At 45.0% G+C, this 57,671-nt stretch carries 48 protein-coding genes, 1 tRNA gene and 1 other RNA gene (1 of these 50 running past the window's edge); 29 read left to right on the forward strand and 21 right to left on the reverse strand.

Features of this window, described 5'->3' with window-relative positions:
• The first annotated feature begins 188 nt into the window (after positions 1-188).
• Positions 189-1,046, forward strand: a complete 858-nt coding sequence (locus DVY93_RS03090) for a glutaredoxin family protein (RefSeq protein WP_230709012.1) — start codon at positions 189-191, stop codon at positions 1,044-1,046.
• Between the two features lie 97 nt (positions 1,047-1,143).
• On the opposite strand, the gene DVY93_RS03095 is transcribed toward DVY93_RS03090, so the two are convergent.
• From DVY93_RS03095 to DVY93_RS03110, 4 genes are all read right to left on the reverse strand, one after another.
• Complete coding sequence (locus DVY93_RS03095; protein WP_230709013.1) at positions 1,144-1,707, reverse strand: hypothetical protein; 564 nt, start codon at positions 1,705-1,707, stop codon at positions 1,144-1,146.
• 369 nt (positions 1,708-2,076) lie between these two features.
• On the reverse strand, positions 2,077-2,490 hold the full coding sequence (locus DVY93_RS03100; protein ID WP_198334209.1) for a hypothetical protein: 414 nt from the start codon (positions 2,488-2,490) through the stop codon (positions 2,077-2,079).
• Positions 2,491-2,776: 286 nt separating this feature from the next.
• Entirely contained in the window at positions 2,777-5,221 is a 2,445-nt protein-coding gene (locus DVY93_RS03105; protein ID WP_230709014.1) for a YgiQ family radical SAM protein, read from the reverse strand.
• A 231-nt stretch (positions 5,222-5,452) separates the two neighbouring features.
• Complete coding sequence (locus DVY93_RS03110; RefSeq protein WP_230709015.1) at positions 5,453-5,920, reverse strand: Lrp/AsnC family transcriptional regulator; 468 nt, start codon at positions 5,918-5,920, stop codon at positions 5,453-5,455.
• Positions 5,921-6,154: 234 nt separating this feature from the next.
• Here DVY93_RS03110 and rarD point away from each other — a divergent pair, with 234 nt between their 5' ends.
• Positions 6,155-7,168, forward strand: coding sequence for an EamA family transporter RarD (gene rarD / locus DVY93_RS03115; RefSeq protein WP_230709017.1), 1,014 nt, complete (start codon positions 6,155-6,157; stop codon positions 7,166-7,168).
• Between the two features lie 91 nt (positions 7,169-7,259).
• On the opposite strand, the gene smpB is transcribed toward rarD, so the two are convergent.
• Entirely contained in the window at positions 7,260-7,736 is a 477-nt protein-coding gene (gene smpB / locus DVY93_RS03120; RefSeq protein ID WP_193006254.1) for an SsrA-binding protein SmpB, read from the reverse strand.
• A 253-nt stretch (positions 7,737-7,989) separates the two neighbouring features.
• Between smpB and coaD the strand changes: the two genes are divergently transcribed.
• From coaD to pdxJ, 13 genes are all read left to right on the forward strand, one after another.
• Positions 7,990-8,499, forward strand: a complete 510-nt coding sequence (gene coaD / locus DVY93_RS03125; RefSeq protein ID WP_193006255.1) for a pantetheine-phosphate adenylyltransferase — start codon at positions 7,990-7,992, stop codon at positions 8,497-8,499.
• 83 nt (positions 8,500-8,582) lie between these two features.
• Complete coding sequence (locus DVY93_RS03130; protein ID WP_193006256.1) at positions 8,583-8,831, forward strand: YfhL family 4Fe-4S dicluster ferredoxin; 249 nt, start codon at positions 8,583-8,585, stop codon at positions 8,829-8,831.
• 199 nt (positions 8,832-9,030) lie between these two features.
• Positions 9,031-10,338, forward strand: coding sequence for an adenosylmethionine--8-amino-7-oxononanoate transaminase (gene bioA, locus DVY93_RS03135; protein WP_404672128.1), 1,308 nt, complete (start codon positions 9,031-9,033; stop codon positions 10,336-10,338).
• Entirely contained in the window at positions 10,338-11,063 is a 726-nt protein-coding gene (gene bioD, locus DVY93_RS03140) for a dethiobiotin synthase (RefSeq protein WP_349678342.1), read from the forward strand. Before bioA ends, bioD begins: the two co-directional genes overlap by 1 nt.
• A 96-nt stretch (positions 11,064-11,159) precedes the next feature.
• An RNA gene (gene rnpB / locus DVY93_RS03145) (RNase P RNA component class A) lies at positions 11,160-11,542 on the forward strand.
• Between the two features lie 121 nt (positions 11,543-11,663).
• Positions 11,664-11,740, forward strand: a tRNA-Met gene (locus tag DVY93_RS03150).
• 252 nt (positions 11,741-11,992) lie between these two features.
• On the forward strand, positions 11,993-13,792 hold the full coding sequence (gene lepA / locus DVY93_RS03155) for a translation elongation factor 4 (protein WP_193006259.1): 1,800 nt from the start codon (positions 11,993-11,995) through the stop codon (positions 13,790-13,792).
• A gap of 103 nt (positions 13,793-13,895) precedes the next feature.
• Positions 13,896-14,798 carry a signal peptidase I gene (lepB, locus tag DVY93_RS03160; RefSeq protein ID WP_230709021.1) on the forward strand — a complete coding sequence of 301 codons (903 nt, stop codon included), beginning with the start codon at positions 13,896-13,898 and terminating at the stop codon, positions 14,796-14,798.
• Between the two features lie 128 nt (positions 14,799-14,926).
• Complete coding sequence (locus DVY93_RS03165; protein ID WP_226949496.1) at positions 14,927-15,319, forward strand: DUF4845 domain-containing protein; 393 nt, start codon at positions 14,927-14,929, stop codon at positions 15,317-15,319.
• A 91-nt stretch (positions 15,320-15,410) separates the two neighbouring features.
• Positions 15,411-16,205 carry a ribonuclease III gene (gene rnc / locus DVY93_RS03170; RefSeq protein WP_193006261.1) on the forward strand — a complete coding sequence of 265 codons (795 nt, stop codon included), beginning with the start codon at positions 15,411-15,413 and terminating at the stop codon, positions 16,203-16,205.
• A gap of 379 nt (positions 16,206-16,584) precedes the next feature.
• Complete coding sequence (era, locus tag DVY93_RS03175) at positions 16,585-17,550, forward strand: GTPase Era (protein WP_226949498.1); 966 nt, start codon at positions 16,585-16,587, stop codon at positions 17,548-17,550.
• 61 nt (positions 17,551-17,611) lie between these two features.
• Positions 17,612-18,409, forward strand: coding sequence for a DNA repair protein RecO (recO, locus tag DVY93_RS03180; protein ID WP_230709024.1), 798 nt, complete (start codon positions 17,612-17,614; stop codon positions 18,407-18,409).
• A 108-nt stretch (positions 18,410-18,517) separates the two neighbouring features.
• Positions 18,518-19,297, forward strand: coding sequence for a pyridoxine 5'-phosphate synthase (gene pdxJ / locus DVY93_RS03185; protein ID WP_230709026.1), 780 nt, complete (start codon positions 18,518-18,520; stop codon positions 19,295-19,297).
• Between the two features lie 22 nt (positions 19,298-19,319).
• Here the strand turns inward: pdxJ and DVY93_RS03190 are convergent, their stop codons facing one another.
• Positions 19,320-20,048 carry a GspH/FimT family pseudopilin gene (locus DVY93_RS03190; protein WP_230709028.1) on the reverse strand — a complete coding sequence of 243 codons (729 nt, stop codon included), beginning with the start codon at positions 20,046-20,048 and terminating at the stop codon, positions 19,320-19,322.
• Positions 20,049-20,632: 584 nt separating this feature from the next.
• Here DVY93_RS03190 and DVY93_RS03195 point away from each other — a divergent pair.
• Positions 20,633-21,817: an OmpA family protein gene (locus DVY93_RS03195; protein WP_230709030.1), complete on the forward strand. Its 1,185-nt coding sequence runs from the start codon at positions 20,633-20,635 to the stop codon at positions 21,815-21,817.
• Positions 21,818-22,170: 353 nt separating this feature from the next.
• Positions 22,171-24,021 carry a translational GTPase TypA gene (gene typA, locus DVY93_RS03200; protein ID WP_193006266.1) on the forward strand — a complete coding sequence of 617 codons (1,851 nt, stop codon included), beginning with the start codon at positions 22,171-22,173 and terminating at the stop codon, positions 24,019-24,021.
• 132 nt (positions 24,022-24,153) lie between these two features.
• Here the strand turns inward: typA and DVY93_RS03205 are convergent, their stop codons facing one another.
• The 6 genes from DVY93_RS03205 to cysM form a co-directional block, all read right to left on the reverse strand.
• A complete protein-coding gene (locus DVY93_RS03205) occupies positions 24,154-24,594 on the reverse strand; it encodes a hypothetical protein (RefSeq protein WP_230709032.1) in 441 nt (146 codons plus the stop codon).
• Positions 24,595-25,024: 430 nt separating this feature from the next.
• Positions 25,025-25,966: a bifunctional DNA-formamidopyrimidine glycosylase/DNA-(apurinic or apyrimidinic site) lyase gene (gene mutM, locus DVY93_RS03210; protein ID WP_230709035.1), complete on the reverse strand. Its 942-nt coding sequence runs from the start codon at positions 25,964-25,966 to the stop codon at positions 25,025-25,027.
• A gap of 53 nt (positions 25,967-26,019) precedes the next feature.
• Entirely contained in the window at positions 26,020-28,572 is a 2,553-nt protein-coding gene (locus DVY93_RS03215) for a RelA/SpoT family protein (protein WP_230709038.1), read from the reverse strand.
• Between the two features lie 382 nt (positions 28,573-28,954).
• Positions 28,955-30,496: a 23S rRNA (uracil(1939)-C(5))-methyltransferase RlmD gene (gene rlmD, locus DVY93_RS03220; protein ID WP_230709053.1), complete on the reverse strand. Its 1,542-nt coding sequence runs from the start codon at positions 30,494-30,496 to the stop codon at positions 28,955-28,957.
• A gap of 82 nt (positions 30,497-30,578) precedes the next feature.
• Positions 30,579-31,403, reverse strand: a complete 825-nt coding sequence (locus tag DVY93_RS03225; RefSeq protein WP_193004664.1) for a 3'-5' exonuclease — start codon at positions 31,401-31,403, stop codon at positions 30,579-30,581.
• 151 nt (positions 31,404-31,554) lie between these two features.
• Entirely contained in the window at positions 31,555-32,508 is a 954-nt protein-coding gene (gene cysM / locus DVY93_RS03230) for a cysteine synthase CysM (RefSeq protein ID WP_198334266.1), read from the reverse strand.
• A 442-nt stretch (positions 32,509-32,950) separates the two neighbouring features.
• Here cysM and DVY93_RS03235 point away from each other — a divergent pair, with 442 nt between their 5' ends.
• The 10 genes from DVY93_RS03235 to tsf all read left to right on the forward strand — a co-directional run bounded on the left by DVY93_RS03235 (position 32,951) and on the right by tsf (position 46,591).
• A complete protein-coding gene (locus tag DVY93_RS03235) occupies positions 32,951-36,454 on the forward strand; it encodes a hybrid sensor histidine kinase/response regulator (RefSeq protein WP_230709063.1) in 3,504 nt (1,167 codons plus the stop codon).
• A 202-nt stretch (positions 36,455-36,656) separates the two neighbouring features.
• The gene (locus DVY93_RS03240) at positions 36,657-37,469 is read left to right on the forward strand and encodes a crotonase/enoyl-CoA hydratase family protein (protein WP_230709066.1); all 813 of its coding nucleotides are present in this window, start codon (positions 36,657-36,659) and stop codon (positions 37,467-37,469) included.
• A gap of 450 nt (positions 37,470-37,919) precedes the next feature.
• Entirely contained in the window at positions 37,920-39,179 is a 1,260-nt protein-coding gene (locus DVY93_RS03245; protein WP_230709068.1) for a multidrug effflux MFS transporter, read from the forward strand.
• A gap of 416 nt (positions 39,180-39,595) precedes the next feature.
• Positions 39,596-40,474, forward strand: a complete 879-nt coding sequence (locus tag DVY93_RS03250) for a substrate-binding periplasmic protein (RefSeq protein WP_193004660.1) — start codon at positions 39,596-39,598, stop codon at positions 40,472-40,474.
• A gap of 12 nt (positions 40,475-40,486) precedes the next feature.
• On the forward strand, positions 40,487-42,724 hold the full coding sequence (locus DVY93_RS03255) for an ATP-binding protein (protein WP_230709071.1): 2,238 nt from the start codon (positions 40,487-40,489) through the stop codon (positions 42,722-42,724).
• Between the two features lie 68 nt (positions 42,725-42,792).
• Entirely contained in the window at positions 42,793-43,155 is a 363-nt protein-coding gene (locus tag DVY93_RS03260; RefSeq protein ID WP_045443633.1) for a response regulator, read from the forward strand.
• A 30-nt stretch (positions 43,156-43,185) separates the two neighbouring features.
• The gene (locus DVY93_RS03265; protein WP_230709074.1) at positions 43,186-43,635 is read left to right on the forward strand and encodes a chemotaxis protein CheX; all 450 of its coding nucleotides are present in this window, start codon (positions 43,186-43,188) and stop codon (positions 43,633-43,635) included.
• Between the two features lie 41 nt (positions 43,636-43,676).
• Complete coding sequence (locus DVY93_RS03270; protein ID WP_193004657.1) at positions 43,677-44,126, forward strand: chemotaxis protein CheX; 450 nt, start codon at positions 43,677-43,679, stop codon at positions 44,124-44,126.
• A 442-nt stretch (positions 44,127-44,568) separates the two neighbouring features.
• Positions 44,569-45,393 carry a 30S ribosomal protein S2 gene (gene rpsB, locus DVY93_RS03275; protein ID WP_193004656.1) on the forward strand — a complete coding sequence of 275 codons (825 nt, stop codon included), beginning with the start codon at positions 44,569-44,571 and terminating at the stop codon, positions 45,391-45,393.
• A gap of 316 nt (positions 45,394-45,709) precedes the next feature.
• Positions 45,710-46,591, forward strand: coding sequence for a translation elongation factor Ts (gene tsf / locus DVY93_RS03280; protein ID WP_193004655.1), 882 nt, complete (start codon positions 45,710-45,712; stop codon positions 46,589-46,591).
• A 144-nt stretch (positions 46,592-46,735) separates the two neighbouring features.
• On the opposite strand, the gene DVY93_RS03285 is transcribed toward tsf, so the two are convergent.
• The 4 genes from DVY93_RS03285 to hflX all read right to left on the reverse strand — a co-directional run bounded on the left by DVY93_RS03285 (position 46,736) and on the right by hflX (position 50,913).
• Positions 46,736-47,548 (reverse strand): lytic transglycosylase domain-containing protein, encoded by an 813-nt coding sequence (locus DVY93_RS03285; protein ID WP_230709077.1) that lies wholly within the window; start codon positions 47,546-47,548, stop codon positions 46,736-46,738.
• 408 nt (positions 47,549-47,956) lie between these two features.
• On the reverse strand, positions 47,957-48,646 hold the full coding sequence (locus DVY93_RS03290; RefSeq protein WP_193004653.1) for an LrgB family protein: 690 nt from the start codon (positions 48,644-48,646) through the stop codon (positions 47,957-47,959).
• 22 nt (positions 48,647-48,668) lie between these two features.
• Positions 48,669-49,103 (reverse strand): CidA/LrgA family protein, encoded by a 435-nt coding sequence (locus DVY93_RS03295; protein WP_230709080.1) that lies wholly within the window; start codon positions 49,101-49,103, stop codon positions 48,669-48,671.
• A 343-nt stretch (positions 49,104-49,446) separates the two neighbouring features.
• Positions 49,447-50,913 (reverse strand): ribosome rescue GTPase HflX, encoded by a 1,467-nt coding sequence (gene hflX, locus DVY93_RS03300; RefSeq protein WP_226949349.1) that lies wholly within the window; start codon positions 50,911-50,913, stop codon positions 49,447-49,449.
• 370 nt (positions 50,914-51,283) lie between these two features.
• On the opposite strand from hflX, the gene DVY93_RS03305 reads away from it, so the two are divergent.
• A complete protein-coding gene (locus DVY93_RS03305; RefSeq protein ID WP_230709083.1) occupies positions 51,284-52,084 on the forward strand; it encodes a lysophospholipid acyltransferase family protein in 801 nt (266 codons plus the stop codon).
• A gap of 248 nt (positions 52,085-52,332) precedes the next feature.
• Here DVY93_RS03305 and DVY93_RS03310 read toward each other — a convergent pair whose 3' ends face one another.
• Both DVY93_RS03310 and fkpB read right to left on the reverse strand, forming a co-directional pair.
• Positions 52,333-53,373, reverse strand: coding sequence for an aldo/keto reductase (locus DVY93_RS03310; RefSeq protein ID WP_230709085.1), 1,041 nt, complete (start codon positions 53,371-53,373; stop codon positions 52,333-52,335).
• Between the two features lie 231 nt (positions 53,374-53,604).
• Entirely contained in the window at positions 53,605-54,102 is a 498-nt protein-coding gene (fkpB, locus tag DVY93_RS03315) for an FKBP-type peptidyl-prolyl cis-trans isomerase (protein WP_193004649.1), read from the reverse strand.
• A 147-nt stretch (positions 54,103-54,249) separates the two neighbouring features.
• Between fkpB and DVY93_RS03320 the strand changes: the two genes are divergently transcribed.
• Positions 54,250-54,909, forward strand: a complete 660-nt coding sequence (locus tag DVY93_RS03320; RefSeq protein ID WP_230709087.1) for a DUF1294 domain-containing protein — start codon at positions 54,250-54,252, stop codon at positions 54,907-54,909.
• Positions 54,910-55,076: 167 nt separating this feature from the next.
• On the opposite strand, the gene DVY93_RS03325 is transcribed toward DVY93_RS03320, so the two are convergent.
• The 3 genes from DVY93_RS03325 to ileS form a co-directional block, all read right to left on the reverse strand.
• The gene (locus tag DVY93_RS03325; RefSeq protein WP_193004647.1) at positions 55,077-55,703 is read right to left on the reverse strand and encodes an O-acetyl-ADP-ribose deacetylase; all 627 of its coding nucleotides are present in this window, start codon (positions 55,701-55,703) and stop codon (positions 55,077-55,079) included.
• Positions 55,704-56,006: 303 nt separating this feature from the next.
• Positions 56,007-56,633 (reverse strand): signal peptidase II, encoded by a 627-nt coding sequence (gene lspA / locus DVY93_RS03330; RefSeq protein ID WP_230709089.1) that lies wholly within the window; start codon positions 56,631-56,633, stop codon positions 56,007-56,009.
• Positions 56,626-57,671 carry the 3' end of an isoleucine--tRNA ligase gene (gene ileS, locus DVY93_RS03335; RefSeq protein WP_230709091.1) on the reverse strand. Its footprint extends 1,813 nt past the window's final position, so the window shows 1,046 of its 2,859 coding nt (coding positions 1,814-2,859); its start codon lies off the right edge, out of view — the gene reads right to left on this strand; its stop codon occupies positions 56,626-56,628. Before ileS ends, lspA begins: the two co-directional genes overlap by 8 nt.

A 57,671-nucleotide genomic window follows, 5' to 3' on the forward strand; every position in this document is an offset into this window, starting at 1 on the left:
TAAACCCTATCGAGAAAAAATGGGCTCAGGTGAAGTTTCTACGCCAAGGCTGGATGGAGAATGATTTATCCAAATTGTTTTATGATATTTGTCCAAGGCATAACAGTTTTATTTTAAACTGACTATAGTTAAAGTTATCAGCAAGATGACTAGCAAAAAGCGAATAAGATTAACGTAAGGAGCGCGTTATGGCAGACCATACCAATCATCAGTCTGATTCCGACACCATAGACACCAGCCACAACCAAAAAGTACAGCATCTCATCGATACCCTACAAGGCGAGCATATCGGTGGGGATGGCAAACGCGCCATCATTTTTCGTATGGTGATGGCCGATCATTTATGCCCGTTTGGCCTCAAGTCATTAGACGCGCTCAAGCATGCAGGCTATGACATTATCGATCGTCATATTACCACCCAAGATGAGAATACATTGGTTAAAGAAACGCTTGGGGTCAAGACCACGCCACAGACCTTTATTGATGGCCAGCGCATTGGCGGAAATGATGATTTGCAGGTATTTTTAGGCAATAGTGAGCCTAAAAAAGAGGATGATAAAACCTACGCGCCTATCATTGCCATATTTTCTGTTACTGCCCTCATGACCTTGGCATTATGCTGGGCATTCTCAATCAGCGTATTATCCATACAAGCGCTCATGTGGTTTGTCGCGCTATCTATGTGTGTGCTGGCGATCAAAAAACTTGAAGACTTAGAAGGGTTTACGACGGGGTTTTTGGGTTATGATTTGCTGGCGCGCCGCATGGTACGTTACGCCTATGTGTATCCGTTTTTAGAAGCTTTTGCAGGGATTGCTATGCTTGCCGATCAACCTTGGCTAAATCCTATTGCGGGTCTCGTCGCGTTTACCATCGGCTTAATCGGTAGCGTATCCGTCATCAAAGCCGTGTATATCGATAAGCGTGAGCTAAAATGTGCGTGCGTCGGCGGCGATAGTAATGTGCCGTTAGGCGCTATCTCCTTAACGGAAAATGTCATGATGTTTGGGATGGGCGGCTACATGCTCATGCGTGCTTTACTGTAATACATAGGCGTGATCGCTCGCGTAGGATACAGCCCCCAAGCGGCATGATCATGCCTATCTTAGTATGCCTACGCGTCACTGCATATCGGTAGACTCGCTACTCCGGCATCTCTCCATGCGCTTTCGCCTCGCTTTTTTTACCATCAGGTTTAATCTCAATCGGTAGCACCAATCCTTTGGCAAAGTCATCGGACAGCACATAATCGTAGCTACTGGCAGCGACATCAGGCGTGGTATGAATGATAAGCTTCATATCATCACCATCGGTTATCTCATGTGAGACGTAGGTGTCACTGAGTTGATCCAAGGCTTTAGACAGTGCTTCATTACTTGCCATGCTCACTGTTAGATTGTGCTGCGCGGTGGCATTACTCACATCAAAATACTCTGCATAGTCCTGGACGTTTTGGCTATCGAGCGCGAATGGATACTGATAATTAGTGAGGTCAGCAGGCTTTTCATCACTGGCGACTAGCGACCAGTTCACCGTATGTGGCGCTGAGGTTGATGTGGAAGGTTCTGCTGTCGTTACGGCTGGTTCAGCAGCTTGCTCAGCAATCTCAGGCGTTTGAGTATTAGTCTCAGCACTGTTGTCGCAACCAGTCAGCGCCCACACACTGGCAGTCGTGATGATCATCATAGTTATTAGGCGCTTAGTCATCGATATATCCTCTGTATTATCAGTCGTAAACTGTGTCATATACGCTCTATTTTGACAGGTTTCTTTATACTTCTCTAGGCAAAAGCGTTAAGCCGCCTAGGGCGTGTCCTCAATTCAATCGATAGTCCTCTAAATGGACTAAAAATGGCTAAATTTTGCCAAACAGCGGCAAATATTTGATTAATATTTCGATATTATCTGCACTATTTTTAAAATGAGAATACGTCCTAGCAAAAACGTACTTTCCTGTCACAGCTTTTCCTTATCTACGTTTTTAATGAGCACGCATAAAAAACAGCCATTCTATGATGGCTGCTTTATATTGATGGTGCTTCTTTACCAATTATTGGTTTACTTATGATTGGTTTACTAAATTTGGCAGTTTACTTGGTACTCTTTACCATTCGCCCATTTGATGGCAAAGATGCCTTTGTCACCTTTCATGTGCCATGCGTAGACCGCTTCTGGGTTTGAATCGTTGACATAGCTTGCTACATCACCTTGTACTTCCCCGTTTAAAATGATGGGCTGCTCTGTCCATTTTACTTTAGGTAAGGTTGCGTTTAGCATGACTTGTTTTTTATTGATGGATTGTTTTGCCATGATTTTGCTGTCGTCAGTACAAGTATAAGGGGCAGGTGCCATACGATCATACGCGGCATCAGTGACGCTTTCTGAGGCAGGCGTATCTGATCCGTTTGGGGCAGTAGGGGCGGTAGTTGCACAAGCGCTTAGTAGGGCAAGGGCAGGTAAGGCGGTCGCAATTTTCGTTAACGTCTTCATGGCTTTCTCCAAAGATAGCAAAATTATAGTGTATTTGTTTTTAACAATGCGTTAAGCATATAGCGCATATAGTAACGAATACGATTGTTGGAGAATGTTAGAAATTGTTTGTTACGTGTTCGCGGGGTTACTTAACCCCTGAGTAATGTAACGTTATATTTAAGGTTTTTAGGAGACAGCCAAATTTGAATAATAAAGCGGCCAAATAAACCCATGCAAATAAAAAAGCGCCTATCGGTTGTTAGCCGATAGGCGCTTTTTATGGAGCGAGATTCAGACGTTATTACTACTTGGTTTTACGCGGTGGTAGACCTGTGTGCTGAGTTTGGAAGTTACCTTTACTCACGCGCTTTTTGGTATTTTTACTAGCAGCATTTTTGCCCGTGTTGTTCGACGCATTATTGGTAGCCGAGTTATTACTACGCTTCACCGAGTCATTGCCGAGGCGACTGTTCTTTTTGCGCGCTGATTGGTAGCTGTCTTGCGCGGCATCGCGGCCTTCCAAACTGGCATTAAATGGTGGAATCAAGCAGCCACGGTTTTTACCAATCAAATCACTGCGTCCCATGTCTTGCAGTGCTTTACGCAGCATGACCCAGTTTTTTGGATCATGATAGCGCAAGAACGCTTTGTGCAGTTTACGCTGCTTACCAGACTTGACGATGTCCATATCACCTTCACTACGGCTGATCTTATGTAGGGGGTCTTTGTGGGTGTGATACATGGTGGTCGCCGTCGCCATCGGGCTAGGGTAGAAGGCCTGCACTTGGTCGGCGCGGTAGCCGTGGCTTTTGAGCCAAAGGGCGAGATTCATCATGTCTTCATCTTTGGTGCCCGGATGGGCGGCGATAAAGTAAGGAATCAGATATTGCTCTTTGCCAGCTTCTTGGCTGTACTGCTCGAACATGGCTTTGAATTTATCATAACTGCCCATGCCAGGTTTCATCATTTTTGATAAGACGTTTTCTTCTGAATGTTCAGGCGCAATTTTTAGATAACCGCCAACGTGATGGCTGACCAATTCTTTGACGTATTCAGGGTCTTTGACCGCCAAATCGTAACGCAAACCCGAGGCAATCAGGATCTTTTTCACGCCCTTAATGTCACGCGCTTTGCGATACAGCTTGGTCAAATTGCTGTGGTCGGTAATCAGGTTTTCGCAGACATCAGGATAGACACAAGAGGGCTTACGGCAGTTCTTTTCAATGGTTTCGTCTTTACAGTTTAGACGGTACATATTGGCCGTGGGGCCACCAAGATCAGAGATCACGCCAGTAAAGTTTGGCGCGGTATCGCGAATGGCTTCCACTTCACGCAAGATTGAATCTTCTGAGCGGTTTTGGATAATGCGTCCTTCGTGCTCAGTGATCGAGCAGAAGGTACACCCGCCAAAACAGCCGCGCATGATATTGACCGAAAATTTAATCATGTCATAAGCAGGAATGCGCGCATCGCCATAGCTTGGATGCGGCAAGCGGGCATAAGGCAAATCAAAGACGTAATCCATCTCTTCTGTCGAGAGTGGAATCGGTGGTGGATTTAGCCAAACATCGATGGAGGTATGTGAGTTACCAGCACCGCTGCTGTGACGTTGCACGAGCGCACGAGCGTTACCCGGATTGGTCTCAAGATGCAAGATACGGCTGGCATGCGCATACAGTACGGGGTCAGATTTGACGTGCTCGTAGTCAGGTAGACGGATCACCGTTTGCTCGCGTGGCGGCATCTTAAGTTTGTGCTTACGCGCGGTCATCGGCTTATTAAAGCCGCGCATTTGTACCACCTGCGTCTCTTCGTCCACTTGATGAGCGTTGATGACTTTATTGGTCACAGGCTCTGCCACAAAGCCCTGATACTGCGCAGACATCGACTGACCTACCGGTGAGGTGCTTGTCTTGTCTTGCTCAATGGAGCATTGATCGACGTCTTCTGTCATCACATAGGGGTTGATAATTGGGTCAACGCGACCAACGGTGTCGACATCATTGCTCGCGACTTCGGTCATATCTTCTTGCCAATGGCGGCGTGTCGGGGTCAACAGATACGCAGTACCGCGCAGTTTGCTCATTTGCTCAAAGGTATAGCCCTTCGATAGGCCATGTACCACATCGACGATGGCACGCTCAGCGTTACCATATAACAAGACATCAGCACGGGCGTCCATCAAGATACTACGACGGACTTTGTCCGACCAGTAATCATAATGAGCAATACGGCGTAAGCTACCCTCAATACCGCCCAAGATAATGGGCACATCAGGGTAGGCTTCACGGCAGCGCTGGCTGTAGACGATAGCCGCACGGTCAGGACGTTTATTGGCCACGTTGCCAGGAGAGTAGGCATCATCGCTACGAATCTTGCGATCAGCGGTATAGCGGTTGATCATACTGTCCATGTTGCCCGCGGTCACGCCATAAGCATAGACAGGTTTGCCAAGCTCCATAAAAGCGTCTTTGCTCTTCCAGTCGGGCTGAGCAATGATACCAACGCGGAAGCCTTGCGACTCTAGTAGGCGACCAATGATGGCCATGCCAAAGCTTGGGTGATCGACATACGCATCGCCTGAGATGATGATGACATCACAGGCATCCCAGCCCAAATCGTCCATCTCTTTGCGGCTCATGGGCAGATAAGGCGCAGGCTCGTAGCAGCTCGCCCAATGTTTGTCGTAATCATAAAGAGGTTTGGTGCCTTGTTTAAAGGCGGTGCGGGCAATGGTATCGGCAGACATGGGCGGACCTGTTGATTAGAAAAAATGTACTAAAAATATAGCCGACATTAACGATTGGGTTAATGCTGGGATTGATGGCTAATTTAAAAGCGCTCATTTTAACATGAATTCGACTCAGGCAGGGATAAGTTATTGATAGCGTAAGATAATCTACAAGAGTACGGTTATGGTTTTTGAGTGCTAAGACGGTGACAGTAAATCTGGTAGATAGGTTTAATCCAACACCATCGTCTAATCCAACACAATCTTTGTACCACTCTTGGTAAAGTTCATCACAAACTGACTTTTAAAATTGCGTACGTTGTTTTCATACGTTAACAAGCTGCGGGTGAACTGATGATAATCGCTCATGTTTTTGGCATTGACCATCAACATAAAATCAAAATCGCCCGATACTTCATAACAGCTCATCACTTGCGATTGGGCATCCATTAAGCGCTCAAACCGATGTTGCATCGACGTATTGGAGCGCTCCATCTCGATCATGACCACCGCCGTCAGTCCATAACCGACCTTATTGGGATCGACGATCGCGACTTGCTTGGTAATGACCCCACTATTTAACAGCGCTTGAACACGGCGCTGAGCCGTTGCGATAGAGACGTGAACCCGTTCTGCCACGGCTTTTAGCGGTAGCGTCGCGTCATCCTGTAGCAAATTTAAAATGGCTTTGTCGATATCGTCTAGATGTTGGCTCATAGGTTTTCCTCAAAGAAACATGCTGGTTAGATATTTTGATAGTTGTTATCACTATAAATTAAAAAATGATAAATAATTCAGTTATAGAAGATAATTTAATAATTTTAACCAATATTAATGATATATAGAGAAATTATATCTTAGCGCTTCAGTAGAATAGACCATAACAAACAACGCGTCGCTATAAAAAATAACCACTGATTTTTAATAGCCACTCAACACTATGGTGCTTATATGTCCAACTCAACATTAGCTAACGTATTTACTGCTACCACTATGTCACGCTTGCCTTTACTAGCGATTTGGACAACGGGGAGCGCGCAGCAGCGCACATTAATGTTGGGCGTGGTCCTAGCGGTATTGTCAAACGTATTGTTTGGCGTGCTTTACGCGTATAGCAGTTTTTTAGCGCCCTTGTCAGGCACGCATGTGTTCATCTGGCGTATGCTGGCGATGTGGGCCGTGCTCATGGGTTACTTGTTTATTAATGGTGGCTTGGGTCAACACGTTGATAAGTTAAGAGCCTTGCGCACGGTAAAGCAGTGGGCGTGGCTGCTTTTGCCTACGCCGATATTCTTGAGCCAGTTTTGGTTGTTTATGTGGGCGCCCGTCAATGGTCAAGGCGTGCAAACGGCGATGGGTTATTTTTTATTCCCACTGATGATGGTGGTGTTTGGTTGTGTTTTTTTTGGTGAAAAATTGAGCCGTTTACAGTGGCTTGCCGTCGCATTTGCAGCGTTAGGAGTAGGTAGTGAGATTGTACGCACGCAAAGCGTGTCTTGGGCCACACTGTGGGTATGTGGCACCTATCCTATTTATTATATTCTCCGTAGGCTACAAGGCATCGGTGCCGTGACTGGATTGCTGGTTGATTTGACGGTTTTTGCGCCATTTGCCGTGGCTTATTTATTCCTCTTTGCATCCAGCAGTGTGATGGTAGTAACGGGGTCAGGATTTTTTATTGTGATGCTGATGGGATTGGGCGTGCTCAGTGTCTTAGCCATGAAAACCAACGTGGATGCCAGCCAGATGCTGCCAGTGAACGTTTACGGTATGATGAGTTATGTAGAGCCAGCGCTGTTATTTATCTTGGCAATAACTGTATTGGGCAACCCGTTTGAATCAGCGATGGTTTATAGTTACGGGTTGATCTGGCTGGGCATTGCCTGTTTGATTGCTCACGGTGTGCGTCAATTGTGCGGTGCTCATAAAGGAATGCCCATGAGAAAAATGGTTAAAACGGTGTAAAGCCTTATGAGTAACAGCGATTTAGCAATAAAAAAGGACGATTCAAATGAATGGTGAATCGTCCTTTTTTCATGGCACACTTAAAGGTTCTTTAACCCAAATGCTGTTTAAAGCCGCGCTGCTTATCACGCTCCCAATCACGGTCTTTGAGCGTTTTACGTTTGTCGTGCTGTTTCTTACCCAGTGCCAAGCCAATTTGGCATTTCACGAGTGAGTTTTTCCAATAGCAAGACAAGGGCACGCAAGCGTAGCCTTTTTGATTGACGGCACCGAAGAGCTTTTCAATTTCGCGGCGATTGAGCAGTAACTTACGCGTCCGAATGCTGTCTGGGCTTACATGCGTTGAGCTAGATAGCAGCGGCTGGATATGCGCGCCAAATAAGAAAGCTTCATTATTACGAAAGATGACATACGCTTCGGTAATCGTCATCTTACCGGCGCGAATGGCTTTGACTTCCCAGCCTTGTAACGCTAACCCTGCCTCAAACGTTTCTTCAATGAAGTACTCGTGACGCGCTTTTTTGTTGGCGCAAATTTGGTTGTCAGGCTTTTTTGATTTTTTTGACATAATTTCTCCATAAGGACGGCCCAAAAAATACAGGCACCTTATCTGACTAGTCCTACTGATTCCTCACCCTAACCCCATAAATAGCATTGCCGTATAAAGGGATGATAAGACGGATGAGTCGAACCCACTATTGTAGCAAAGCCTCTGGCAAAAATGTAACTCAGCTGTTAGGACAAATGTAGCAGATAAGTATTAAGTTTGAGCAAAATTTGCTAGCATATGGCCTAATATTACCGAACATATTAGCCAAGCTATGAGCCTTCCTACTTCTTCAAAATTGCACACCAAAATTTTATACCCTGGTACTTTTGACCCCATTACCAATGGTCATGTGGACTTGGTCACACGCGCCACCAAGCTATTCGACGAGGTCGTGATCGCAGTGGCCTCAGGGCATCACAAAAAGCCTTTGTTTAGTTTCGAGGAGCGCGTCGCCTTAGTCGAAACAGTATTTGCTGATTTGCCGCAAGTATCGGTCGTGGGTTTTGAAGGGTTGTTGGTCGATTTTATGCGTGTGCAAGGGGCCACGGCAGTGTTGCGCGGTCTGCGCGCCATGTCCGATTTTGAGTATGAGTTTCAGCTGGCCAATATGAATCGTGAGCTTGATGAAAACTTTGAAGCCGTTTTTTTAACGCCATCTCAGAACTATTCATTTATCTCATCGACCATGATTCGTGAAATTGCCAAACTGGGGGGGGATGTTAATAAATTTGTCCCTCCCTGTGTCTCGCAAGCCTTTGTGGAAAAGTTGAATCTGAAGTAGGTTTATGTGCTGATTATACTGACGACCACCGTCAAAAATTATCCGTTGCGACTGATACGAGTAACACACAAAAGGAGCCAGTTATGGCGCTACTAATCACTGATGAATGTATCAACTGCGATGTCTGCGAGCCTGCTTGCCCCAATGAGGCAATCTCAGAAGGGGATGATATTTATGTCATTGACCCTGATCTGTGTACCGAATGTGTGGGCCATTTTGATGAACCGCAATGTGTGGTGATTTGTCCTGTTGATTGTATTCCTCATGACCCAAACCATGTCGAAACCGAGAGTGATTTGCTTGCCAAATACAAGCGCATTACGGGTCAATAAGTTACTAAAGAAACAGACAGTTGACTCACTTTGAACACGATACAGGGCTGCTGGGACAAATTTTACGCCGCATCTGTCACGCTTGCGAACAGCACATAAGAAAAATTTGCACCAGTAGCACAGCGATATTAGCGTATCGATTGGATTTAGGACTGACTATATATAAAAGTTGATGTAAAAGTGTTTTAGGGACAAAACGATGATGACAGACATACTTCAGTCAATGAGCGACTTTGACCAGCAGCATCTGTGGCACCCATACGCCAGCCTGCCGCCGACCTATTCCAATATCGTGATTGATCACGCCGATGGGATCCATATTGTCACCCAAGGCGGCATCCGCCTGATTGATGGGATGTCATCATGGTGGGCGAGCGTGCATGGCTATAACCACCCAAAACTGAATGCCGCCATTACACAGCAATTGGACAAAATGGCGCATGTGATGTTTGGTGGCCTGACCCATCAGCCCGCTATAGACTTGGGTAAAAAACTGCTCTCAATCGTGCCGGCTGGACTTGACGCCATATTTTATGCCGATAGTGGCAGCATCGCCGTAGAAGTTGCCCTAAAGATGGCGCTGCAATATCAAATAGCCGCCAATCGTCCCAATAAGCAGCAGTTTGCTTCGACGCGTTCAGGCTATTACGGTGATACATGGCACGCGATGAGTATCTGTGATCCTGTTAATGGTATGCATAGCTTGTATGGTAAGCAGTTGCCGATGCAACACTTTGTCCCTGCGCCGCCACTTGGGTTTGAGCGTGCTTTGACAGTAGAGGAGCGCACTGGACTATCTCAGTTCTTTGTAGAGTATGGCGCGCAGCTGGCAGGATTTATTATTGAGCCAATCATTCAAGGCGCAGGCGGCATGCGTTTTTATAGCCCTGACTATTTGCAATTACTGCGTCAACTGTGCGATGAGCACGATGTGCTATTGATTGCGGACGAAATCGCCACCGGTTTTGGCCGTAGTGGCAAACTATTTGCCTGTGAGCATGCTGGTATCAGTCCTGATATTATGACCATTGGAAAGGCACTGACGGGCGGCTACATGACTTTTGCAGCCACGTTATGTACCCGAAAAATTGCCGAGACCATACATAATAGTGACTATCCAGCGCTGATGCATGGCCCTACTTTTATGGGTAACCCTTTGGCCTGTGCAGTTGCGTGTGCGTCGATTGATTTGATTATGTCTTATAATATCGAAGCACGTACCGCTAATATGCAATGCATTATGGAGCAACAACTTGGCGTCGCTGCAACTTTAGAGGGCGTCTTTGAGGTGCGTTGTCTTGGTGCGGTCGCCGTTATCGAGTTAGAAGCCGATGTTGATATGCCCGTGTTTCAGTCTTTATTGATTGAGCACGGTATTTGGGTCAGACCATTTGGTAAACTGGTTTATATTATGCCGCCGTATGTCATTACTGATGATGAACTGATGACTTTATGCCAAGCACTGCTAAAAGTGATACGCATGTATTTAACAAAGCAAGGTCAATGATGAGCGTTTTATTTGTTTCAGGTATCGATACCGAGATTGGCAAAACCTATGCGACAGGCATGCTTGCCCATGCTCTCACTCAGCAAGGCGTGAACGTCATCACGCAAAAGCTGGTGCAAACAGGCGTTTCAATAAATCCAGATAATGGCACCATGAACATTGCTGATGATATTGTGACCCATCGCGAACTGATGGGGATCGATCTGCAGCCGTGTGATCTGAATTTTACCACTTGTCCTTATCGCTATGAGAAGCCCGCCTCACCGCATTTATCTGCCGCCCTTGCTAACGACGTTGTCAATCCTGAGGTGATTACCCACGCTACTAGAGCTTTACAAGTGGATTATGATGTGGTGCTGCTAGAAGGGGCAGGCGGGCTACTGGTGCCGATAACGGAGCAATTGTTAACCTTGGATTATATTGCGACTCAAGGATATCCTGTAATCTTGGTCACCTCAGGGCGTTTGGGCAGTATCAATCATACGTTACTCAGTTTGGAGGCCATAAAATCGCGCGGCCTCACTGTGCATAGCGTCATCTACAACCATATTCATGATGTCGACTTTAATGTTAATACAGACATTGAAATTGCCACCAGTACCATGGAATTTTTACAAAATTATTTAGACCAGCATTATCCAAAGACGCAGTGGTTGACATTGGCTAAGCAGATGAATGATGCTTCGAACGATATTGACTTATCTTTGCCAAAAGATTTTATTTAAATTTTTCTAACGCGTTTCTAATACATTTGTACGTATACTAAAAATAAACCAAAAAGAGATTCCCAGCAAAGCGTGAGGTTTGCTATACTAGCGCGCTTGGTAGACTAGGCAATCGCCGCTGCACACTGGCAACAGACGAGCAGGGGAGGAAAGTCCGGGCTACATAGGGCAGCGTGCCAGCTAACGGCTGGGCAGGGTAACCTGACGACCAGTGCAGCAGAGAGGAGACCGCCTTTGGCTTATTTGATTGTCGCAAGACGTCAATGTCATCGGTAAGGGTGAAAGGGTGCGGTAAGAGCGCACCGCGTGGCTGGTAACAGTTCACGGCATGGTAAACTCCACGCGTAGCAAGACCAAATAGGCATCGGCATGGCGCGGCCCGCGTTCGATGCGGGTAGGTTGCTTGAGCGTATTAGCGATGATACGCCTAGAGGAATGATTGTCCACGACAGAACCCGGCTTATCGGTTTACCAAACCTTTTTATTGTTCGTGATATGAATATTTGCGCTTAATTTGAATAAAATTCATATTTTTTGCAAAAAATGCTAACTAGGGGTTGACGACTGTCACCTGTATCGGCATAATACCGATCCTTAAATGGCGATGTAGCTCAGCTGGTTAGAGCGCATGACTCATAATCGTGAGGTCAAGAGTTCAAGTCTCTTCATCGCCACCATTTATAGTAAGACTGCAGTATTTAAAAAGCCAATCCTTTGTGATTGGTTTTTTTTTGCCTAAAATAAATGAGTGTCACAATGGTTGCTATGCGTTACTAATGTGTTAAATACTCTCTGCCCACAGTCAAGCCATGGTTACTTCATTGGTAAATCCCCTCACTGCTAATAAAATCGCCTTACTTTATAGTGGAAAACTGCTAGAATAGCCTTTAGTTTTATTATTCTATCACCCTTAATTTAGTAGGCGCTTTGTGACTGCATTAGCCAATATTCGTAACTTTTCAATCATTGCCCACATTGATCATGGCAAGTCGACGCTTGCTGATCGTTTTATTCAAATGTGCGGTGCCTTGCAAGATCGTGAGATGCAGGCGCAAGTACTTGACTCCATGGATATTGAGCGTGAGCGCGGTATCACTATCAAAGCGCAGTCGGTCACTTTATTTTATGATCATCCTAATGGTGAGCGTTATCAGCTGAACTTTATCGATACCCCAGGACACGTCGATTTCTCTTATGAAGTGTCGCGCTCATTAGCCGCTTGTGAAGGCGCACTTTTGGTCGTTGATGCCGCGCAAGGCGTAGAAGCGCAGTCTGTGGCCAACTGCTATACGGCTGTTGATCAGGGTCTAGAGGTCATGGCGGTGTTAAATAAGATCGATTTGCCACAAGTCGAGCCTGAGCGTGTTATTCAAGAAATTGAAGACATCATTGGGATTGACGCGGTTGATGCGCCGCGAGTCTCTGCCAAGTCGGGTTTGGGCGTTGATAAGCTGTTAGAAGCGCTGGTCGAGTTTATTCCAGCACCAACGGGTGACCGCGACGCGCCACTACAAGCGCTAATTATTGATTCATGGTTTGATAGTTATCTAGGCGTGGTCTCTTTAGTACGCGTGCGCCAAGGAACGGTAAAAAAAGGCGATAAGATTTATATCAAATCGACCGGCGATGCCCATCCAGTCAGCTCTATCGGTGTGTTTACCCCAAAGCCCTTAGACACGGGTATTTTAGAAGCAGGTGAAGTAGGCTTTGTTATCGCTGGTATCAAAGACATTGCTGGCGCACCAGTTGGTGATACCATTACTCATTCCAAAACGCCTGATGTCGAGCGTATTCCTGGCTTTAAACAGATTACCCCGCAAGTCTATGCAGGTATGTTCCCAGTAGATGCCAATGACTTCGAAAAATTCCGTGAAGCACTACAGAAATTACAGATTAACGATGCTTCGTTATTTTTTGAACCGGATACCTCTGATGCGTTGGGCTTTGGCTTTCGCTGTGGCTTCTTAGGTATGCTGCATATGGAGATTATCCAAGAGCGCTTAGAGCGCGAATATGACTTGGATTTAATCACCACCGCACCCTCAGTGATCTATGAGATTGAAAAGAAAGACGGCGAAGTGATTTATGTGGATAATCCGTCGAGATTGCCTGAGCCTAATAATATCGAAGAGTTCCGCGAGCCGATTGCCCGTTGTCAGATTTTGGTGCCGCAAGACTACTTGGGCAATGTCATGACCTTGTGTATCGAGCGTCGCGGTGTACAAGTAGACATGCGCTTTATGGGCAAGCAAGTCCAAGTGATCTTTGATGTTCCGATGGGTGAAGTGGTCATGGACTTCTTTGACCGTCTAAAGTCGGTCTCTCGTGGGTTTGCCTCACTAGATTATAACTTTGAGCGTTATCAAGTTGATAAACTGGTCAAAGTAGATGTCTTGATCAATGGCGATAAAGTGGATGCGCTAGCGATGATTGTGCACCAAGACCAAGCGCGTTTCCGTGGCAATCAGCTAGTGACCAAGATGAAAGAGTTGATTCCGCGTCAGATGTTCGATGTCGCCATTCAAGCAGCGATTGGTAGCCAGATTATTGGTCGTAGTACGGTCAAAGCCATGCGCAAAGATGTTTTAGCCAAGTGTTATGGTGGCGATGTCTCACGTAAGAAAAAGCTGTTGTCTAAGCAAAAAGCGGGCAAGAAACGTATGAAGCAAGTGGGGAACGTAGAAATCCCGCAAGAAGCCTTCTTAGCGGTGTTACAAGTGGATAGTTAGTATTTGTCTCTATCTTATTTGATTTTTGCACATAATACGTCAAGTGTGGTTGGTCTTATCGTCAAAGCTGTGAGATAAGCCGCTCGTTAATAGGCAATTTGGTATGGATTTTGATTTTAATTTAATTTTAGTGCCGTTGACTATAGGCTTAGGGATTGTTTGGCTATTAGATAAGTTGGCGCTCAAACAGCGTAAAACTCGCGGCCGTGGTCATGAAAGTTTACTGGTACGCTGGGCTTATGACTTTTTCCCCGTACTGGCCGTCGTATTAATAGTGCGCTCGTTTTTGATTGAGCCTTTTAATATTCCTTCATCTTCTATGGTACCGACTTTATATACTGGCGACTTTATTGCGGTTAATAAGTACGCCTATGGCGTGCGACTACCGCTGACGTATAATAAGGTTTTGGATACGGGCGAACCTGAACATGGTGATGTAGCCGTATTCCGTTATCCTGAAAATCCGAGTATTTATTATATCAAGCGTGTGATTGGCTTGCCTGGCGATACTGTCAGCTATGATCAAGGCACACTGGCGATCAATGATGTGCCAGTTGAGACTAAACCGGTAACTTTTGCGGCAAATACTGAATTGACCTCACAGCTTTATTTACCAGGTCAAATTGGTCCAGGTCAAGTGCTTACAGAAGAAAGCGCTGCCGCGCTGGGGCAGCAAGAAGAGAAAGAAGCGAGGTACTTTGAAGAGACGCAAGGTGACAACAAGCATCTGGTGCGCTATTTAGATGGTATGAATAGCTCGCAGTACGCGCCGTTTTTACAACAGCAATCGCCAGAAGTGGTGAGTTCAGAAGGGACGAGTTGGCGCATTCGTGTGCCAGAAGGCCAGTATTTTGTCATGGGTGACAACCGTGATCGCAGTGCCGATGGCCGTTTCTGGGGCTTTGTGCCTGATGATAATTTAGCTGGTAAGGCGGTATATATTTGGATGCATAAACCACCTGGGCTAAATTTACCAACCTTTACCCGTAATGGTACGATTGATTAAGTGTATAAGAAGCTCTATTGGTTGAGTTAACGATAATAATTTTGTGCTAATATTGTTGCTGTTTAATCAGCGATTACCTAGCACCTAGGTATCCAAAAACAGTCATTTACCAGTAGAGAGAGACTATAATGCAGCAATTATCTGGTTTGTCCACGCAGCGTGGTGCTAGTGTGACGAGCATCGTTTTAATCATTATCGTTTTGGGTATTGCTGCCAAATTAATCATTGCTATCGTACCGGCTCAGATTGGCGATTATCAATTGAGCAAGACCTTAAGCGCCCAGCTTAAAGAGTCAAATAAAAACAATGAGACGGCCAAGCAGTTCGTTGAACGGGTCAATAAACAGTTATCTATCAATGGTGACTATGACACCAAGGCAGAAGACGTCTTTACTTTTACTGATAAAAAAACGGGACAATTGGCGATTCATAAAGAGTACGCCGTCACCAATACCTTTTTTGGCAATGTTGATATCGTCAATCGTTTTGAAGGTGACATCGAGATGGCAGCAGCAGAATAACGAAAGAGAGCGTTCATTTTTTTCGTAACCAACCACTAACTACGATTACTTATTAAACCAGTAAAACAGAAGGGATAACCATAAGCCTCGCATGAAACCAACTTCGCAGCACTCCCAAGCGGTTCCTACTTCCCAAAAAAATAGCACGTCTGTCGATACGCTTGTTAGCGCAGAATTTATTCAGCGTTTAACGGTATTAACACGCAAATTAGGCTATGTGTTTAATGATGTGAGTCTCCCAAAACTTGCATTGACACACCGCTCATTTGATAGCAAAAAAAACTATGAGCGCTTAGAGTTTTTGGGAGATGCGCTTTTAGGGATGATTGTGGGTGAAGCTTTATACCATCGTTATCCTAGCCAAAATGAAGGGCGGCTCACTCGCATGCGCGCGACTTTGGTGCGTCAGGAGTCATTGGTTATTATTGCCCAAAACCTCGAGCTTTCTAATCACCTCATATTGGGGATAGGGGAACGCAAGGGCGGTGGTCGCAATCGTGCCTCTATATTGGCGGACGCTGTGGAGTCGTTAATCGGAGCGATCTATTTAGACAGCCAAGATATGGAAATTACGCGTCACTGTGTGCTCTCATGGTACGGGGATTTAATTGATAGCGTGAATGATCAAAAAGCATTAAAAGATGCCAAGAGTCGACTGCAAGAATGGCTACAATCTAAGCAGTTTGATTTGCCCCATTATGAGCTGATGGAAACGCGTGGTAACGCGCCGCATCAAATTTTTGTCGTACGTTGCCATGTTAATATCAATAACTGCCCTGACATTACTGAATCTGGTGAGAGCCGCCGCATCGCCGAACAAAAAGCGGCAGAGCTTATGATCAATCAATTACACAAACTGCCAGGTTCAGCCAAAAAGCGCTCTTAATGGGTATGAATTTGGCGGCAAACCTCACTTTACATTTACGATATCTTTCTAAGTGGTTTTTACTTTAGTAAGCACTTATTCTATTTATATTAAATGTTACTTATTTTAAAACCTCAAATATTTCCCAGCCGATAACGATGTCATTTTTTTAGTGCGGATATACCCAATCCACTATGAAGTGCCGTTTGGCTGGTTATAAACTCTACAGGATTAACCTATGAGCAATCGTACTGATGTGCCATCAAATAATGAAGACAGTACCAACGATATGATCAACAACACAGAGACGCATCCAAACCAAGATGACGCGACTCTAACGAATGCTGCTCTAACGAATAAGAGTATCGATCAGTCAGAAGATATATCGCTAGAAAATGACATGGCAATTGAAGAGTTCTTTGCCCCAAGCGGTCATACGCGTATGGCTGATGATTTTAAGTCTGGCTATGTTGCCATTGTTGGGCGACCAAACGTTGGCAAGTCGACTTTGATGAATCACTTACTGGGTCAAAAGCTATCTATCACTTCACGTAAACCGCAAACGACTCGTCATCGTATCCATGGTATTTTGTCAAACCATGAGATGCAGGCTGTGTTTGTTGATACACCTGGTATCCACCGTAATGAAGTGCGAGCTATTAATGAGCGCATGAATAAAGCCGCCGTATCAGCCCTAGTAGACGTGGATTTGGTGTTGTTCGTTGTCGACTCAGATCAGTGGCGTGATGATGATTTACTAACGTTACAAAAGCTTGGCGATACTGACTTAACCGTGGTGCTGGTGATTAATAAATCAGATACCTTAAAAGATAAAGGCAGCGTATTGCCGCTGATTGAGACCTTTAACGACAGTTTTGACTTTGCCGATATCGTGCCAGTATCTGCGTTAAAAAACCAAAACCTCGATCGCCTGCAAGAGGTGATTGCGTCTCATCTACCAGTTGCGGCACCTATCTACGATACCGAACAGATCACTGATCGCTCAGAGCGTTTCTTGGCCAGTGAGATCATCCGCGAAAAAATCATGCGTAGTGCGGGTGATGAAGTGCCCTATGATTTAACGGTACAGATTGATGCGTTCAAGGATGAGCCTGCCCACACTGATCCAAAAACAGGTCGTCCACGTAAGGCCTGTACGTTTATTGACGCGACTATTTACGTCGAACGCAGTGGTCAAAAAGCCATCGTCATTGGTGATAAAGGCCAGCGTATTAAACAAGTCGGGATGGACGCGCGTAAAGATATGGAACAACTTTTCGATAAAAAAATCATGCTAACACTATGGGTGAAAGTGAAGCGCGGCTGGTCTGATGACGAACGTGCGTTGACCAGTCTGGGATACTGATAGTGATTGAATAACCGCCTTTTTACAATCGTGTAAAGGCTCGGTGCTGAGGTAATAAAAAATGCGTAATGAAGCGTTAGTCGGTTATTTATTACATCAGCGCCCCTACCAAGAAAAGCGTGCCTTGTATTATCTTTTTTCTCAGCAGCATGGTGTGATACATGGCGTGGGAAAAAAGGGCGCACCACTGTTTATGCCTTTACAGCTCTTTGCTACGGGTCAACGTGATTTAAAGACTTTTAGCCAAATTGGTGTCGCATCACAAACGACTACCCAGACAGATGAGACGCAAAAAGACAGTGGGCCTAACACGTTAGGGGCGGTATTAAGCGCTAGGCCTTATGAAAATATTACCGGTCAGCAGCAGTACTCAGCGTTGTATTTGAACGAAATATTATGGCGCCTGTTACCCACTGAAGACCCAATGCCAGTATTGTGGCAGCATTATGAGAACAGTTTACGCCAACTTAGACAGCCTTTAAGCGCCAATGAGTTACGGTTGTGTTTGCGGCAGTTTGAGCATCATTTATTTAACGAGCTGGGTTTTACGCTCACGCTCACGCTCACGCATGACAGTGCCGAGGATGTTGTCGTCCCTGATTGCTGTTATCGTTTTTTGCCTGACGTGGGCTTAGTACCTGTCTTTCAGAATAATAGACAGTCTGAGCATTTAGAGAGTGCTACTGGACAAACGGTTCTGATGGGTACTGACATTATCCAGATGGCAAAATTGGGCATTACTGAAGCCACGCTAAATCACTGGTCAAAACTACATCGACAGCTGATTGATCATTTGCTTGAGTATCAACCACTACAAAGTCGTTTGTTATGGCAGCAGCAGCAGCGTTATCAACAGTAAAGAGAATATTTGCTGAGTAGCACCGCTGTTAAATTAAGGTCATGTGAAATAGTACCTTTTTATCATTACATATAAGTCAACTGAGTATCGTTATCAAAAGGATTTCTTATGACCCTCTCTGCGTTATCTCTATCGGAAAAGACCTCACGAAAACCTTTATTAGGGGTGAATATTGACCATGTAGCCACTTTGCGTCAAGCACGCGGGGTCAACTATCCCAGCCCTTTGGATGCTGCTTTACTCTGTGAGCAGGCAGGTGCAGACGGCATCACCATACACTTACGCGAAGATCGCCGTCATATTCAAGATTCAGATGTGTATGAGATAGCGGCGCAGTTGACCACCAGAATGAATCTAGAGATGGCGGCAACCAATGAGATGCTGGCAATTGCTAATAAAGTAAAACCATCTTGGGTGTGCTTAGTCCCTGAAAAGCGTGCAGAGCTGACCACAGAAGGCGGGCTTGATGTGGCAGGGCAGGTGACTTGGTTAACAGAATATATTAGCCAGTTACAAGCTGCAGGCAGTAAAGTTTCTTTATTTATTGATCCCGAAGAAACACAAATTGCTGCCGCCGTAGATTGCGGCGCAGATGCTATTGAGTTGCACACAGGCGCTTATGCAGAGGCCGGCTTAGCAGGCAACATAGACGTGCAAGACGCTGAGCTAAAACGAATCAAACAAGCCGTCGTCACTGCCCAACGTATCAATAATAAACTTTTAATTAACGCCGGTCATGGTCTGACACGTGATAATGTTAGGGCTATTGCGCAAATTGAAGGCATTTATGAGTTAAACATCGGTCATGCGCTTATCGCCGATGCTATATTCGTGGGGATCGAGCAAGCGGTCATTATGATGAAAAGTGCGATGCACAAAGATAGCTAAAATATAATACGTGCCAATCTTACTATTTATCACATTGCGTGGGATGGTTTTCGTTAAGTTTTTGCTTAATCTTGCCCGATTGACTAAAGGATATTAAATACATTGCGTTATTATAAGCCACAGTTGGACAGTATTTGATATGACCGAAGTGCCCTCTAGGGGCACCGCTATCACCCCAAAATTTGATGTAGTGACGCCTGCCTCCTACGCGCAAACTTAGCTTCGCGTATTTAGGGTTCAAGGCGCTTTGCCTTATTAAAAAATCTGTTTGAGCATCAAAATTTTTATTGTCGTTTTTGTCTACAAACAATAAAAGAGTCTTATCGCTGTCTCTGTGGCAGCGCCCACCTGCGTTAGACAGACAAACAATGATATTCTGTCTTCTGATATAACTCTCCGTTTTTGCCAAGGTAAGTGAGTTTTCTACCTGATTTTCAATACGTTTGGCTTCCATACGCGCTAACTGTGTACGAATAGCGGGAGCTGCAATCGTCATTATAATCGCCAATACCGCTACGGTGACAATCAGCTCAACCAAGGTAAAACCTTGCTTTCCTTTATACCTATAAGCGCTCATGTCTACTGAGAGAATTTGGCTCACTGTAAAATGATAGCGAAAGGCCGTATAGAGCTGAGTCCTACATTGCCAAAGTCTGTGACGAACCAAACCACTCTTACCTAAAGTTAATATGAGTAAGATAGAGGTAGAGAGTTTTCTATCACTTAACGATGTCTTATCAAGCGGGGTCATAAGGTTTTATTACCTATGAGAAGGAGTTTGGTGCCATACAGTAGAGCAAGCTCATTTTTTAGCGTTGTCTCTCTAGTTATCTTTTCATCTAAACATTTTTAAATAGACTTGTAAGGACATAGCAAGGTGTAGATCTAAAGAAAAAACAATTAGGCTATAGGGTGAAATAATGTTGACTTATATAATATAAACAGAATATATGTCTACTGTCAAAAAATGTTTCAATTAGTGAAGGAAAGGTTTTAGTAATAGAGAAAAATTACTAACTATATTAAAATAAGCGCAGACAATAGATAGTGTTAAGTCTGCTATCTCTTGTGAACTGGCATACAAAAGATAAAAAGCGTAAGGTGTGTTAGTTCTAGGTAACTTCAGCAGGTTATTGTGTTTTAGTTACAACATTATCGTGTAATAATGTGTAGCTCGTTAACGAAAAAAGTTGTAAACTGAATTGATAATCGCTAAGCTACTTCTTAATTGGTTTTGCTTTGTAACTTAAAATGCGTAAAAGATATCTACTTTAGAATGTCTTGAAAATCGGTTTTGCTTCACGCATCACTAAAATTATCCTTTGGAGGAAGTCCATGAAATTGAATAAAATTGCTCTAGCTTTGGTTGCCGTAACGGCTGCTCCTTTAGCAGCGAATGCTGGCGTTACTATTAGCCCACTATTGTTAGGTTATCATTACAGTGAAGGTGCTGATGATGATCAAGCTGAATTACTAGAAAATTACAATGGCCAAGGCGATAGTTACTATAAAGAAGATGGTTTGTATACTGGTGCTGCACTAGGTATCGAGCTAACACCTTCTACTCAGTTCCAAGTGGAGTATGGTGTATCAAACACTGATGCTATTGACCAGAATGGCTCTGATTCTTTTGATGCTGAACAAGAAATGATTTCTGGTAATTTCTTAGTTGGTACTGAAGAGTTTACTGGTTATACTGACAACGCGCTTAAGCCATATGTATTGGTTGGTGCTGGTCAGTCTAAAATTGAAATCGAAGATGCGGCTGGTGATAAAGTTAGTGGCACTAAAGATACTATCGGTAACCTAGGTCTAGGTGCTATGTATCGCATCAACGACGCGCTAAGCCTACGTGGTGAAGCTCGTGCGATCCATAACTTTGATAACAACTGGTGGGAAGGCATGGCTTTGGCCGGTCTAGAAGTTGTACTGGGTGGCCATTTAGCGCCTACGGTCGCAGTACCACCAATGCAAGAGCCAGTAGTTGACACTACGCCAGTAGTGGTTGTTGAGTCTGATCTTGATTCTGACGGTGATGGCGTACCTGATAGCATCGATGCATGCCCAGGCACTCCAATGAATGTGGTTGTTGATGAGCGCGGTTGCCCAGTACCAGTAGATATTACTGATGAGCTGAAAATGGAACTACGTGTGTTCTTTGATAACGACAAATCAGCTATCAAAAACCAGTACAAGCCTGAAATCGCTAAAGTAGCAGAGAAGATGCGCGAGTATCCTAACTCTACCGCACGTATCGAAGGTCATGCTTCTAAAACTGGTCCTTCAGCACGTTACAACCAACGTCTGTCTGAAGCTCGTGCCGTTGCCGTTAAATCTATGCTAACTAACGAATTCGGTATTGCTCCAAACCGTCTATCAACAGTTGGTTATGGTTATGACAACCCAATCGCGCCAAACGACACTGAAGAAGGCCGTGCTATGAACCGTCGTGTTTATGCCATCATCACTGGTGACAAAACAATGACTGTTGAACAAACTAAAGACATGGTTGTTCAGTAAGTAATAGCCAATTGGTTATGTAGTCAAACATGAAGTTACAAAAAAAGCTGCCCATTGGGTGGCTTTTTTTATTTATGTATTGATATAAGCAAGTTATTACATAAATTTATGAAGCAATAATGTTATACTAGCTGCCCAAACATTCTGTAAATTGACAGAATGTACTTTAGCATAGCTATCTGTATGATGAATTAATCAGTGTAGATACTTGATTATATTGAAGTTGTTTGATTAACTGCCCTATTGTGCCGTTGTCAAATTTAGGTATTCAACGTCTAACTGATTTATGATAAAAGTTTATCCAGCGGCGCTTACTGCTACTGCATTTTTTTAAGACGAAACGAGCATTTTATATGGCGAACGATATCAAACACCTGCGTAACATTGCAATTATTGCCCACGTTGACCACGGTAAAACAACTTTGGTTGATAAGTTATTACATCAGTCTGGTACTTTTGGCGACCGTGCAAACATTGCTGAACGTGCAATGGATTCAGGCGATATTGAGCAAGAACGTGGTATTACTATTTTGGCTAAAAACACAGCCATCCGCTGGACAGATCAAACTTCAGAAACTGAATACCGTATCAATATCGTTGATACCCCAGGTCACGCCGATTTCGGTGGTGAAGTTGAGCGTGTTATGTCGATGGTTGACTGCGTACTTCTAGTGGTTGATGCGGTTGATGGTCCAATGCCTCAAACTCGTTTTGTCACGCAAAAAGCATTCGAGCAAGGCCTAAAGCCGATTGTGGTTATTAATAAAATTGACCGTCCGGGCTCACGTCCTGATTGGGTCATGGATCAAATTTTTGATTTGTTTGACAACCTAGGGGCCACAGATGAGCAGTTGGATTTCCCAGTTGTTTATGCCTCAGCGTTGAATGGTATTGCAGGTCTAGAAGCCGATGATTTAGCTGATGACATGACACCACTTTTCAAAACTATTGTCGATGTTGTACAGCCTCCACAGGTTGATGCAGATGCGCCATTCCGTATGCAAATCTCAAGCCTCGACTACAATAGCTTCGTCGGCGTTATTGGTATTGGTCGTATTCAGCGCGGTAAGGTTAAAACCAATACACAAGTTACTGTCATTGATAAGCATGGCAAAACGCGTAATGGTCGTATCCTAAAAATCATGGGCTATCATGGTCTGGATCGTATCGAAGTAGAAGATGCACAAGCGGGCGACATCGTTTGTATCACAGGTATTGATGCGCTTAATATCTCAGATACTATCTGTGATCCTAATCACGTTGAAGCATTACCAGCGCTAACGGTTGATGAGCCAACTGTCTCTATGAACTTCCAAGTCAATAACTCACCTTTTGCTGGTCGTGATGGTAAGTTTGTGACTTCACGTAATATTCGTGAACGTCTTGAGCGTGAGTTGATTCATAACGTGGCGTTGCGTGTAGAAGACACAGAATCTCCTGATAAATTTAAAGTATCAGGTCGCGGTGAGCTTCATTTGTCTGTACTTATTGAAAACATGCGCCGTGAAGGTTTTGAGCTGGGTGTTTCAGGTCCAGAAGTTATTGTCAAAGAAGTTGATGGTAAGCTGCAAGAACCATATGAAAATGTTGTCTTTGATATCGAAGAAGAGCATCAAGGTTCTATCATGGAGCAGGTTGGTCTACGCAAAGGCGAGATGACTAACATGGAGCTGGATGGCAAAGGTCGTATGCGTATTGAGGCTACGATGCCAGCACGTGGTCTGATTGGTTTCCGCTCAGAGTTTTTGACGCTGACTTCAGGTAGTGGCATCATGACGTCAAGCTTCTCACATTACGGTCCGCAAAAGATCGGTGATGTGGGTGGCCGCTCTAACGGTGTATTGGTTTCTATGGCCAATGGTACTTGCCTAGGCTTTGCCCTGTTTAACCTACAAAAACGCGGTAAATTATTTGCTGAGCCACAGCTTGAAGTTTACGAGGGTATGATTGTTGGCCTGAACTCGCGTAACGATGATATGACGGTCAACCCAACGACTGCTAAACAGTTGACCAACGTACGTGCTAGTGGTACTGATGAAGCGTTGACGTTGACGCCAGCTGTCAAGTTCACTCTTGAGCAGGCGCTTGAATTCATTCAAGACGATGAGCTCGTGGAAGTAACGCCAAAAGCCATACGTATCCGCAAACGCTATTTGACCGAAAGTGAGCGTAAGCGTCATGGTCGTAGTAAGAAAGGTGCTTAATAGTTTGGCTTAATAAGAGTCAAGCAACAAAAAAAGGCTAACGCGATGTTAGCCTTTTTTTATTGTCGATTGATAAAGTTGCAGCTTTTAAATCATACGTACCGTTTAAAAACTTCTAAAAGAGCAAACCGCTTATGGAGTGACTACCACATAATCATTGGTGTTAATCAAAATCTCTGATGGTTGGTCAACAACGATACGTACCACATTATCATTAGTGGCTTGTGATTTATAATAATTGTCTTCGGCAACAGTGCAACCTAGACAACGGCCCATCGCATCCCAAGGCTCTACAAATAATTTCTGCTGCGCCTGATCGGCATTACCCCCGATAAGCGAGAAGGGTAGACTGACAAGATAGGCGGCAGTACCAGCAACGGCATTGACCAGTTGTAGCGGCTTACCTACAACCGTATCCACCACCATAGTCTCATACGAAGGACCAAAGTCTGTTTCATCAATTTCTATGGCTGCCAAGGCAGGCTGCGTACTAGCGGCCAATAAACTTAAACTTGCAGCTACAGTAAAAACTTGCTGTTTAACTGAGCGTTGGTTCTTGGCTTTAACCGTCATAACGATGTCCTAAAATTCATAATGGGTATGATTACTGACTGCTGCCGTTGCTATGCACAAACAGTATAAAATAATAGGTAGACTGAATATTACAGGCAACCAAAAAAGCTGCACGACTTATGTAGCTGTTAGCACTATTAAAGCAAGATGTACGTGAATAAGCAACAAAAATGCGTACCATGTAGCGAGCGTAATAAAAAAGGCAGAACGTTTAAACGGAAGTATTTAGTTATTATGGTCAATACTGAATAAAATGGATACACGATACTATGCTGCGCGACTGGTACAAATTTTCTGGCTTGCTGTGCTTAAGCCGACAGAGGCTACAAAAAATTTATTCCAGCCCCGTGTATCTCTTTTATATTAATCTGACTATATAACAGGCTACCCATGTTTAGGGTGCCATAGACATACATTGCTAAAACAGCCTTTAGATGAGTGGTTGACAGTTGGCACAGTAAACACTAGCGCGGCCATTTAGCTTGATGTTCTCAAGTACCGTACTACAATGCGGACAAGTCTCACCTTGCTTGCCGTAAACGTTTAATGTCTGTTGGAAATAACCCGTTTGGCCACTTGCTACCGTGAAGTCTCGTAGGGTTGACCCTCCAAGCGCTATGGCTTTTTGTAAGATTGCCTTAATATGGGCAACCAACACAGTGAGCTGATCGTAAGACAGGTGATGGGCAGGGGTAGCAGGATGGATCCCTGACAGATACAAACTTTCGGTCGCATAAATATTCCCAACCCCAACCACAATTTGTTGTTCCATAATGACAGATTTAATGGGGCGGGTAATGGGCTGTGGTTTCTTTAATTTGGTTTTACGGCCTATTTTATCAGTGTCATCTATATCAGCTGTATTTGTGCGTTGGATGAACTGATATAAATAGTCTGCAGTAAACTCATCCGCCAATGGTTCGGGGCCTAGATGATCTAACAGCTTCGTCCCATAATCCTTATACCATAAAACTGAGCCAAAACGTCTGGGGTCATAATAGTGTAGCTGCGACTTTGTGTTGTCCACATCACTAAACACTATCACCAAATGGTCGTGTTTACGTGTATCAGTACCGTCACTGTGCTGCTGTAAGCTACCTGACATTCCTAAATGCACTAAGAGCTGACGCGGTAATAATGTTCCTGCTTGCGCAGCAGTGCTGTCATCCTTAGGTGCTAATGGCAGAAAGTTCAGTATTAAATACTTCGCTCGACGCTCGACACTGTCTAATGTGTAATGAACCAAGCTATCCAAGTCATCGGGCATAGACCAGCGTAGCTTTGGTTGAAATACTTTTACATCGATGACGCGTTGCCCTAACAATGGTGCAAGGCTTGTCTTAGTGGTTTCTACTTCTGGCAATTCAGGCATGGTGTTTTTATAAGAACTCTATTTTAAATAAATGTAGGGTAAAGCAGGGCTACTTAGGCGACAGCACGCCGTGCATGTAAGATACCGTGCTGTTGCTCCAGTTTGGCGAGGAGTTTAGATAAATGTGCCAATCCTGAAACTTCGATATGAAATTTTAAAAAGGCGATATTATCATCATTGCTCAGTGTCTCAACTTGACGAATATTCACGTTTTCTTTGTCAATAATCTGTGTCAAATCACGCAATAATCCTCGTCTATCATAGGCTTCTACGTGAATATCAACCGGTTGATAGCGGCCAGATTGAACCCGCCAAGCCGCCTCTATTTCGCGCTCAGGGTCACGCTCTATAAGGCGTAAGTACTCAGGGCAACCACGATTGTGGACACTGACACCCCGTGACAAGGTGATATAGCCAGCAATCGGCTCACCGTGCACAGGATGGCAGCAGCCTGCTAAGTTGATTTCAATATTATCCAGACCATCGATACGAATTTTATACGCATCAAGTTTACCTGCGTCTCTGGTATCCGTATTTGGCACAAAACTTTCTGGCGGAATCTCAGGCTCTAGATGTAGTTGCCGAGAAATATGGCTGGTGAGCTGGTTGAGACCAATGTCACCCGTGACCAGTCCAACGATAATATCATCGGTATTATTGACATGAAAATGCTGAGTGTAATCGTTTAAATCAATGCTGTTTGGATGCACTGACAATCGCTCGAGCTCTTTGCTGAGCATTTGACGGCCAATCTCGATATTTTTATCGCGATCTTGCTTGTTAAACCATTGACGCAGTTTCGAGCGCGCGCGGTTGGTATGGATGTAACCGAGTGACGCAACCAGCCAGTCGCGATTGGGCTCGCGTGACGCCTTGGTAATAATTTCAACTTGTTCGCCAGTTTTGAGCTGGTAGGTCAGGGGCACATAGCGCTGATTGACTCGAGCCGCTTGCGCACGATTACCAACTTGCGTATGTACGTAATAGGCAAAATCAAGGACGGTTGCGCCTTTTGGCAATTCGGTAATATCGCCATCACGACTGAAGATATAAATGCGTTCGAGCTCATCAAAATCAACGACTTGCTCTTCTTCATCAAACCCCATGTCATCTATTTCTTCGCCTGTTAGTAACGACGAGCGCGGTTGATTGCGCGTTTCATTATTGATAGATAGGAGCTGACGCAAGGAGCTGATTCTTTGATTAAGATAGTTGTCCTGTTTCTTCTTCAGGCCTTCTTTATAATTGACATGCGCACACATGCCAAGCTCGGCCTCAAAGTGCATTTCATGAGTGCGAATCTGCACTTCAAGTGACTTATTCTCAGCAATAACCGCTGTATGTAGTGAGCGATAACCATTAGATTTGGGGTTAGTGATGTAGTCATCAAACTGCTCGGGAATATAACGCCATAAACCATGTACCAAGCCGAGCACGTGATAACAATCTGAGGGGTTATTGACCAAGACCCGCAGCGCACGAATGTCATAAAGCTGATCAAACGATAAGCCTTTGAGCTTCATTTTTCGGTAGATAGAATAGATGTGCTTCACGCGTCCAGAAACTTCACCCTCGATATTGGCGTCCAGCAGTGCTTCGTTCAGCTTGTCTTGCACGCGTTGAATATAGGACTCACGTTCGCTACGTTTTTCAGACAGTAGTTTGGCAATTTCTTTATAGCGCTGGGGAGCCAGATAACGAAAAGCTAAGTCTTCAAGCTCCCATTTGAGCTGGGCGATGCCCAGTCGATGCGCTAACGGGGCATAAATGGTCATGACTTCGCGTGCGACGCGGCTTTGCCGTTCTTCATTAGAGAAGGTCAACTCACGCATGGCAAAGGTACGTTCAGCCAGCTTGATCAGTACGACGCGTACGTCATTGGTGACAGAAATCAGCATGCTATAGATATTGGATAGCTGATCTCGTTGATTGTTTACAAAGTGGTCTTCTAAGCGTTTGTTACTTTCAATAATCTCAGACAGCTTACCCATGGCTAAGGTGTCTTTGACCAGAGTCGATATATCCGCACCGAAGTTTTTTTCGATATCAGCGACACTAATAATGGACTTACGCGCGCTGCGGTATAGCATAGCCGCGACAAGAGCATCTTCATCTTGATAAAGATAGGTCAGTATGTCCGTCATACCAATACCCGTCACATAAGCACCTGAGCGCTCAGATTCACTGGTATTCATATGACTGCGAATAAACTCACAAGCAGCGCTTAGGTTAGGGACGGACTCTTGGCCGATACGCTTGGCGACATTGTCTAACCAAGTCGGAATGTCAATATTGACCTGATCTAAATCAACCGCCTCCAGCTCTTGTTTTGAGAGTGTATTATTCTCATCTAGAAGCGGGTTGTCAGAATACTCGTTCTCAAGTTTTGGGTCATGACTATGAAAAGCATGTAATGCTGAGCGATCAAAAGTGGTGTGTAGCTTGTGAGTGGATAGCTGGTATTTGATATCGAGGGGGATTTGGGCATAGCTGTTGGCAGACTGATGAGAGCGTTGGCTCGCCACCAGTTGTGCCGCTAGTGCTGCGCTATCGGCTTGCGTGGTCTGTCCATCCACTAGTGGTAATCCTTCACGAATCTTTACCATAGCCGACTCCTCTTAGCTATATTGAGTTAATTATAACCTCATTTACTACGCAAAAACCTCGAAGTGACACTCATAAAGTGTCAGCTACAAACCACTACAACTGCTAAAAATTGTGATTCTTAGCAGCTATAGAATACGCGAAAAATATATAAAGTTATGAGTGCAAACGTTCACTAAGTTTTCATTCAACAAACATAGGAAGATTGTTTGCTATTATCTCATTTTAAGGGGACAAATCAAGCGAGCCTATGTAATGTCTGTTGTGAATCAGGATAAAGAGCCGTCATTTATTAGCCTAGCTTAACCCAATTTTGGTCAAGCATTAGTGGCTATAAACACGGCTATTTATCGTTTTGGCCAGCTTAGATAAAGCAGAAAAGCATTAAACTGCTATTTTTTCAAAGCGAGCAATGGACTCAACATGCCCAGTATGACAGAACATATCCATCACGCCAGCATGAGTCAAACGATAGCCTTGCTCTAACAGTGCTTTGGTATCGCGGGCGAGCGTTGCTGGGTTGCAAGACACATAAACGATGCGGTCTGCATTAAATTTTGGCAAATACTGCATAATCTCCCAAGCACCCGAGCGCGGTGGGTCAATCAGTAGCGCATCAAAGCCTTGGTTGGCCCAAGGTTTGTCCGTACAGTCTTGTGTCAAGTCTTGGCTATAAAACTCTGTATTATTGATGCCATTGCGACGTGCGTTATCAGCGGCGCGTGCCGTCATCGCTTCGCTACCTTCGACCCCAATCACCGAGCCAGTTTCCCCAACGAGGCGCGCTAGGGGCAAGCTGAAATTGCCCAGTCCACTAAACAGATCCAGTACGCGCTCACCTGCTTTTAAATCCAACAAATCACAAGCAAGCTTGGTCATTTGACGGTTGACAGATAAGTTGACTTGGGTAAAGTCAGTCGGAATAAATTCAAATGTCAGATCGTACTCTGGCAATTGATAATACAAGCGTCCAAACTGCTGGCTCATATCGTCAGCGTCCGTCAAGGCGATGCGCTCAATACTATCGACGCCTTTGGACTGTAAATACAGCTGCCAGTGACTCGCTGCAAAAAATGTCTTTAACTTATCAATGTCAGCATCTGATAACGGCGCCAAGTTTCGCACAATCAGGGCAACAGGTTGATCGCCATCGGGTAACTCCGGTATTTGCTCACCCATTGCCAATTCAAGCTGGGCAATTTTGTCACGGCTCTCTAAGGTGCTAATCAGTGTTTTTAGATTTTCAATCTCAAAACCAATACGGGGATCTAAAATATGACACTCATTTAACTCTGCTAAGAAGTTACTTGAGCGCTCACGGAAGCCGACTAGAGCCGTCTCTTTTTTAACGACATAACGTACGCCAAGACGAGCTTTGGTGCGATAACCCAGGCGATCGCCAACGACTGGCTCAAGCCAATGATCAGGCGCTATATTGGCTTGATGTAGGAGCATTTCAGCCAAGACAGACTGTTTAAAATTGATCTGTCCTGCAGGCTCCCAATGCTGCAAATTACAACCACCACAGACCCCAAAGTGCGGGCAGGGCGGTACGGCGCGTTCAGGGTTTGGGTTTGCAGTGATGCTAATAGCGTCCCCTTCTTCAAAGCTGTTGCGCACGTTGGTCAGTCTGACCATCGCACTTTCACCGGGTAATGCAAAGCTCACAAAGACTTTTTTGCCATGCTTGTCCTCGATATGACCGTCCGTTGTCCCAAAGCCGTTACCATATACGGCAACGCCGCGACCATCATGCGATAAGCCATCTACTGTAAAAGGTAATGGTTCCGCGTCTTTTAGCCGACGACGCGTTTTTGATGAGGGTTTAGACTTTTTCTTATTAGGAGGAATGGCAATCGTTTGGGTATCGCTGGCTTTTTGCGTCGCATCAAGCGTTGTAGATGTTTTTGAATCGGTGGGTTGCATAAACCTGCCTTAATGATAAATGATAAATAACTAAAAAATGAAGATGAAAGCCACTAAAAGCCGCTATTTGTCACGCGGTTTTTTATGTGTCGGGCGCAGTTGACCAATCAGTAATGAAGTCTTGATGGCGAGCACGGCCGTCTGCTTGGGTATAGTTGACCAAATAATCATGGCTTTGCTGCTGCCAAGCAGTAAAATCTGCTGAGGACAACTGACCGGTTAAACGCAACCAGCGCAGATAGATCAACCAAGTATTCATGACATCAGACTCACAATATATCGATAGCGTCTGCCAATCACCCTTGCTGACGAGATCGCCAACCATACTGCCATCGACATCCGTTTTACCGGGTAGTCCATACAAACTAGCAACCACATCCATCGCTTCGCGGCGACTGGCACCGTACTGACTAAACCTGTCCATCAAATCAAGATGGCGAGTGTGGAAACGATTGACGTAATTATCAAATCGCATGTTTTTGATACGTTCGCCTTCTTCAAACAACCAGGGGGCTGACAAGTCATACTGCATGGCGCGATATATCAGCACCGGAATATCAAAACCCGAGCCATTCCAGCTGATGAGCTGAGGCAGTGTTTCAATGTCACTAAACGCCCGAAAAAATTTGGCTAGAATGTCTTTTTCGTTAAACTTATCTGCGGTCAACGAAAATAACGATAACTTACCCTCTTTGATATAAAGCGCAGAAATACAAACGATGCGCTGCAATGGTAAGCGCATAAAATCATGGCCAGCCTCTTGCGTACGTATCGCAGTCAATGCACTTAGCGCATCTGCATCATTGAGCGCTGCCAACTGGGGATAGATACGGCGAGCTGCATCAACATCAGCGACAGTCTCAATATCAAAGACTAAGATAGGGTCGGATGGTAGGGCTTGTGGCATAGGTGGTCCTGACTATTTATAAGCTTACAATGAATCCACTATAAAGAGTGACGATGCTAACTGCGCTTGGAGTATGACATGTATGTCTGCACTCGGTTGCTTTGTACGTTTTTTAAGTGGATTCAACAATATTGGGCGGTGTTGTCTGGCGTTAGTTAACGTTTGCACTATTATCGACATTGCTATCATCAACATTGTACAAACCCGTCGACAAGTAACGATCACCGCGATCGCAAACAATAAAAGCGATGACGGCATTCGGGTTTTCTTTAGCAACTTCCATCGCGGCCCATGCGGCTGCCCCGGAAGACACTCCAGCGAAGATACCTTCGGTCTTAGCCAGTTTGCGCATGTAAACTTCCGCAACACTCTGATCGACATCCATAACCTCATCGACCAGATCGGCGTCAAAAATCCCCGGCATATAAGCGGCAGGCCAGCGGCGGATACCAGCGATCGAGGCTTCTTCATCAGGCTGAAGGCCGATAATTTTAATGTCTGGGTTTTTTTCTTTCAGATAACGCGAGACACCCGTAATCGTACCGGTCGTGCCCATTGAGCTGATGAAGTGAGTAATTTTACCGTCCGTTTGTGCCCATAATTCAGGCCCTGTGGTTAGGTAATGGGCTTGGCTGTTATCAGGGTTGTTAAATTGATCTAACACGACACCTTTACCGTCTGCTTGCATTTGCAATGCCAGATCGCGTGCTGCTTCCATGCCCTCATCCACCTCGATTAAGGTTGCACCATAAGCAATCATGGCGTCTTTGCGCTCTTGAGTTGAATTGGTTGGCATCAGTAATGTCATCGGATAGCCACGCATCGCAGCGACCATGGCTAAGGCAATGCCAGTATTGCCGCTGGTGGCTTCAATCAGGGTGTCGCCAGGCTTGATGTCACCGCGCTGTTCTGCTTGATAAATCATATTGAAAGCAGGACGGTCTTTTACAGAGCCAGCTGGATTATTACCTTCAAGCTTGGCCAGTAATGTTGCACCGTTGGTCATTTGCGCTTGCTCAGGTAAGCGTTGCAATTTGACCAATGGTGTCTGACCGACGCAATCGGCAAGGACAGTGACCTGAGTAATAAAGTTAGCGTTTGACATGGCCGTATCGGACATAAGGTATCCTTATTAGGTTCAAAATTGATTTTTAAACAGAGGTTTATTTTTTAAATTTAATGTTGGTTTTTGAATAAAAGCCTTAACCTCGTGACTACCGGTGTAAGCCTGTGATTTAGTGGCCAATTATATTATTGTAGTCACAAGAAAATGGTAAAAAATAAGAAGTTGCGTCATTATATCATTTTGTTTTTGGCTACGCTGAGAGCATCAAGAGATTTTGGTAAATGAGGCGTGTCTAATATCGGCTGGACAGTTAAAATCATACAATCTATAGCGGCAGCCCATTCACTCATTTGCGATGACAGTATCTACCTTTATAAATACTGTTAAAATACCTACAGCCGTTAAGATTTAATGAGTGGCAACCACAACTGACCACTGTCATTTATACACAGTGCAAACCCCAGTAGAGAGTAAAGCTAGCATGGCATACAAAAAACGTTTTGATACCAGTAGTGCGTATGGTCAGCTCATCATCTTGGTGTTTTTGCCCATTTGTGTGTTAGCGGCTGTCGGTGGTATTTTGGTCTTTTATGAAACCATGCGTGCCAGCAACTCAGAGCAAGAAGTGTTGGCCGAAGCGGTACTGATTCGCTATACCCCAGCGATTGCTGAGCTGATTCCTGAATTATTAGAACAGGAGCGTTCGCAAGCAAGCCGTGATGACAATGCAGATAATACCGTGCTCACCAAACTTGAGGGCGTGCAAGATAAATTAGGACGCATGCAATCCGAGCAGCACGTACAGCGCATTGCTATTATTAACGAGAACAATCAAGTACTCGCGGCAGTAGGCTATGGATTAAATGAAGCGTGGCCTTCGATAGATGTAACAGAGAACTTCTTATCGCAAAGACCAACGCCTATTGGTACGGCTTATGGCAGTGTGCTAGGAGAGTTTGAAGGGCAGAGGCTATGGCTGCTCGTCGATATGGACAATGAGCCACTCTATATTGCTCGGTATCGTATTGCCATGGCGCTGGTGATTACGGGGTTGTTTACTATTTTAATTTTGTTGCTAAGTTTAAACATCTATTCAAAACGCTGGATCGCTCCAATCTATGAGCTACGCTTGCAGTTGCAACGCACCCATGTCGATAATCTGTATCAGCCGATTCCGGTTGAGTCCGATGGTGAGCTTAACTTATTACAGCAAGATTTGGTCAAAACGTTGCGCCGCTTGCACAGAAGTTTTCAGGATCTCAAGGATCATGCGGAGCAAACCGAAGATGATTTGCGCCTGGCTTTTGATGAGATGGAGATGCAGAACATCTCTATCCGTAATGCGCGTGATGCGGCAATCTCGACCAGCCAAGCCAAGTCTGCGTTTTTGGCCAATATCAGCCATGAGCTGCGCACGCCGCTAAACAGTATTGATGGCTTTATTAATTTATTGGCCCGTCATGGTGAATTAAACCCTGAACAAGACTTATATGTGCAGACCATCCGCAAATCCTCAGCTCACTTACTCGCACTCGTGAATGATGTTTTGGATTTCTCTAAAATAGAAGCCGGCAAATTGGTACTCGATCGCCATGAGTTTGATCTTTACGACACCATTTACGATGTAGTCGATATGCTGTCCCCAGTGGCTGCGGAAAAAGGTCTACGCATGGCGGTGCTGTTTTATAACGACGTGCCAATGCGCATCAACGGTGATGCCTTGCGCCTCAAACAAGTACTGACCAATATCGTCGGCAATGCCATTAAGTTTACCGACAGCGGCGATGTGGTGGTGCGCGTCAGCTTAGACGATCACCGAGACAATTACTTGATGATCAGTGTGCAAGACAGCGGTAAAGGGATTTCTCTGGCCGATCAAAAGATGCTGTTTCAAAGCTTTAGCCAAGGGGATCCATCCATCACTCGCCAATATGGCGGTACAGGGTTGGGTCTGGTCATCTCTAAGCAATTAACCCGGCTAATGGGTGGTGATATTGGGTTTCATGACAATGCCCAAGAAAATATTGCCAATCAAGGCGCCACTTTTTGGTTTCGCATGCCAGCACATGTCGATGTGTTAGAAGCCGCCACTGGTCAGACGATTGAGCTGCCAGTCTTGGCACCACTTGCCAGTGAGACCGATGAGTTCAACGTGTTGGTTTGGATCAATCACACCGCGTCTATCCAAGTGCTCAAAGCCAGCTTGCAGTACTTACCGATTAAATTGACGCAAGCCAACTCATTGCCAGGGGTGCTTGAGTCCTTAAAAGAGCGTGGCAACTATTGGGATTGGGTCATCGTTGATGATGACACTCAAGACGATATGATGGCGCTCCTCAAACAGATTCGTCTCCATTATCAAGGCAAGCTTGCGGTATTTGGTTATCAAGTGGCCGCCGATCAAGCGCTACTAAACCGTTATCATGCCAATGTACTGTATGAGCCACTAGATAAAAGACAACTCTACGCCATGCTCGATACACAAAACCGCAGCGTGCCAAAAAATCTGCAAGAGCCACGTTGGACAGGCGTGACTGTGCTGGCAGTCGATGACCATTTACCCAACTTACTGGTGCTCGATGCTTTGCTCAGCGAGCTTGGCATTCAGGTGATTACGGCGAGTAGTGGGTTTGATGCCATCGAGATCATCAGTAAACAGCAAACCAAAAACATCAAAACCACGAAAAATGACAAGCAGAGTCTATCGAATAAAACCCAAATCTCTAAAGCTGAAACGCGCGATGAAATAAACAAGAAATCAAACAGCGCACTTTATGAAGAGGCAAGCCTTGACGATAAAGGCGCTAGTCAGGATAAAAACAATATTGACTTAATCTTTATGGACATTCAAATGCCGCGCATGTCAGGGCATGAAGCCGCAAGACAAATTCGCAATATTGAGCACGATGATGGCCGAATCCCCATCATTGCCTTGACCGCTCATGGCTTGGCCGATGAGCGTGACAAGCTTATCGCGAGCGGCATCAATGATTATGTGGGTAAGCCGATTAGCCAGCCTCAGTTACTGCAAGTGCTGCAAAAATGGCTGGGACGCACAACGACCACCCCTCAACTAACGGTGTTGCCTGATTCCAGTCTACATAGCGTTGACTTACAAGCTAATGACGCACCAGAGAATGATTTGCACACTATGGACTTGCAAAATGCAGAGGCTGAAAAGTATTCAAGTTGGCCTGCAGACTCTACCATGATGGCTTATCCACTGGTGAAAGGGGAGGAGAGCAATCGCAGTAGTGCCTCTGATAGGGTAAGTCAGCAAAAAATTACGCGGCCTTTATCATTGAAAAAAATTCGGGATGACTATTTGCGTGATAGTCAGCCTCGTGAGGACTACAGACGAGAAACCCCGCGTGACACTCAGCCGCGCTATGAGAGTTTACGTTTGCAAAATCAGGGAACCATCTCACTCTTAAACCCACCGAAAAACCCTGCAGCCAGTGCTTATAATACGATGACAGCCCATACGGACTCACAAGCATCTGAGCAAGAAAGAAAGGATTTAGGCAGCCATCGTTATGCAAGCAGCGGTAATGTAGGGGGATCTGCTAACGATACTTTAGCCATTTTAGACTGGCAAGATGCGCTTACGCGGTCGGCGAACAAACCTGACCTAGCAGCCAAGCTTATCATTATGATGCTTGATACGATCAACGATGAGAAGCAAGCCCTAACCCAAGCGTGGATCGCGCGTGATCGTAATACACTGGCGCAAATTGCCCATCGTATATTGGGCGGTAGTCGTTATACTGGGGTACCGCAGTTACGTCAGGCCAGTCAAGACTTAGAAGACAAGTGTTTGTTAAATATCCAGCATACCACCCCCGCACAGTTTGCTATGCTCGAGCCTTACTATGAGGCACTGCTAACCGCATTAAACAACTTACAAGCGCTAGATCTGTCCGCCTATCCTCAGCTGAATTATCACCGTTTAAGTGAAAACGATATGACGTGGAAGATGATATAAACGAGATAGTAGGTAAGACAGTGGCTCAAAAGTTAAGGGCTCTTAATCGATTTGCGGATAAATGGTGGACAGAATCTTATAGATATTTTAGAGCGGTCTTGTCGGGCGTACCGTGGCAGTCAGTTATTGCTACGGTAGAATAGGGGTAAGCCTGCTAATATTGCTGCTATCAACACTATGTTTATTTTTAATAAGGATTGTTATGAACGCGATTGCCACTTACCAGTATGAGACATTACAAGTTAGTATCACTGATAACATACTAACGGTTACCCTAAATCGTCCGCACAAAAAAAACGCCATGAGCTTTCAAGTAGTAAATGAGCTGATTGCAGTGGCAGGTCGTATTAGCAAAGACAAAACAATACGAGCGGTCATTTTAAATGGGGCGGAAGCGACCTTTTGTGCGGGCATTGACTTGGGTGATTTAAACCATCCAAAAAACCAAGCATTTGCCGTTTGGGAGCTTATAAAACCATGGCAGAGCTCATTTCAACGAGTTTGTCTTGTTTGGCGCGATGTGCCTGTGCCCGTCATTGCGGTACTAGAAGGTTACTGTATTGGGGCAGGTCTACAGCTGGCACTAGCTTGTGATGTACGAGTCAGTCATCCTGATTGTAAACTGTCTATCATGGAAGCCAAGTGGGGCTTAGTACCGGATATGGGGTTGACCCAATCTGCGTTTGGGGTGGTGCGAGAAGACACCTTAAAAGAGCTGGCCATGAGTGCACGTATCATTGATGCGAGTAAAGGCTGCGAGTTGGGTCTTATCAGTCATTGTAGTGAGACACCGCTTGAGGAGGCGCAAAAGCTCGCTGCTGAATTTGCAGAGCGTTCTCCGGATGCTGTGTTGGCGAGTAAGCGTATCATCAATGCCATGCATCAGCAGCCTAAAACCACTTTATATAAAGAGAAAGTATGGCAGCTAAAAATGATGCTCGGTCGCAACCGTAAGCTGGCGCTCAGAAAAGCCAAGCAAGCCAGTACGGTATTTGGCAAACGTCAGTTCCGTTAATCGACCCTAACAAGAGCGGCATTAAACGTTTGGCCCTATTTTGAGGCATTTTTCTGATGGTGTTTGGTGGTTGAGATTTGTTTTATTAACGTCATGCCACTATTGAAGTATAAGCGGCGCTAGTACAATATAACCCTGTCATAACATTGTCCGTTTGCACAGATGCATACAGGTGTGCACGGCTTTGTGAATAGCCGTTGATTTTTGTACTAGGGCATGTCCTCAGTTCAATCGATAGTCATCTAAATGGACTAAAAGTGGCTAAATTTTGTCAAACAGCGTCAAACAGCTGGTTAATATCTCGATATTGTCTGCGCTCTTTTCCTTGTTTGCCTGCAATTTATCTCATTTTTATCCCCATTTTTAACATGAGGACACGCCCTAATAACCGCTAACGAAAAAGACAACATGAATAATAAAATAATAACCACTATATAAAACGGTCTAAATATGTCTGCTCCAAAATCTACCCTCCCCAATAAACCCATCGCCTCTGAGCGTGTGCGTTCTGCTGATTTGCCTGTCGCATGGATTATGATGCTTGGGCTTATCGTAGCGGTAGGACCATTATCTATCGATATGTATCTGCCAGCACTACCATCAATGGCCGATGACTTTGGCGTCTCCACTGCCTTTATGGCCAACTCTGTACCAGCGTATTTTTTGGGATTGGTGTTTGGTCAGCTGTTTTACGGCCCCTTTAGTGACCGCGTTGGCCGCGTTAAGCCCTTATATATTGGTATGACACTGTATGTCATCGCTTCCGTTATTTGTGCGACCACTAATAATGAATATGTGTTGTTTTTTGGACGAACCATGCAAGCACTTGGCGCTTGTGTGGGCGCAGTGGTTACACGTGCCGCCATTCGTGATCGCCTGACGGCCAAACAAACCGCCAAAGCATTTTCTATTATGATTTTGGTGATGGGCTTAGCCCCCATATTAGCCCCATCGCTTGGTGCCCTATTTTTACAGTTTTTTAGTTGGCACTCTATTTTCTGGTTCTTGGCAGCCTTTGGTACGCTCAACCTATTACTCACTAAGTTTTTCTTTTTTGAGACATTGACTGAAGAAAACCGTAATGTACGCCCTGCCAAAGAAGTGCTCAGTCAGTATTGGGACTTATTAAAAGATCCCACTTTTAATTATCCGGCGATTGGCGGTGGCTTGTTGATGGGGGCAATGTTCGTCTACATCAGCTCGGCCTCTGAGCTGATTATGGATACCTATGGCGTCTCAGCGACCCACTTTGGTTGGCTGTTTGGGATGAATGCTGCAGGCTTTGTGGGTCTGACACAGATGAACCAATGGCTGACCAACCGCTTTCGTATTTTAAGTATTTTACGCTTTGGTGCCATGATGCAGGTTATTTCTGCGGGTGTGTTGTTTATGGTCGGCCTCTTTTTGGGTACGGATGCCTGGCTGCCCTTGGTACTTGCCTGTATCTTCTTTTGTATCGCAGGTTTGGGTTTGACACAGCCGAACGCCTCTGCCATTGCGTTAGCCTTCCAAAAACGCCGTGCTGGTATGGCAAGTGCGCTACAAGGCTCGCTTATGTTTTCAGTTGGTATTTTTGGTGGTTTATTACTAAATCTATTTCCGGTCAATCCCGTACTGAAGATCGGTATAGCTATGTTTGCTCTCATGAGCCTTGGTTCCTTTTTAATCTGGCAAATAGACCGTAATTTAAATCTTGATGATGCTGAGTAAGCGCTAAGTGTTACGCTTCTTACACCACATTCTAAAAGTACTTATACGTCCTATGTATAAGTACTTTTTTTATGGCCCTTTCATTCTTTTGACTGGGTACCAACGCCCTCCTAAAAATATATGGACTACTTTATTGGCCCAAACTACCGTCGGTTTCTTTTGAAAATGCTAGCAGCGCTCCCTACTAGCCAAGTCTCCTTTATAAACAGCTACCTATAGATATAAAGCGTTATCGCAGTCTGGCCTACCCATAATAAATTGTATGTAATAACTAAACATAATTATTGCAATCACAAATTTACCCAAGTATTATCGAACGTAACTTTCTGTAAGAAAATATTGTAGAAATATTACCTAACCTTGCTAGATTGTCATTCCTCAATATGTACAACAACGTTAAGTTTAAAGGGTAGATTATGGTGCAGTTATATCGCGTGTTACCAATGGTGTTGAGTGTGGGCTTATTTGGCTGTGGTAACTCTGCCACCCAAGAAAATGCCAGTGCGACTGGAACCCCAGTCACAGAAAAAAAAGACAGTTTTGTTAGTCAGTTGCCTGATACCGCGCCCACTGTAAAAGTGGCGACCACAGGCACGATGCCCCCGTTTTCGTTCCAAGATGACTACGGCAATATGCAAGGTATTGATATCGATTCAATTCGTGCGATTGGTGAAGAACAAGGGTTCAAAGTCGAGTTTTACAAAGAAACGTGGCAAAACATGTTTGATAGTGTGGCGTCAGGGGGTCGCGATTTAGCAATCTCAGGCATTTCTTATAAAGATGACCGCGCCGAAAAATACGGATTATCCGCGCCTTACTTTTTTAACCCATCCTCTATCATGTACGCAAAAAGTGATGTGACCATCAATGGCATAGAAGACTTGCAGGGTATGCACGTCGCTGCTATGGAAGGCTCAAAACAAGAAGATCAGCTCAATGCCATGGGCAAATATAGCCAAATGACGACTCGTAGCACGGCTTTTTTGTTGTATGAAGATTTGATGCAAGGCAAAGTCGATGTCATTTTGCACGACTTACCGATCTTACAGTTCACCGCAAAAAACCATCCAGAGTATGATGTCACCATTGTACCTTATGAGGGAGAGGATAACCCATCAGCGCAGCAAGTGATCTTGATGGCCAAAGGCAATAATGAGCTCATTCATAAAGTGGATGAGGGTATTGTGAAGCTTAAAGCAAAAGGGACGTTTAAAGAGATTGAAGAGCGCTGGTTGGGTGTAGATACCTCTGCTGACAAGAGCACTTCTGCCACCAATACTAAGCAAGTGAACTAAGGAGTTCTAAAGATGGCAACCACACCTCATGTTGACAATAAGCGCTATCAAGGTCTAATTGTTTCAATTGCCCTGTTTTTATCGCTGATTGGTGCTTTGCTAGCGTTTACGTTTTATACCTCAAACTTATTAGAAAGAAACACGGCGCTGATTGATCAAACCAACCAAGTTGCTAATAGTGCGCAAGCGGTAATCAAAGATCTCTTTGACTTAGACAGTAGTTATGGTGAGGATACCAAATCCCCACACATACAACGAGTGCTGAGCCGCTTGGAGCAAAACACGGCGCTGATTACCAGCTCTATGACTGCTATTGAACAAGGTGGCACGATCACTGATGCTGAGGGCAATACTTATGATTTGCCAAACATTGATAGTAAGGCGCAAGCCAACGTTGCTGCCGCTAATGAGCAGTGGCAAGCGCTAGAACCTAAAATCCAAACGTATCTTAAAGATGCTGACAATGTCATGGTGCCCTCTGCCGATGCGTTGACGCAAGCGGTTGAGCAGGCCAAGACATCCAGTTTGTTTATCAACGATTCGTTAGACAATCTGACGAAAGACGTCTTCAATAGTGCAGAGCGTCAGGCGACGACCATTCGTCTTATTCAGGTACTTGGTGTTGCCGCTATCTTTACGTACTTCTTAATCTTTGTTTTCTTCTTTGTGCGCCGCTTACGGGAGACGGATGCCGAAGCATTTGCCGCTCGCCGCGAAACGCAAGAGATTATGCAAACGGTCAATACGGGACTATTCTTGCTTGATAAAGACCTCAATATTGGTCAGCAGCACTCTCGCGCACTCAACGACATTATCGGTGCTGATCGTTTGGCAGGCGAGAACTTTACCAATGTCTTGCGTGGGCGTATTTCTGATAAAGACTTGAAGACCACACAGCAGTTTATTGAACAGCTTTATAACCCCCGAGTCAAAGAAAAACTGGTGGATTCGCTCAACCCGTTGCATAAAGTGATGCTCCACAACACCGCTGGCAGTAAAGCGTTGAACAATCGCTTCTTAGATTTTAAGTTTTCGCGTGTTTATGACAACAAAGACATTGCCCGTATTTTGGTCAACGTCAACGACGTGTCAGACGCCGTTTATCTAGAGCAGCGCCTAGAAAAAGAGCGGTCGCAAAACGATATGCAGATTGAGATGCTCACCACCATCTTGAATGTGAATCCAAAGATCATCAACGAGTTTATTACCAACACTCAGATGCACATCGAAAAGATGAACAACATCTTAAAAAATCCGGGTAGTTCACAATACGAGCTAGAAGGTAAGCTAAAAGCCATCTATCGCGAAATGCATAGCCTAAAAGGGGAGGCGTCTGCGTTAAAGCTGCACAGCTTTACCAAGATTGCCTCAGATGCAGAAGACAAACTACATGCGTTGCAAAATCAAGGTCAGCTATCGGGTAATGATTTCTTGCCATTGGCCGTACATTTAGATGACTTGTTAAGTCTATCAAACACTATTGCCACCTTGGGTGAACGCATCAACCGTTCAGCCCCAGCCCCAGCCCCAGCGGCTATGCAAGCGGCCACCGCACCAACACCGCTTGCCGCAGATAACGACATCGTAAAAAACAGCGTCTCAAAAACGGTCGTTACTGAAAGTCAGGCAGCAAACCACTCAATCGGTAGTATAGATATGAATGGTGGTCAGGACATCGATCTGGACGGTGACGCAGAAGATGATCGGCTGTCTTTTTACAAAGACTTTGCTAAAGACATTGCCACAAGGCAAGGTAAGCAAGTACAGCTCAAGAGTAATACACTGACACAAGCGGACATCCCAGCGCATCTTGCCAAGCCGATCAAAGAGATTAGTATTCAACTCCTACGTAATGCGGTGGTGCATGGCATCGAAACACCAAGTACTCGTCACTCTGCTGGGAAGGCCGCGGTCGGGACGATTGATTTGGAAGTAAAAGACAACGGGTCAGATTTTACGCTGATGGTGCAAGATGACGGTCAAGGTATCAATTATGATGGCATCCGTACCAAATTAAGCAAAGAAGGCCGTTTTAGTGCCGAAGAGGCAAATCAGCTCAGTCAGGGTGATTTACTTAAGCAACTGTTTTCCTCTGGTTTCTCTACCAAAGAACACGCAGATGAAGATGGCGGCCGCGGTGTTGGGCTTGACATCATTAAAGCACAAGTAAAAGATTATGATGGCAAGCTGAATGTGAATAGCGAGCTGGGTCAGATGACACGGTTTGTTATTACGTTACCAAAAGCTTAATTAAAATTAAAAACCGTAGGTACATTGTCAAGGACGACAAGGCCTTCATTCAAGGTAATAGATAAGTTATGCATAAGTTAATGATTGTTGATGATTCAAATATTATTAGAAACCGTATTCAGCGCGCGTATGATTCAGGCCAGTTTATGTTGGTGGCCACGGCCACCAGTGGTGTTCAGGCCATCGAAAAGTTCAATGTCCATCGTCCTGATGTGATCACCATGGACTTGACCATGCCGCAAATGGATGGACTTGAATGTATTGAAAAAATCATTGCGATTGATCCTGAAGTCCGTATCTTGGTGGTGTCAGCCTTGTCTGACAAAGCCACTGGCATTGAGGCGTTGTCGTTGGGTGCCAGCGGCTTTTTATGCAAGCCTTTTTCAGAAGAAGAGCTTGTAGAGTCTTTGTATGAGCTGATGCAAGACTAACACCATTCATCGACCAAAGCAGATGTCACTATGAAAGAACAAAAGCTACAGATTTTTTTAAGTATTATCAGTCACTATTTTGATCAGTTCGGTGGAGAAGAGCTCGTCGCTGATACCCCTTACTTGTTAGAGAACAAACAGCCAAAAGTTCATGACTATACGGGTGTGATCGGTATCTCAGGTGGACAAAAAGGCGTGGTGTATTTTTCGGCAACCCATCAATTGCTGTCTTCTATATTGGACAGCATGGGTGAGACTGATAAAAGTGAGGCCAATTACATAGATTTGGCAGGCGAGGTGGCCAATACCATCGCGGGTAATGCGCGCAAAGAGTTTGGTTCAGAGTTTCATATCTCTGTGCCGTTTGTGTTTAAAGGCTCTCCGCAAAGCATTGTATTGCCGAACGACGAGCGTTCTTTTATCATCCCCATCACTTGGCGCTCGCAAGTTGGCGAGATTGTGGTTTGTTTGCAGGATTAATGATCCTGCCACCACGTAATACAGATGGATACTAATATATTATGGTTAAAGTAGAAAAATTGGGTGTGTTCCTCAGTTCAATTAACGCATTTTTTGCCCAGATTGATGGCTCAGAAGTGGCGATTGACACCCCTTATTTGAACAACAATAAAAGTGCAGTTGGTTATGACTATAGCGGCATCATCCAGATATCAGGGCCGCTTGCAGGCTGTGTGTATGTGAGTGCGCCGAGTGTGATGTTGCGAGAGGTCATCAAAGTGATGGGCGAGCCTGATTCCTCCATTACCATGATGAAAGATTTGTTGGGGGAAATGGCCAATACCATCTCTGGTAATGCTCGTACTGAATTTGGGTCAGAGTTTATTATCTCGCCGCCTCATATCGTTGAGGGGGCACCAAGTGTGTCTTACTTGTCAAAAGATCGCCAAAGTTATGTCACCCCATTTACGTGGCGTGGCTATAAAGCGGTCATTGGTATTTGTATCACATAACCTGATGTACGCTGAGCCAACCAAAGCGAGAGGGTTGAGCGTTAAGTGGTCTAAAAACAAGCTAACCATTAAAAGCGATGCTGCGGTGTCGCTTTTTTTGTCTTTTGATACGGCTGTACTTTTGTTTTTATCGCATTGTCACGCGCCTAATAAACTGCTGGAGGTTTTAATCGATAATGTGATAAAATACAGCGCAGCTATTTTTATAATTCGCTTTATAGTTCAGGTGTGAGTATGTTGCTGACCTCTGACGATAGCTTCTTTTTTAAACCAACCAATGACACACACATCATGGCAAAAAATTGCTGGGTGTTTGGCGACTTGATTAATTTGTGAACCGTTAGTACTTTACTGATAAAAACGAACCGGTAGCAGATGCGTGTCGCTAGATAGGCAGTTTTTGTGATGTGGAGGCATAACCCAACCAATAGGATATATTCACATGGCTACAAAGAATCCAACCAAAATCGAAATGCGCGACTTACTACAAGCCGGCGCTCACTTTGGTCACCAAACACGTTTTTGGAACCCAAAAATGGGTCCATATATCTTCGGTGCCCGCAATAAGATTCACATCATCAACCTAGAGCACACCGTAAAAGCGTTTAACGAAGCATTGACTTACGTAAACGGCTTAGCTGCTAAGAAAAACAAAGTATTGTTTGTTGGTACTAAACGCGCTGCAAGCGGCATCGTTCGTGAGCAAGCAGCTCGCGCTGGCATGCCATACGTTGATCATCGCTGGTTAGGTGGTATGTTGACTAACTGGAAGACACTACGTCAGTCAATCAACCGTCTAAAAGAGCTTGAGAAGCAAGCAGAAGATGGTACTTTCGCGAAGCTAACCAAGCGTGAAGCGTTAGAGCGTACTCGTGATATGGAAAAACTTGAGCGTTCACTAGGCGGTATCAAAGACATGGGCGGCCTACCTGACGCAATCTTCGTAGTAGACGTAGATCACGAAGCGATCGCTATCAAAGAAGCCAAAAACTTGGGTATCCCAGTGATCGGTATCGTTGATACAAACTCTAGCCCAGACAACGTTGATTACATCATCCCAGCGAACGATGATGCGATCCGTGCTGTGACTTTGTATGTGACTTCTATGGCTGATGCGATCATCGCTGGTAAAGAATACGCACAGACTCAAGCTGGCGGTAAAGCTGAGCAAGCGCCTGCTGCTACTGACGAAGCACCAGCTGCTATTGAACAGCCAGAAGAAGCCCCTGCTGTAAAAAACCCAGCAGAAGCACAAGCTGATCTATAAGACTCAGCAAATAGCGCTATAATGGACAGGTTGCCTTGATAGTGTCGCTATCAGGCATCCCTATAGTGCCGTTAACAGCGTATAAGCTTATAATAGGCATGATGTAGTTTTACTCGTCATGCCTTGTTGTTAATGGACGACTCGTTCATAGGCGAGTATTGTCGCTTATGTTGGCGCCTGTTAGATACAATATCTGTTAAACGAGCACCAAAAGTGTTTTCATGAATACAACAGGCGACACTATGCAAACGAGCAGTAAAAAGACATCAAGTAAAAATTAAGCTCTCCCATACATAACTATACTAAGGTAACTCTTATGTCAGAAGTAAAAGTATCTGCCAAAATGGTAAAAGAATTGCGTGACCGTACTGGTCTTGGCATGATGGAATGTAAAAAAGCGTTAGAAGAATCAAATGGTGATGTTGAAGTTGCCATCGATAACTTGCGTAAGTCTGGTCAAGCAAAAGCGGCCAAAAAAGCAGGTAACATCGCAGCTGACGGCGCTATCATCATTGCCCAAGGCGACAACAAAGCATTCTTGTTAGAAGTTAACTGCCAGACTGACTTTGTAGCAAAAGATGACAGCTTCACTGCCTTTGCAGAAAAAGTGGCTAACCTTGCGCTAGAAAACAACGTAACTGACGTTGCTGCCATCTCTGCATTGCCTTATGGCGATGGCCAAACTGTTGAAGAAGCTCGTGTGTCACTCGTACAGAAAATCGGTGAAAACATCCAAATTCGCCGTGTTGAAACGCTAGAAGGCGCTAACATCGCATCTTACCGTCATGGCCTACGTATTGGTGTTGTGGTTTCTTATGAAGGTGGCGACGCTGAGACTGGTAAAAACCTTGCCATGCACATTGCTGCATTCAACCCTGTTGCTGTTGATGACGAAGACGTGGCAGCTGACGTACTAGCACGCGAAAAAGACATCATCGAAGCCAAAGCAAAAGAGTCTGGTAAGCCTGACAACATCGTTGAAAAAATGATCGAAGGTGGCCTACGTAAGTACCTAGACGAAGTAACTTTACTGCGTCAACCGTATGTCATGGACAACGAGAAAAAAGTTGGTGACGTACTAAAATCTGAAGGCGTAAAAGTACTTGGTTTCAAACGTCTAGAAGTTGGTGAAGGCATCGAGAAGAAACAAGAAGATTTCGCTGCTGAAGTTGCTGCCACTCAAGCCGCTAACAAGTAAGCGGTAGACCATACTGTGAGTGTTAAATAAGTTTTTATTTGACACGTAGAGTTTGGCGTTTAAGCATAAAAAAGCCCGTTAATACATTAACGGGCTTTTTTATGTCTGGTTTTTGGTCTTTTAGCTGATCGTTTTGTCTTTGTATCAGCGTAATGCGGCGTAGGCTGAATTGCTATAACTGGCGTTATTGTTACTGCTGGTGCCGTAGCTGACATTTTGCAGCCCACTGCTTGTGGTATTCGCATTAGTCATTTGATTGCTAGCACTCATACTAGCACCAGCAAGCCCTGCATCATTCTTATATAAGCTATGGTAGCGGCTCATGACTCTTTGGACATAGTTACGCGTTTCTTTAAAAGGGGGAATGCCACCGTACTTATCGACATTGCCTTCGCCAGCGTTATAACCGGCGACCGCATGTTCGATATTGTTATTGAAACGGCGCATGAGCCAAGCGATGTATTTGGCTGAGCCTTCAATATTGTCAGCAGGGTTCCACGGGTTGCTCACATTAAAGCGGCGAGCCGTTGCTGGCATCAGCTGCATCAGACCTTGCGCTCCCACGGGCGAGCGTGCATTTGGATTAAATGCTGACTCAGTATGCATCATTGCCTTCATAAGGGCAGGGTCGACGCCATGGCGGTTGGCAGAGGCGCGAATATAGTTGTCATAAGCGTTACGGCTACCACTATTGCTAGCAGAGCTGCTACCGTAGTTATTACTGCTACTACTGCCGTCATACATCTTAGAGTCTTTGTAGTAAGTCACTTTTACTTTTTTGGTAAATTTATCAAAGTTGCCACTTGGATTGACATTAGTCAGTAGGACTTGTCCGCCTTTATCTTTATAGATATACATATTCCCTGCTTGAGCGGCAATGGGTAAGCTAGATAGGGCAACGGCGGTGAGTAAAATAGGAGACATGCAGCGGGTAACTAAAGTTGCAACGTTCATCATAGGGTTATCACTTTTTATCGAGTAATAGCAAATTGCTTTGCCTATAAGCGCGTCGTTTTGCGCGTTTAAGCGGTTATCGGGTTCGCAGGACTTTATAGCCATAACAGCTATGATGATCTCGCAAAAACCACGGCTAACTAAAACCACTTGCAATAGATACAAAAAATAATAGTTGTTTACTATAACATATAATAAGTTTTTGACGCAGACAATTGCCTAAATAACGTTAGATAAATCAACACGCTATGGCGTTCCCTTCCATTATGTGAGTCACTCACTCGAGCTTTATAACCCAATAAAACCTTGTGCACGTTTAAACAGTGGCAGTCCAAAAGACAGAGCAAAAGGCAGAGCAAATGGGGCGTCTCAAAGGCCAAGACGCCACGTTAATCTAACGATATAGCGTGCTTAATGACTAAGCACACTGATAAAAATCGGTACCCAGACAGCGGTGACTAGTCCATTGACTGCTAGTCCAAACGCCGCATAACGACCAGCAGTGTGACTAATCTGCCATGCTTCTACGGTGCCAAAAGCGTGAGCGGCCAAACCAAGGGCCAGGCCCTTAGCGCGATCATCATCGATACCGCGAAATAAGAAGCGCGCCAAACTCCCTCCCAGTAGTCCTGAGACAATAATAATTAAGTTTGCCATCGCTAGTGGGGCTTTAATCAAATCTGCCACACTCAGACCAATGGGTGTCGTCACTGAACGGGTAGCAAAGGCTAGGATCGTGTCATGACTTAACGAAAACAGATAAGCCAAGGACATCGGCAATAACGCGCCGACGACACTGGCAAGTGCGACGATTAACGTGAGTTTTTTGATGGGTAGCCCTTTAAAATTCATCGCGGCCAGCGGTACTGCTAGTAGTACCGTGACGTATCCTAATAGATGATCAAATACAGGCTTGGCCACACCGTAATAGTGATTGTAATCCCATTGCAGAATGAACAAAAACACGAGGACCAATACAAGCGCCGTAATGACCATCGGCAACCATGAGAGCTTACGTGCCAAGACACGGGCTATCACGTGGGCTGCTAAGGTTAACAATATCGCCGCAAGGGTTGCTGTAAACACACTATCAAAACTCATAAGATTTCCTTATTCACACAGCTCACGGCTGTCCCTTGTGCTCGTTCACGGTGGTGTGATCGTTACTCGTATCGTGATTTAGCCAGCGATTGGCAAGTATGGCCAGCCCCCAAAGTGGTATGAGTGTACTAATGATCATCGTTAGCATCACGCCCCATAGCTCATCACCTAAGGCAAATAGCAATAAGCCTGCGCCAGCGGAGACGGGCAAGAAGGCAAAGCCGCTATCGACCAACAAGGTATTACTGGCTTGGGTCAGCCAGCTTGGTAACCCTTTGAGCAGTCGCCACGTCATCAAAATAAAGAACATCGCGACCAGCCCGACGATGTTGGCCGCTTTTTCTATGCCAGCCCACTGACAAATAATAACGGCAGACTCACGGACAAAGATGACCATCGCTAAGGTCAAGATGACTGCTAGCCACAGCGGCAAAGGGGAGGAGGGAGTAGATTTCATAAGAAATTCTGGCCAAGTCAGAGATAAGTAGAGTAGCAACAAGAGGCAGTATAGGTAATAGTGCCTTAATAAGGATGGCTTATACATCAATATTTGTTGAATACGTAATAAGCGATTATATAGAGAGTAGGCAAAATTATAAAGTTTATAGGGAATAGGGCTTTTTTTTACTTTGAGAAGACTGTAAAAATCTAAAAGCTGAAAAATCTAAAAACTAAAAACTAAAAATCAAACACATGCCATAAAAAAGGATGATATCTATTGATATCATCCTTTTATTGTCTACCACTAACTGATAACGTGACTTTGAGACACGAGCAGTTTTAAAAAGCTGGCCACTGAATCAACTCTGGGAGTCAGGCGTTGGTGTTTCTTTCGCTGCTGACATCTCTACGTTCTCGTCTATAGAGTTTAGCGCATCGAATTCGTCAAAAGCCTTCTCATGCGCTTCAGTCATGGTGGGCGCTTCACTATCATCTGGTTTTTCGAACGCTTCAAGTACTGGCATCAGTAGGGTTGCCTGTGCTAACGGTAGTACGTCTATAGGATCTAAGTCAGCTTGACCCAGCAGTTGTCTTAGCCGCTCGCTTGGCAAACGGATGGTCAAGCACTCATGACCATTATCATCGTAACTTTCTTCTAAGATGACGCCCAGCTCATACAAGGTGTTTTTAAGTTGACCCGCATTATAAGGCAAGGTCAAATCAAAGGTCGTTAAATTACCTGTCAGCAACTGCTGGACAGCGAGCGACAGTGCGTCCATGCCTAGGTTTTCTCTAGAAGACACATAGACGCGATTCGGTTGACCTTCGCTAGCATAACCGATATGTGCAGGCTCATCGGTCAAATCAATCTTATTATAGACATTGAGCACTGGCACATCATTGTCGATTTCAGCCAGTACGGCTTTCACCGCTTGGATTTGCTCATGCATATCTTCACTTGATGAGTCGATGACGTGTAGCAGCAAATCGGCTTCTAGTGTCTCCTCTAATGTCGCATGAAAAGATTCGACCAGCTCATGCGGTAGATGACGGACAAAACCCACGGTATCGACCAGCACCACTCGGCCCACGCCTTGCCAGTCTAAGCGGCGCAATGTAGGATCTAGCGTTGCAAACAGTTTATCGGCAGCATAGATGTTTTCATCGACCAAACGATTAAACAGCGTAGACTTACCGGCGTTGGTGTAACCGACGAGTGAGATGGTTGGCACGTCAGACTTTTGCCGACGAGCACGGCCTTGGGCGCGGGTTTGACGGACTTTTTCTAGCTTACTTTTGAGCTGATTGACGCGAGTTTGTAGCAAGCGACGATCCGTCTCCAGCTGGGTTTCACCAGGTCCACGTAAGCCGATACCGCCTTTTTGACGCTCCAAATGCGTCCAACCACGTACCAGACGTGTCGAGAGATGGTTCAGCTGCGCCAGCTCAACTTGCAGCTTACCTTCGTAGGTACGGGCACGCTGAGCAAAAATGTCTAAAATCAAGCCGGTGCGATCAAGGACGCGGCATTTTACCAGGGCTTCAATATTACGCTCTTGTGAGGGCGATAAGCTATGGTTAAAAAGGACGATATCCGCATCGTGTTCGCGCACCAATTCTGCGATTTCTTCTGCTTTACCGCTACCCACGAAATACTTGGCATCAGGGCGTGAGCGTGAGCCTGTCACCAGCGCCAAACGATCTGCGCCTGCTGAATCTGCCAACAGTTCAAACTCACTAAGATCATCAGGATCTTGAATCTGGCGGATGTCTAAATGTACGATAATGGCGCGTTCGCCACCTTCATGTCTTTCAAAATAATCCAAAGAGTATCACCTATTCAATAAAATAAATATATCGTTATTATCAATTCAGCAAGCCAGCTCAGTAAGCCTCAGTACGCTTTGACATAACGTTCATATGATCCCTTATATAGGGCCTTATCACTTGATATTAAAGCGTATTATCATAATTAGCGATGGTTTTATGTTACAACGGCAATGATTGGATGTCTTATTCTCAAATGGATCGCTGTAACCAGCACATACTCTTATTGTGACGAGGGTCAACACACTAACAAAAGCCATTTATAATTCAGTGCACAAATCGTCACTGACTGACTGGATTTTGTTATACTCATGGCGCTTGTTTAAGATATATATATAATCATAAGTTTTTTAACCACGAGGGACACAGATGAGCCAATCTAAGTCAGGCTTTTCACTCAAACGACAATTGGGCCGCGGCAGACAAATTGCTGGCATGACCACGACAATCGCTGGGGGCATGCGCGCCGCTCAACGTATCGGGGCGTTTAAACAGCCACCACGCGAAACGCTGCCACGCTATATCCAAACGTTTTGTCGCAAAATGGCCGGCTCTTTTGGCGTAAAGGTCGTAGCCGTTGAGCCAGTAGAGCAGCATCATGGTTTATGGGTATCTAATCATGTGTCATGGATGGATATTCCTGTGGTAGGTACGCTAAGCCCTGCTTTCTTCTTATCCAAAGCTGAAATTGGGGACTGGCCTATCTTTGGTAAGCTGGCCCATGCGGCAGGTACGGTATTTATTGAGCGTGGCTCTGGGGATGCAGGTTCGGTCGCAGCGCAAATAGCCAGTTTTTTGACCGAGGGGTTCTCGGTGATCTTTTTTCCAGAGGCAACCACGACGGATGGTAAAAAAATCAAGCGCATACATGGCACATTGCTACAAGCGGCAATAGATGCCGATGTGCCTGTTCGTCCTCTTATTATCTCTTATGTCAATAAAGATGGGACTTTAAGCGAAGCGTTACCCTATTACGGTAAGCTTACGATGAAAGACAGCATAAAAAAGGTGCTCGATAGCAAGGATGTCACAGCCTATGTCTTACCACTTGAGCCGATCGATCCTAAAGGGCTGAATAAAAGTGAGCTGACCAATTTATTGCAAGCACGGATGCAAGAAGGTCTGGCTGAGCTGCATTCTCGGGTATTGACGAAAGTTCCTAACGCGTAACTTCTCGTTTAAATGAGAAAGCAGACGCAAAGAAAAAGGCGCCAATCGCAGTGATAATACTCGCGATTGGCGCCTTTTTTTTATTTAGTCAGTTTAAAACAAAGAATGCTCTACTGATAAAAATGACTTACTGGGATGAAGTTTTCTCGCTTGCTGTGCGCTGTGCCAGACAGAGGCTTCAAAAAATTCATCCCCATAATTAAAGTAAATCATCAAAGCTTAATAGTGATTAAGTTAATTGCAACGTTCTAAGGTGACGGATTGGGATGCTGTGTATGTACCGCTTCAATTGCCTCTAATACGTCTGTCGTCAGACTGACGTGAATACTGTCGATGTTGGACTGAAGCTGCTCGGTCGTGGTGGCGCCAATGATGTTACTGGTGACAAAGGAACGCGTGTTGACAAAAGCCAGTGCCATCTGTGCCATATCTAACCCCGCATCAGCTGCGATTTTGGCATATTGAGCGGTGGCTGCCTTGGCTTGCTCATTGGTATAACGGGCAAAGCGATCATACATCGTCAGACGCGCACCAGCAGGGCGTTTGCCGTCGAGGTATTTACCAGACAGTACGCCAAAGCCAAGCGGCGAATAAGCGAGCAGGCCAACGTTTTCACGATGCGCGATTTCGGCCATACCAACTTCATATAAACGATTGAGTAAACTATAAGGGTTTTGCACGGTGATGGGTGCAATCAGACCGTTTTTATCCGCCTCCCAAAGGTAGCGCATCAGACCCCAAGCGGTGTCATTAGACAGCCCATAAGCGCGAATACGGCCTTTTTTAATCTCATCATTTAACGCTTGGATGGTCTCTAAAAAGGGCGTTAAATCATCTAGCGGCTGCGCTGCCATCTCTTCTGTGTAACCGCGCTGACTAAAAAAATTCGCTTGACGCTCAGGCCAATGTAGCTGATATATATCAATATAATCAGTTTGTAAACGCTCTAAATTGCCATCGATAGCATGACTAATGTGTTCGGCGGTATAACGTGTCTGACCATCCCGTAAAAAATCCATCGGAGATATTTTGCTGGCAAGGATCACTTTGTCACGCTGCTTGGTTTTATGAAACCACGTGCCCATGAAGCGCTCAGTATCACCTTGCTTGTCTTTATCTGGTGGTGAAGGATACATCTCAGCCGTGTCCCAAAAGTTCACGCCCTCAGAGAGTGCCAGATCCATTTGCGTGTGTGCGTCAGATTCGGTGTTTTGCTGTCCCCATGTCATGGTACCTAGGCAAATTTTAGAAACCTTTTCATCCAGCTGTAGCAGCGTTTCATATTGCATGTAAGTGTCCTTTTTAAATTCGTTTTTGTTTTTTGTTTGGTGATCGTTGATAGGATATTTGAGCGACTATACAATCCGTTATCAGTAAAAACGTACACTATAATGCGCTACTGAAACAATTTTTTTTGCTTGCTGTGCCTACGCAGACAGAGGCTGCATAAAATTTATTTCAGTAGCACTGTGTCTCTTGTATAGCTTATAAACGATAGTTGAAATAACTATATTAAATTATTACATTAACTTGATACCCGTAACGCCAGGCGGGGTGACTTTGAATACTTTTACTTTAAATAGGACGGATTGCCCCGCAAGCGGGTGATTAAAATCCACTTCGATTTCGTCATCATCGATCGCGCTGATGGTACCGGGCAGCGTGTTTTTACCTTTATCCTCAAATTCCACCATCATCCCTATTTCAGGGTTTTCAGCCACGAGCGCAAACTGGGTACGGCTAAAATGTTGGATATTGTCAGGGTTCCAGTCGCCAAACGCTTGCTCTGGCTCAAGATGGGCAGTACGGGTGTCACCTGCGCGTAGATTCATGAGCACTTGCTCAAAGCCTGGTAATAGGCTCTCATCACCAATCGTCAAGGTCACTGGCGCGTCGCGGTTAAAGGTCGAATCAATCACCGTACCGTTTTCTAAGGATACTTCAAAGTGCAGCTTCACAAGGCTGCCGTAAGTGATACGTGTGTCTTCATTGGGGTTAACAAACTGTGATTCGGTCATAGTAAAAGCCACCTGTTGCTGGAATAGAAAGTGAGGGTCATCAAGATGTCGGAAATGATAATCCATCTAGAAAAGGTTGTAAGCGTAAATAGTGTAACGCAAATAGTGTACTATATTTGGCGAGTCTAAAAGAGGGTAGGAGTATCCATGGCAAATAAACAACAAGGCCTCATCAAAAAGTGGCAAGATGACAAAGGCTTTGGCTTTATCGAAACGCAAAATGGTGAGTCCGTTTTTTTTCATATCAATGAATTTAAAGCGCGCCGTCGGCCTGAGGTCGGTGAGCAAGTCGTCTTTACGCTTGGGCGAGACCATCAAGGACGGATGCAAGCAAAAGAAGTACAAGAGCTGAGCTTTGTACAACAAAAAATGGCTCAAAAAAATCAGCAAATCCGTCAGCGTAATACAAAGCGTAGCGCTCAAGCGGACTTTGAAGCAGGGCAAAAGAAACGCTTGTTCTTAGGCATTGGATTCTATGGCGTGTTAATTTTATTGGCGGTCACTCATAAACTGAGTTGGCTGGTCATTGCTTGGTACGCGGCATTGGGAGTCATAACCTATGCGATGTACGCCAAAGACAAAGCCGCTGCTCAAAGCGGCGATTGGCGAACGCCTGAATCAACGCTGCATCTGCTTAGTGCCCTTGGCGGTTGGGTTGGGGCAATGGTCGCGCAGACTTATTTGCGTCATAAGTCACAAAAGCCTGAGTTTCGACTCACCTATTACTTGACCGTGGTCATCAATATGGCAGGGTTGTTGTTTATTTTAGCGGGTGACGGCTTGGCGTTTTTAGACGGCATCTTGTAGACATTATCGATGACATAATCAGTTCGATATGAAATCGTTACATTGAAGGCGACGTGCGACTGGTATAAATTTTCCTTGCTTGCTGTGCCTGCGCAGATAGAGGCTGCGTAAAATTTATCTCAGTAGCACTATATTTATTTGATAGCGGCTCGATTATGCAAGTTTACTTATTCTTCCTTCTCTAATAATTGCTTATAAACGGTTGCCGCTTTATCCGAAAAACAGCAAAAAATCACCTCACGAATTGGGAGGTTGGATGCTTGTTTATCTTCTGATTCATAGCCTTTTATATAGGCCTGTACGGCGTCAATTGCTACTTCAGTGGCTTTATCTAGTGGATAACCATAGACGCCTGTACTGATGGAGGGAAAGGCGATACTCGTCAGATTTTGCTCAGTCGCTATTGCGAGAGATTTTTGATAACAACTGGCAAGCAGTGCCTCTTCATCTCGATTGCCACCATGCCAAACAGGGCCGACAGTATGAATGACATACTGAGACGGCAAATTAAACGCTGGGCTTATTTTGGCATCGCCTGTCGGACAGCCATTCAACGTGCGGCAGTATTTAAGCAGCTCAGGGCCTGCGGCTCGATGAATCGCACCGTCCACACCGCCACCGCCTAATAAGCTTGAATTGGCAGCATTGACAATGGCATCAACGTTTAGCGTGGTGATGTCTGCTTGTAACACGGATAAAGTGACTGACTTTCTAGTGATTGTGTGCTCGTTATTCGCTGCATCGAAAATGGTTATTCTTTTTTGAAAAACAGGGTTTGGGTGAGCAGGTAACATAGAGAATATCCTTTTACTTATTTTGTCTTCGCCTTTTCTCATATATTCTAAATGATTTTCTAGCGTTTACTTGTATATGGTGTGAGTATAATAAGTTGTACTTTTTAAAAAAGTTGCGTTCACAAAAGGCGAACCTCAGTGATTACTTTATACAAATATACCCACCCAATTCGTACAGAGACTGGTGTTTGGGCGTCATAAGATCGTAGCTTAGACTATACAGTTAAAAAGATAGATGGCAAAAAGGCGGGTCACGTACACGTCACCCGCCTTTATTCACAGCATTATCTAGAGTAATAAGCGTTAAATGCTGCGCTTCTTTTCCAAAAACAGCATGTCAATGACAATCAGTGCCACACCGATACTAATACCCATATCAGCGATATTAAAAATCGGATAATGCCAAACGTCGGCATTGTGCACATGAATAAAATCAATCACGTGACCATGTAGCAAGCGGTCAATTAAATTACCCACTGCACCGCCAAGCACCAACGCCAGTCCAAAAGAGAGTAGCGTGGCTTTGCGAGGCGTTTTCACCAGATAGATGATTAAAAACAGCGACATGACCAGCGCCAAGCCTGAGAAGAACCATTTTTGCCAACCACCTGCATCTGCCAAAAAGCTAAAGGCCGCACCATAGTTGTAGGCGAGTGTCCAGTTAAGAACAGGTTCAATCACTGGCACTGGCTCATGAAAGGTCAGTTTGGTTTCAGCCAACCATTTTGTCCATTGATCGATCACAATAATGACTAGGGACAACAAATACCACATAAACGCGCGTCGACCATTAGCAATCATTTTCGGCGTTTTGGTCAAGCGACTTCTCGGCGTTGTTGAGCTGCCCGTGGTCGCATGCGCAGGCTTGGGAGAATGATCGACTTCTACACGCGGCTGGTTATTTTCTGACGGACCCGTTGAGTTAGGCATAGTGACGCACCTCGCCATCACCGCTGACATTGGTCACACAGCGCGCGCAGATCTCAGGATGTGCGCTATCTGTGCCGATATCATCACGGATGTGCCAACAGCGTACGCATTTGGTACCCGTGGCGGCACTAACATCCACCACTAACTCTACGGTTGCTTCTGTATCGCTGTCGGCTTGCTCATCTAGAGCAACGTTGTCAGCAGGGGCCGCGCTCATGGGCTGTAATGTGGCACTACTGGTAATCAGGACGAAACGCAGCTCCTCACCCAGCTTGGCTAGGCTTTCAAACATCGAACCCTCAGCATATAGGCTCACATCGGCAGATAAGTTGGCATTGATGATTTTTTCGCCACGTGCGGTTTCGATATGTTTATTTACCATGTCCTTGGCCAGCATAATACGTTGCCAGTCATCGTTGCTGATGGCACTGAGCTCAAACTCTGGGAACTCATACCATTCCTGAGTGAAGACGTAGCCACCTTTAGCCGTATCACGTTGATTCAATACTTCCCAAGCCTCTTGCGCCGTGAATGACAAGATCGGTGTGATCCAGCGAATCAAGGCATGAGCGATATGATAAATAGCCGTTTGCGCAGAGCGACGGGGCTGCCCATCAGTCTGGGTGGTGTATTGACGATCTTTGATAATATCTAAATAGAAACTGCCCAAATCTTGCGAACAAAACGCCGTCACATGTTGCGTGACTTGGTGAAAGTCCATCGCATCATACGCACTAATGATTTGCGCTTGTACCGTTTGCGCGCGCTCAAGGATAAATTTATCCAAGCTTACAAGCTCATTGATATCAACGCTGTTGGTCGTTGGATCAAAGTCATCGGTGTTGGCAAGTAAGAAACGGAGCGTATTACGGATGCGGCGATACATATCGATTGCCCCTTTAAACACCGTTTTACCAGCGCTCATCTCATAGCGATAGTCGCTTGAGGCAATCCATAAACGCAGCATATCTGCGCCCGTTTTATTGATCTCTTCTTGCGGGGTGATGATATTGCCCAGTGACTTACTCATCTTACGGC

It is taken from the genome of Psychrobacter sp. CCUG 69069 (assembly GCF_021023115.1).
Classification (GTDB): Bacteria; Pseudomonadota; Gammaproteobacteria; order Pseudomonadales; family Moraxellaceae; genus Psychrobacter; species Psychrobacter namhaensis.

What these genes read in the sequence shown, in the direction of transcription:
- DVY93_RS03090 (WP_230709012.1), top strand. Translation starts at nt 189, where the DNA reads ATGGCAGACCATACCAATCATCAGTCTGATTCCGACACCATAGACACC.
- DVY93_RS03095 (WP_230709013.1), bottom strand. Translation starts at nt 1,707, where the DNA reads ATGACTAAGCGCCTAATAACTATGATGATCATCACGACTGCCAGTGTG.
- DVY93_RS03100 (WP_198334209.1), bottom strand. Translation starts at nt 2,490, where the DNA reads ATGAAGACGTTAACGAAAATTGCGACCGCCTTACCTGCCCTTGCCCTA.
- DVY93_RS03105 (WP_230709014.1), bottom strand. Translation starts at nt 5,221, where the DNA reads ATGTCTGCCGATACCATTGCCCGCACCGCCTTTAAACAAGGCACCAAA.
- DVY93_RS03110 (WP_230709015.1), bottom strand. Translation starts at nt 5,920, where the DNA reads ATGAGCCAACATCTAGACGATATCGACAAAGCCATTTTAAATTTGCTA.
- rarD (WP_230709017.1), top strand. Translation starts at nt 6,155, where the DNA reads ATGTCCAACTCAACATTAGCTAACGTATTTACTGCTACCACTATGTCA.
- smpB (WP_193006254.1), bottom strand. Translation starts at nt 7,736, where the DNA reads ATGTCAAAAAAATCAAAAAAGCCTGACAACCAAATTTGCGCCAACAAA.
- coaD (WP_193006255.1), top strand. Translation starts at nt 7,990, where the DNA reads ATGAGCCTTCCTACTTCTTCAAAATTGCACACCAAAATTTTATACCCT.
- DVY93_RS03130 (WP_193006256.1), top strand. Translation starts at nt 8,583, where the DNA reads ATGGCGCTACTAATCACTGATGAATGTATCAACTGCGATGTCTGCGAG.
- bioA (WP_404672128.1), top strand. Translation starts at nt 9,031, where the DNA reads ATGATGACAGACATACTTCAGTCAATGAGCGACTTTGACCAGCAGCAT.
- bioD (WP_349678342.1), top strand. Translation starts at nt 10,338, where the DNA reads ATGAGCGTTTTATTTGTTTCAGGTATCGATACCGAGATTGGCAAAACC.
- lepB (WP_230709021.1), top strand. Translation starts at nt 13,896, where the DNA reads ATGGATTTTGATTTTAATTTAATTTTAGTGCCGTTGACTATAGGCTTA.
- DVY93_RS03165 (WP_226949496.1), top strand. Translation starts at nt 14,927, where the DNA reads ATGCAGCAATTATCTGGTTTGTCCACGCAGCGTGGTGCTAGTGTGACG.
- rnc (WP_193006261.1), top strand. Translation starts at nt 15,411, where the DNA reads ATGAAACCAACTTCGCAGCACTCCCAAGCGGTTCCTACTTCCCAAAAA.
- era (WP_226949498.1), top strand. Translation starts at nt 16,585, where the DNA reads ATGGCAATTGAAGAGTTCTTTGCCCCAAGCGGTCATACGCGTATGGCT.
- recO (WP_230709024.1), top strand. Translation starts at nt 17,612, where the DNA reads ATGCGTAATGAAGCGTTAGTCGGTTATTTATTACATCAGCGCCCCTAC.
- pdxJ (WP_230709026.1), top strand. Translation starts at nt 18,518, where the DNA reads ATGACCCTCTCTGCGTTATCTCTATCGGAAAAGACCTCACGAAAACCT.
- DVY93_RS03190 (WP_230709028.1), bottom strand. Translation starts at nt 20,048, where the DNA reads ATGACCCCGCTTGATAAGACATCGTTAAGTGATAGAAAACTCTCTACC.
- DVY93_RS03195 (WP_230709030.1), top strand. Translation starts at nt 20,633, where the DNA reads ATGAAATTGAATAAAATTGCTCTAGCTTTGGTTGCCGTAACGGCTGCT.
- typA (WP_193006266.1), top strand. Translation starts at nt 22,171, where the DNA reads ATGGCGAACGATATCAAACACCTGCGTAACATTGCAATTATTGCCCAC.
- DVY93_RS03205 (WP_230709032.1), bottom strand. Translation starts at nt 24,594, where the DNA reads ATGACGGTTAAAGCCAAGAACCAACGCTCAGTTAAACAGCAAGTTTTT.
- mutM (WP_230709035.1), bottom strand. Translation starts at nt 25,966, where the DNA reads ATGCCTGAATTGCCAGAAGTAGAAACCACTAAGACAAGCCTTGCACCA.
- DVY93_RS03215 (WP_230709038.1), bottom strand. Translation starts at nt 28,572, where the DNA reads ATGGTAAAGATTCGTGAAGGATTACCACTAGTGGATGGACAGACCACG.
- rlmD (WP_230709053.1), bottom strand. Translation starts at nt 30,496, where the DNA reads ATGCAACCCACCGATTCAAAAACATCTACAACGCTTGATGCGACGCAA.
- DVY93_RS03225 (WP_193004664.1), bottom strand. Translation starts at nt 31,403, where the DNA reads ATGCCACAAGCCCTACCATCCGACCCTATCTTAGTCTTTGATATTGAG.
- cysM (WP_198334266.1), bottom strand. Translation starts at nt 32,508, where the DNA reads ATGTCAAACGCTAACTTTATTACTCAGGTCACTGTCCTTGCCGATTGC.
- DVY93_RS03235 (WP_230709063.1), top strand. Translation starts at nt 32,951, where the DNA reads ATGGCATACAAAAAACGTTTTGATACCAGTAGTGCGTATGGTCAGCTC.
- DVY93_RS03240 (WP_230709066.1), top strand. Translation starts at nt 36,657, where the DNA reads ATGAACGCGATTGCCACTTACCAGTATGAGACATTACAAGTTAGTATC.
- DVY93_RS03245 (WP_230709068.1), top strand. Translation starts at nt 37,920, where the DNA reads ATGTCTGCTCCAAAATCTACCCTCCCCAATAAACCCATCGCCTCTGAG.
- DVY93_RS03250 (WP_193004660.1), top strand. Translation starts at nt 39,596, where the DNA reads ATGGTGCAGTTATATCGCGTGTTACCAATGGTGTTGAGTGTGGGCTTA.
- DVY93_RS03255 (WP_230709071.1), top strand. Translation starts at nt 40,487, where the DNA reads ATGGCAACCACACCTCATGTTGACAATAAGCGCTATCAAGGTCTAATT.
- DVY93_RS03260 (WP_045443633.1), top strand. Translation starts at nt 42,793, where the DNA reads ATGCATAAGTTAATGATTGTTGATGATTCAAATATTATTAGAAACCGT.
- DVY93_RS03265 (WP_230709074.1), top strand. Translation starts at nt 43,186, where the DNA reads ATGAAAGAACAAAAGCTACAGATTTTTTTAAGTATTATCAGTCACTAT.
- DVY93_RS03270 (WP_193004657.1), top strand. Translation starts at nt 43,677, where the DNA reads ATGGTTAAAGTAGAAAAATTGGGTGTGTTCCTCAGTTCAATTAACGCA.
- rpsB (WP_193004656.1), top strand. Translation starts at nt 44,569, where the DNA reads ATGGCTACAAAGAATCCAACCAAAATCGAAATGCGCGACTTACTACAA.
- tsf (WP_193004655.1), top strand. Translation starts at nt 45,710, where the DNA reads ATGTCAGAAGTAAAAGTATCTGCCAAAATGGTAAAAGAATTGCGTGAC.
- DVY93_RS03285 (WP_230709077.1), bottom strand. Translation starts at nt 47,548, where the DNA reads ATGATGAACGTTGCAACTTTAGTTACCCGCTGCATGTCTCCTATTTTA.
- DVY93_RS03290 (WP_193004653.1), bottom strand. Translation starts at nt 48,646, where the DNA reads ATGAGTTTTGATAGTGTGTTTACAGCAACCCTTGCGGCGATATTGTTA.
- DVY93_RS03295 (WP_230709080.1), bottom strand. Translation starts at nt 49,103, where the DNA reads ATGAAATCTACTCCCTCCTCCCCTTTGCCGCTGTGGCTAGCAGTCATC.
- DVY93_RS03305 (WP_230709083.1), top strand. Translation starts at nt 51,284, where the DNA reads ATGAGCCAATCTAAGTCAGGCTTTTCACTCAAACGACAATTGGGCCGC.
- DVY93_RS03310 (WP_230709085.1), bottom strand. Translation starts at nt 53,373, where the DNA reads ATGCAATATGAAACGCTGCTACAGCTGGATGAAAAGGTTTCTAAAATT.
- fkpB (WP_193004649.1), bottom strand. Translation starts at nt 54,102, where the DNA reads ATGACCGAATCACAGTTTGTTAACCCCAATGAAGACACACGTATCACT.
- DVY93_RS03320 (WP_230709087.1), top strand. Translation starts at nt 54,250, where the DNA reads ATGGCAAATAAACAACAAGGCCTCATCAAAAAGTGGCAAGATGACAAA.
- DVY93_RS03325 (WP_193004647.1), bottom strand. Translation starts at nt 55,703, where the DNA reads ATGTTACCTGCTCACCCAAACCCTGTTTTTCAAAAAAGAATAACCATT.
- lspA (WP_230709089.1), bottom strand. Translation starts at nt 56,633, where the DNA reads ATGCCTAACTCAACGGGTCCGTCAGAAAATAACCAGCCGCGTGTAGAA.